This window comes from Streptomyces sp. NPDC042638 (genome assembly GCF_040647235.1).
Taxonomy (GTDB): Bacteria; Actinomycetota; Actinomycetes; order Streptomycetales; family Streptomycetaceae; genus Streptomyces; species Streptomyces rameus.
The window spans coordinates 114229-171899 of sequence record NZ_JBEZBT010000001.1; the positions used below are offsets into that span (position 1 = coordinate 114229).

Genomic DNA, 57671 nt, shown 5'->3' on the forward strand with positions numbered 1-57671 from the left:
CGGCGTCCGCCCCCGGTGCCCGCTCACCCGGCGTCCGCCCCGCCGGTCTCCGCGGCAGCCCTGCTCAAGCGACCGCCCAACTCCCGGACGGTGTTCACCAGTTCTCCCGGCCCGCGGACCGTGAACTCGCACCCCGCCATCGCCAGCCGTACCGCCAGCCACTCCACGGGACCGCCGGTGGTGCCCCGTAGGACGCAGCCGCCCGTGCCGTCGTCCTCGGGCGTGCCCAGCATCCTCGGCATCCGCGCGGAGACCTGTTCGACGGGCGCGGCGAACCGCACCTCGAAGCGGTACGTCTCCTGCCGCCGGTGGATCGACTGCCGCAGATACTCGGCGGCGCTTCCCGTCGGCAACTCCCGCGGCGCGAACCGGACTCCGGTCGCGAACGGCTCGCTCACCCGGTCGACCCGGAAGGTGCGCCAGTCCGCCCGGTCGAGGTCGTACGCGACCAGGTACCAGCGCTGCCCCGTCGACACCAGCCGGTGCGGCTCGGTCAGCCGGCGGGACGCGCTGCCGTCCTTGTCGCGGTAGGCGAACCGCAGCCGCTCCCGCCCCGCCACCGTCGACGCCATCACGGTCAGCGTCTCCGGTGCGATGCTCGGCCCGTCCCCGCTGGTCAGCGGCGTGGTGGCGGCCTGCAGCGTGGACACGCGGTGGCGCAGCCGGGAGGGCAGCACCTGCTCCAGCTTGGCCAGGGCCCGGACGGACGCCTCGTCCACCCCTTCCACGGCGTGCCCGGCCCCGGCACGCAGCCCGACCGCGATCGCGACCGCCTCCTCGTCGTCCAGCACCAGCGGCGGCATGGCCTTGCCCGCGACCAGCCGGTACCCGCCGTCCGTGCCCTTCGTCGCCTGCACCGGATAACCCAGCTCCCGCAGCCGGTCGATGTCCCGTCGCACGGTACGGCGGGACACCCGGAGCCGATCGGCCAGCTCACCGCCGGGCCACTCGCGGGGAGTCTGGAGAAGGGAGAGGAGCTGGAGCAGCCGAGCCGGAGTGTCCGTCGTCATACGTCCGAGGATGCCGCAGATCTAGGACATGGCCTGACCTAATGGCGTTCTAGCCTCCCCTCATGACTCCGAACGACCGCAACGCCTCCCAGGAGCGTGGGGAACCGCGCGACCAGCCGCAGGGGACGGGCACCCGGCGCCCCGCCGTCGCCGCTACGGCGCCCTCCGGACCGGCCCCCGACCGAGCCCGCTGGCTGGCTCTGGCCATCGTGATGACCGCGGCCTTCATGGACCTGGTGGACGTCACGATCGTCAACATCGCCATCCCGTCCATCGAGCGGTCCGCCCACGCCTCGGTGAGCCAGATCCAGTGGATAACCGCCGGCTACGCCCTCGCCTTCGCCGCCGGTCTGATCACCGGCGGGCGGCTCGGTGACATCCACGGCCGCAAGCGGCTGTTCCTCATCGGTATCGGTGGCTTCACCCTCGCCTCCGCCCTGTGCGGTTTCGCGGCGAACCCGGAGATGCTGGTCGCCTCCCGGATCCTGCAGGGCGGCATGGCCGCGCTGATGGTGCCGCAGGTGCTGTCGATCGTGCACGCCACCTTCCCGGCCCACGAACGCGGCAAGGTCTTCGGCCTGTTCGGCGCGATCGTCGGTCTCGGCGCGGTCTCCGGTCCGCTGCTGGGCGCACTGCTGACGGAGTGGAACCTGTTCGGCCTCGAATGGCGCCCCATCTTCCTCATCAACCTCCCTGTCGGCGTCCTGGCCTGGATACTGGGCCGCCGCTTCATCACCGAGTCGAAGGCCCCCAAGGCGCTGAAGCTGGACCTCGTCGGCGTCACCCTGGTCTCGCTGGGCCTGCTGATGCTGCTCTATCCGCTCACCCGTGGACGCGAACTGGGCTGGCCGCTGTGGGGGTACGTCTGCATGGCCGGCGCGCTCGCCGTCTTCGCGGCGCTGGTGTCGTACGAAAAACGGAAGGCGGCCAGGGACGGTTCCCCGCTCATCGAACTGTCCCTCTTCCGGGTGAAGAGCTTCGCCGCCGGCATCGCCGTACAGACCGTCTTCGGTGTCGCACTCGGCATCTTCTTCCTGGTCTGGACGCTGTACATGCAGATCGGCCTGGGCTGGCGCCCGTTGCGCGCCGGGCTGACCGGGGTGCCGTTCTCGATCGCGGTGTCCGTGGCGGCCGGGCTGTCGGTGCAGCAGCTGGTCCCGCGGTTCGGCCGGAAGGTGCTCCAGGCGGGGGCGCTGGTGATGGGCACCGGCGTGCTGATCTACCTCTGGGAGGCCCACCGCTACGGCCTGGCCATCACCCCGTGGCAGATGGCTCCGCCGCTGGTCGTGATGGGTCTCGGCATGGGGCTGATCGTCGCCCCGCTGACCGACGCGGTGCTCTCGGAGGTGCCGCGCGAGCATGCCGGTTCCGCGTCCGGACTGATCAACACCGTGCAGCAGATGGGCAACGCCCTCGGGCTGGGGCTGGTGTCGGTGGTCTTCTTCGGGCAGATCGGTGACCGGCTGGCCCTCGCCCAGGTCGGGCCGGCCTTCGTGCACGCCTTCCAGCACGCGCTGTGGTACGTCGCCGGGATCATGGGCGTGATCTTCCTGCTGATGTGCGCCCTGCCGAAGCGTCCGGCGCAGCACGTGGAGGGCGCCGCGCAGGAGGCGCCGGAGACGGTGAAGGAGCCAGAGCTGGTCTCCTGACCTGGTGCGACATCGAGCCCGGCACCGGACGGTGCCGGGCTCGACGCTGTCCGGGGGAGCGGAAGCCCGCGCCCGGCCGGCACCCGGGGCGGCGGCGGGGGCAGTACCGGGGGCCGCACCGAAGTCCGTTCATGTCCGGGTCGGGTCCGGACCTGTTTACTTATCGGAATCTCGGGCGTAGCCTGCCACTGAAACCACACGTTCGGGCATCTCCGGAAGCGATCGGGCATCCGGGTGTCGGGACCGACGTGGCCGACGTGACCGACGGCAGCGCGCGGAGGCGAACGGACATGTACGCACCGGAACGGCAGCAGGAGATCCTGCGGCTCGCCCGTGACGGCGGTCGGGTGGACGTGTTGTCCCTGGCCGAGGAGTTCCAGGTGACCGCGGAGACCATTCGCCGCGATCTGAAGGCCCTCGACCGCGCCGGTCTCGTCCGCCGGGTGCACGGCGGTGCCATCCCGGCCGGCCGCCTCGACTTCGAGCCGGACCTCACCGAGCGCGAGTCCACCGCCGCCGACGAGAAGGACCGCATCGCCAAGGCAGCCCTGGCCGAACTGCCGGCGGACGGCACGATGATCCTCGACGCCGGTACGACGGTGGCCCGCCTCGCCGCCGCCATCCCGCTGGAGGCGTCCCTCACCGTCGTCACGCACAGCCTGCCCATCGCCGCCCGCCTCGCCGACCACCCGGGCATCCAGCTCCATCTGATCGGGGGGCGCGTACGGCACCGTACGCGCGCCGCCGTGGACGCCTGGGCGCTGCGCGCGTACGGCGAGATCCGCGCCGACGTCCTGTTCGTCGCCGCCAACGGCTTCTCCGCCGAGCACGGCCTGACCACCCCCGACCTCGCAGAGGCCGCGGTCAAGCGGGCCGCGGTCGCCGCCGCCCGCCGGGTGGTGCTCCTGGCCGACTCCGCCAAGCACGGCCAGGAGCACTTCGCCCGCTTCGGGGCCCTGAGCGATGTGGACCTGCTGATCACCGACAGCGGGTTGAGTCCGGACGACGCCGCCGCCATCGAGCGCGGCGGCACGGAAGTAGTACGCGCATGATCCTCACCGTCACCCCCAACCCCTCCCTCGACCGCACCTACGAGGTCCCCGCCCTGGAGCGCGGCGAGGTCATCCGCGCCACCGGCGAGCGCATGGACCCCGGCGGCAAGGGCGTGAACGTCTCGCGCGCGGTCGCCGCCGCCGGCCGGCGCACGGTCGCCGTCCTGCCCCTGGGCGGCGCTCCGGGGGCGCTCGTCGCCGAGCTGCTCGACGCGCAGGGCATCGAGGTCGCGCCGGTCCCGGTCGCCGGAGCCACCCGTTCCAACATCGCTCTCGCGGAGTCCGACGGGGTGCTCACGAAGATCAACGCGCCGGGTCCGGAACTGTCCGCGCAGGAGCAGGAACTCCTGCTGGACACGGTCCGCGCGCAGTCGCGTGAGGCCGACTGGATCGCGTGCTGCGGCAGCCTGCCCCGGGGGCTCGCGCCCTCCTGGTACGCCGACGTCGTCACGCGGGCGCACGCCGGAGGTGCGCGGATCGCCCTGGACACCTCGGGGCGTGCGCTCCTGGAGGCGCTGCGCGCGCGGCCCGACGTGGTGAAGCCGAACGCCGAGGAGCTCGCCGGAGCCGTCGCGCGCCCCCTGACGACCGTGGGCGAGGCGCTCAAGGCGGCCGAGGAGGTGCGCGCGATGGGCGCGGGCGCCGTACTCGCGAGCCTGGGCGCCGACGGTCAACTCCTGGTGTCGGACAGCGGCGCGTGGTTCGGCAGCGCGCGGGTGTCGACCGTCCGCAGCAACGTCGGCGCCGGCGACGCCTCTCTGGCCGGCTTCCTCATCGCGGGCGGCACCGGTCCCGAGGCCCTCGCCTCCGCCGTCGCCCACGGCGCCGCCGCCGTCCAGCTCCCCGGCAGCGTGATGCCGACCCCCGCCGACCTGAACCCCGCGGCCGTGACCGTCACGACGGACATCCCCCTCGGCCGCGCACTGACGGAGCCGTCACCATGACGGCCGCCACGACGCCCGGCGTCCCCACCCCCACCCCCGCCCTCCCCACCCCCCGGGCGATACGCGCGCAGAGGAGCCCGCGATGAGCGACATGATCACCGCGGATCTGGTCGACCTCGACCTGTCCGCCGACACCAAGGAAGCGGCGGCCCGAGCCCTCGCCGAGCGCATGGTGGCCCAGGGCCGGGTCACCTCCCTGGAGGGCTTCCTCGCCGACGTGGCCGCCCGCGAGGCGCAGATGCCGACCGGCCTCGACGGCGGCATCGGCATCCCGCACTGCCGTAGCGCGCACGTCACGGAACCGACTCTCGCCTTCGGCCGCAGCGCCGCCGGCATCGACTTCGGTGCCGCGGACGGCCCCGCCGACCTGATCTTCCTGATCGCGGCGCCCGCCGGCGCCGACGACGCGCACCTCACGATCCTCTCCTCCCTCGCCCGCCAGCTGATGAACGCCGAGTTCACCTCCGCGCTGCGGGCGGTGAGCGACGCGGACACGGCGGCGGCTCTGATCCGGGGGGACGAGGCGCCGTCGGCCCAGGGGGCGCCGAGCGCTTCCGCGGGCGCCGGCGGTGGCCCGAACGCCGGTGGCGTACGGGAAGGTGCAGCCCAGGGCGCCGTGGGCGCTGCGCACGCCTCCGAGGACACCGCCGCGGCGGATGCCGGCACCGGCACCGGCACCGGCACCGGCACCGACACCGGTGCCGGTTCCGGTGCCGGCCGCCCGTTCCGTATCGTCGCCGTCACGTCCTGCCCGACCGGCATCGCGCACACCTACATGGCGGCCGAGTCCCTGGAGAACGCCGGCCGCGAGGCGGGCGTCGAACTGGTCGTCGAGACGCAGGGCTCGGCCGGCTTCACCCGGCTGGACCCGGCGGTGATCGCGGCGGCGGACGGTGTGATCCTCGCGCACGACGTCGCCGTACGCGACAAGGACCGCTTCGCGGGCAAGCCGACCGTCGACGTGGGCGTGAAGGCCGGCATCAACCGGCCCGCCGACCTCATCGCGGAGGTCCGCGAGAAGGCGGCACGCGGCGAGGTGAGCGCCCCGGCGCACGCGTCGGCCGGCACGCCGGTGGAGCGCGCGGGCGACTCCGGCGAGGGCTACGGCACCAAGCTGCGCAGGTGGTTGATGTCCGGCGTCAGCTACATGGTTCCGTTCGTCGCCGCGGGCGGTCTCCTCATCGCGCTGGGCTTCGCGATCGGCGGCTGGCAGGTCAGCAAGGCGCCCTCGGTCATGGACCACTTCATGTGGACGCAGACCGACAGCTGGGGCGCCCTGCTCTTCCAGATCGGCGGCGTCGCCTTCAAGTTCCTCGTGCCGGTCCTGGCCGGCTACATCGCGTACGGCATGGCCGACCGGCCCGGCCTCGTCCCCGGTTTCGTGGGCGGCGCCATCGCCCTCGACATCAACGCGGGCTTCCTCGGCGGCCTGGCGGCCGGTCTGATCGCCGGTGGTGTGGTGCTGGCGATCCAGCGGGTGCGGATCCCGGTGGCGTTGCGCGGCATCATGCCGGTGGTGGTGATTCCGCTGATCTCCTCGGCGATCGTCGGCTTCCTGATGTTCGTCGTGATCGGCAAGCCCATCGCCTCCGCCCAGAAGGGCCTCACGGACTGGCTGAGCGGCCTCACCGGTGCCAACGCCGTCCTGCTGGGCGCCCTGCTCGGCCTGATGATGTGCTTCGACCTGGGCGGTCCGGTCAACAAGGTCGCCTACACCTTCGCCACCGCCGGCATCGCGGTCGCCGACCCCAGCGGCTCCGCCATGAAGATCATGGCCGCGGTGATGGCGACCGGCATGGTGCCGCCGCTGGCGATGGCCCTGGCCACCACCGTGCGCGGCAGGCTGTTCACCCCGGCCGAGCGCGAGAACGGCAAGGCCGCCTGGGTCCTGGGCGCGTCCTTCATCTCCGAGGGCGCGATCCCCTTCGCGGCGGCCGACCCACTGCGGGTCATCCCGTCCTCCATGGTGGGCGGCGCGCTGACCGGGGCCCTGTCGATGACCTTCGGCGCCACCCTGCGCGCCCCGCACGGCGGCATCTTCGTGGTCCCGCTGATCGGCAACCCGTTCCTCTACCTGCTGGCCATCGCCGTCGGCGTCTGTGTCACCACGGTCCTGGTGGTGCTCCTCAAGGGGATGCGCAAGGAGAGCCCGGAGTCCACGGCCACCGGTCCCGCCTCGCCGCCGTCCGGCACGACGAAGGAGACCAAGGAGCCGATAGCGGCCTGACCGCCGTACCGCTCCCTCCAGGCGCCTTGTCCCTTTGGTTCGCTGTGAGTTGTTCACGGCACCTGCGAGATACGTCACGGTCCGGGCTCAAAGTCCCGGACCGTGGTGTGTACTGGGCGTATGCCTGAGCACGCCCCGACTCTCCAGCTGATCGGCGTGGCCGTACTCGCCGTGACGGCCGTCGCGTGGACCGCCGTCCTGCTGCGCCTGCTGCGGCGTACGAACCTCCAGGCCGCCATCCGGCGCCCCCCGGCGCCGCTCCCGGCCCTGCCAAGCCAGACCCGGGGTGGCCCCCCACAGGAGTCCGTGGAGCTGACTCCCGCGGAACAGGACGCGTTCGCGGGCCTGGTACGGCAGTTCGCGGGCGGCTGACAACGGGGTGGCGCGGCCCGCGACGGCAGGGAGCGGCCGGCACGGAAGAGGCCCGGAGCCCGGCTGTGCCTCCCGGTCGTCCCTGCCGCGTTTCCCCGGTCGTCCCGGCGGTGCCTGCGGTCGTCCCGGTCGGGCTCCGCGGTTATCCCTGCCTCGCCGCGCGGCGCTCCATCGCGTCCCGGGCCGCGTCCTCCGACATGTACACCTCGCACATGTGCCGCCCGTCCGGCGTCGCCGTGTGCTCGACCTCCCACAGGGAGATCTCGGTGTCGTCGGGCAGCAGGAAGGCGTGCTCGTACAGCGCGTAGCTCAGGCCCCCGCGCCCGGCCCGCCCGGGCCTGCCGAACGCCTGCGTGATCTGGTGCGCGGTGGCCGTCGCCAGCAGGGCCGCCGTCTGCGCGCCGGGCCGGTCGGCGTTCTCCGCACGGCGCAGGAGCCGGCGCGCGTGGTCCGCGGAGTCCTCGGAGGCGAACACGTGCCGGGGCTCGGGGATCGCCCACAGCCCCGTCAGCGACGGAAGCTCGAAGTCCTGCGTGTCCGGCGGCAGCCCGAGCCGTGCCGTGGCGGTCTGCAACTCCTCCTCGTCGACGTACACCTCGTGCTCCGGGGCGCTGCCGGGCGCATGGTTGTGCACGAGCTCCCACAGGGTGACCGCCGAGCCGTCGGCCAGCAACCAGGTGTGCCGGTACGTCTCACGGTGCAGCCCCGCGCTGTGATAGGCGGAGTGCAGTGAACTGTCGTGCGCCAGCGCACAGTCGAGTTGCCTTATCACCTCGTCCGGCAGCTCGAAGGAGTTCAGGGCACGGCCGAGGAGTCGCGCGAGATGCTCCTCCGGAGACTCGGGCGACTCGGCTGGTTCGTACGCTGCGGTCTCGTACGGAACGCTCAAGACATCTCCCGGCGTTGCTGCATGTCACCTTGTGGGTGCATACCGTAGCCCCTCGGTCGGACATCATGTCCGGGAACCGAGAAAACGTACGCCGGGAAAACACGGGGACCGCGCGAAAAGTTCCCGCGCGGCCCCTCGTCCTGTCAAAACCCGCCGGTCAGACGGCGCTTCCCGCGGTCCAGGCGCTCCACGTCATGTTCCATCCGTTGAGGCCGTTGTCGGGGTCGACGGTCTTGTCGGGGGAGTGCTTCACGATCACGACGTCCCCGATGAGCGAGTTGTCGAAGAACCACTTGGCGGACGTGGCGCCCTGCGCCCCCTGGACGTCCGCCAGGCCGACACAGCCGTGGCTGGTGCCCTCCCGGCCGAACGGCGGGTTGCTCTGGCTGTACCAGTAGTTGCCGTGGATGAACGTTCCCGACGACGTCAGCCGCATCGCGTGCGGCACGTCCGGGATGTCGTACTCGCCGCCGAAGCCGACCGTCGAGCCGTTCATGCGGGTCTGCACGAACTTCTCCGAGATCACCATCTGCCCGTTGTACGTGGTGTGCTGCGCGCTGCCCGCCGAGATCGGCACCGTCTTGATGGTCCTGCCGTCCCGCACGACCGTCATGGTCTGCGTGTTGACGTCGACCGTGGAGACCTGCGACCGGCCGATGGTGAAGGAGACGGACTTCTTCTGGACGCCGTAGACGCCCTTCGCGCCCTGGACCCCGTCCAGGTCGATGCGCATCGTGATCTTGGAGCCGGCCTTCCAGTAGTCCTGCGGCCGGAAGTCCAGCCGCTGGTCGCCGAACCAGTGCCCGACCACCTGCTGGCCACTGCTGGAATTGACCGTGATGTGCGACTGCACGGCCTTCTTGTCGGTGATCGCCTTGTCGAAGGTGAACGACACCGGCATGCCCGCCCCGACGGTCGCGCCGTTGTCGGGCGTGTAGGTGCCGATGAAGCTGTTGGACGAGGAGACGGTGGTGAAGATGGAGTTGGCCGCCGCCGTACGCCCCGCGGAGTCCTTCGCGGTCGCGGCTATCTGGTACTTCGTCCCGCGCTCCAGACGTTCCTTCGGCTTCCAGACGCTGCCGTCCGCGGATATCGCCCCGGGCACGGCCTGCCCCGACCCCGCCACGGTCATCTTCACGTCGGTCAGCTTGCCGTCGCTGACCTTCACCCCGGTGGCGTTGATGGACGCCCCGGTCGAGCCGTCCTTGGCCGAGATCGCGATCTTCGCCGTCGACGTCTTCGGGGATTCCTTACCGCCCTTGCCGTCGTCGTTGTTCGCGTTGGCGCTGCCGCCGCAGGCGGTCAGGGTGAGGGCGCCGACCATCAGGGCGGCACAGGCCCCGAGTACGCGCCGCGCTGCAATGTCCGGCGTTGTCACGGGCTGCTCCAGGTTCGTGTGAAGTGGGTGATCCGTTCGGCTGCGTGGAGAAAGAGGGCGCGGACGGCGGGGAAGGTTCCCGCCGGGTCCGATGAACGCCATCACGTGACAGAACCGCGACAATCCCCGGCCTGGGACCCCCTTGTCCCCCCTCCGGAACAGCGCGCGGAGGCCGCATCGTTGACCGTCGCGCCCACGGACAGGGGGCCGCGTGCCGGGCTCCGCCGCACGCGCCCCCTTCCGTCCCTCCTGCCCCGGAGCCGGTCCTACCTCTTCCCGTACAGCTCCTCGTACGACGGCCACGCCCCTCCCGGCCCGTCGACCGACTCCGCCGCGCGCACCGCCCGTACGATCGCGCGCGTCACCAGGTCCGCGCCGGCGGCGAGGATGCCGTTCAGTGCCAGGGGGTGCGAATCGAGCGGGCGCGCGCCGGTGGCGAGCGCGAACACCGTGTCCCCGTCGTGCAGAAGGTGCACCGGCCGTACCGCGCGGGCGATCCCGTCGTGCGCCGTGCCCGCGAGCTTCTGCGCCTGCGCCTTGGAGAGACCGGCGTCCGTCGCGACCACCGCCAGCGTCGTGTTGAGCGGTGGCGGGGTGTTCGCGGCGGCGGTCTCGTCGAGGCGCCGGCGCGCGGCCTCGTGCACACCGTCCTCCGGGTACGCGATCCGGCCCTGGAGCAACTCCCCGTACAGCACCCCCGTCCCGGGGTCCATCGCCGACCCCGCGGCGTTCGCGACCACCAGCGCGGCCACCGTGATCCCCGAGTCGAGCACCGTACTCGCCGTGCCCACACCGCCCTTGAGCTGCCCGACGACGGCGCCCGTGCCGGCGCCCACACACCCCTCCGGCACCCGTGCGCCCGACGCGCCGGCCGCCGCCGCCTCCACCGCCGCACGTCCCGTCGCCGCGTCCGGACGGGCGCGGAAGTCCCCGCCGCGCCCCAGGTCGAAGACACACGCGGCGGGCACCACCGGTACGACGTGCGCCGGGTCGGACCCCACCGGCACGCCCCGCCCGTGCTCCTCCAGCCAGGCCATCACCCCGGACGCCGCGTCGAGCCCGTACGCGCTGCCTCCGGTCAGCACGACCGCGTCGATCCTCTGGACGACGTTGCGCGGGTCGAGCGCGTCGGTCTCCTTGGTGCCGGGGCCGCCGCCCCGTACGTCCACGGCGGCTACGGCGCCGCCCTCGGGCGCGAGGACGACCGTGGTGCCGGTGAGCCGGCCGTCGCCGGTGAGGGTGGCGTGCCCCACCCGCAGCCCGGCGACATCCGTCAATGCGTCAGCTGTCATGGACGTCAGTCTGCCCCCGTCCGGCGCGCTCCCCGAGGCGCTCAGCCGGCCGGGCCGGCGGCGCGGGCCCCGCGCTCCCGGCCGGCCATGCGCGCCGTCAGCACCACCCCGGTCACCACCGCGGCCGAGGAGACGAGCCCCGCCGCGAGCACCGCCCAGTGGGCCAGGAAGGTGCAGCAGACCACCAGCAGAGCCGTGACCGGCAGTACCAGCTGCTGGGCGGGACCGACCTTGTAATGACGTGCGTGCAGGGTCCATACGGTCAGCAGGTACAGGGCCGTCGGCAGGGTGACGGCGGCCGAGGCGGACAGGGCGGAGATGTGCGCCGTGCCGACCGCCTGTTCCACGGCCACCTCCAGGCCCGCGCCGATCGCGGCCGCCGAGGTGAAGACGAGATAGTGGCCGTAGCCCCAGACGAACGCCCGTCCTCGGGAGCGCAGGTGACCGTGGATGGGGACCACGAAGTAGATCCACCATGCGGAGAAGACGATGAGCAGTCCGCCGGCGGCGATGGGCAACAGCTCGGTCAGCGCGTCGTGGTCGTCCACGGCCGACTTCACGGCGACCGTGGCCGCGGCGATCGTCTCGCCGAGCACGATGATCGTGAACAGGCCGTAGCGTTCGGCGATGTGATGCGGGTGCCAGGAGGTCTCGTGGCGTCTCTCGGCGTAGGGCGGCACGCACAGCTCCGCCAGCGCCATCACCAGGAAGACCCAGGGCCGGGCCGGTTCGGGCAGCAGCACCAGCCCGAGCCAGCCCACCTGGCACAGCAGCACGCCGCTCGCGTACCGCAGCGCGGCGGTCCGCTCCGCGTCCGGGGCGGATCTCGCGGCTCTCAGCCACTGCCCGGCCATCGCCAGCCGCATGATCACGTAGCCGAGCACGACGAGCAGGAAGTCGTGCTCCGTGAACGCCCGGGAGATGCCGGCGGCCAGGACCAGCACGCCGGCGATCTGCACCAGGGTGACGATCCGGTAGAGAGCGTCGTCGTTGTCGTACGCCGAGGCGAACCAGGTGAAGTTCATCCAGGCCCACCAGATGGCGAAGAAGGCCATCGCGTAGTTGAGGATCCCGTCGCCCGCGTGGCCCGCCGCGACGGCGTGCACCAGTTGCACGCCCGCCTGGGCGACCGCGACGACGAAGCACAGGTCGAAGAGGAGCTCCAGTGGGGAGGCGACGCGGTGGGCCTCGTCGCGACCGCGCGCGGTGAGCGGCCGCAGAGGGCCTGGCGGCTGCGGCGTGCCGGAGGGGGCGGCCGTCTGACCGGAACTCGACGTCATGGTGTCCAGAACAGCAGAAAACCGCCAGGAAATCTTGTGAACCGGTTCATAAGCGAACGAAGCGGAACCCGCCGGGCCATTCCCGGGGTGCCCGTACCCTTGAGGTATGAGCACCGCCCCCGAACCCGAGCCGCGCGCCCCGAAGCCCGCGCTGGTCTTCGACGATCCGCTGGACCAGCAGACCTCGGACGACACCGACCGCGGGTGGGGCGAACGCACGGAGGGCGACAGCGCCGCCGACCTGAAGCGCTTCCTCGACGAGAAGCCGCCCCACCACCTCTGAGCCGTCCGCGGGCGCGCGGCTAGCGCGCGTCGTGCCCGGAGCCGCGCTGCGCGACCAGCGCGTCGCGGATCTCCTTGAGCACCTCCAGCTCGCTCACCTCGACGACCTCCTTCGTGCCCTCCCGCGCCGCCTTCCGGGCCGCCTGCCGGGCCAGGTACTTCGACATCGGCAGGACCATCAGGAAGTACACCACCGCCGCGGTGATCAGGAAGGTGAGCGTGGCGCCCAGCACGGAGCCCCACATGATCCGCACTCCGCTCGTCGGCGTGCCGTCCGCGGCCTGCGTGCACCGCCCCTTCAGACAGGAGCTGTAGCCGTCGAGGTTCTGCGTGCCGATCGCTCCGACCAGCGGGTTGATGATCCCCTTCACCAGCGAGTTGACGATGTTCGTGAAGGCCGCGCCGATGACGACCGCTACTGCCAGATCGACGACGTTGCCGCGCATCAGGAAGGCCTTGAAGCCCTGCCAGACGCTCGCTTCCTTCTTCGCGCTCACCTCGGGGACTCTCCTTGCATGCACAGGGTGTGGAACGAAACGCTCCGCAACCTACGGCACGGTGCGGCGGGTCTGTCCAGTTCCGCGCCTCGATCGGGGCGCTTGACGGCAAGCCGCCTACAGCGCGTACGAGTTGGTTCAGCACAGCGTCACCGCCAGGCGGGCGGTGGCGCCGGCGCCCACCAGACGCGGCGCGGTGGTTCGCGGCACCGACAGCACGACCAGGGCCCCGCTGTCGACGGCGTCGGCCGGCGGCTCCGGCACCTGTGTCACCCGCACACCGCGCGCGAGCACCCGGGCACCACCCCCGGTGGACGGGTCCTGCGCCGCGATGACATCGACGCGGTCACCGGGGCGCAGTAACCGCACCGTGGCGGCGTCGGCGATCCGTACCGGTGCCGTCACCAGATCCACCGCCGGGAGCCGTCGTACGGGCTCCGCGGCCCGGTGTCCCGGGCGCCGCTCGGCGCCGTGCGGTTCCGCCCCGTTCCGGGGCCCCGCGGCCACGAGCGCCGCCGCCGTCACCGCGAGACCGGCCGCGACGGCCCGCCTGCGATGCCGTACGAGCCTCTGCAGCCGATACCGCCCGCCGCGCACCCGGACCGGGTCGAACGGGGGCACCTCGCGGGTCGCCGGCGCGTCGGTGCCCAGCGGGCGCGGCAGCCGGAAGGCAGCCGGCGCCGAGGAGCGGGTGGGCGGCCGAGTGGGAGGAGGGAGCGGGGAGGGGAAGGGGGCCGGGGTCGAGGAGGGCGAAGGCATGGGGATCACCGCCTGCGGCGAGGAGTTCGGCTTGCGAAGCCACGATGAGGCCTCGCGCCGGATCCCGCCGGAGCCGGTGGACCACGAGCGGATTGTGGACAACTCGCTCACCCGAACGAGAAGTTCAGCCCCCGCCCCCGGGCTCACCGAACGTCACAGAGCCCCCGGACGCCCTACGGCAGCGGGAACCCGGGGTCCATCCCGCCGAGCGCGTTCACGCACAGACAGTCCCGTGCCCCGGTCTCCGGCAGCGCCGCCACCGCGTCGAACAGCACACCGCGCAGCCGGTCCACGTTGGCCGCGAACACCCGCAGCACCTCGTCGTGCGAGACGCCCTCACCGGTCTCGGCGCCCGCGTCGAGGTCCGTGACCAGGGTCAGCGACGAGTAACACAGCTCCAGCTCCCGGGCGAGCGCCGCCTCCGGGTGACCTGTCATGCCTACCACCGACCAGCCCTGGGCCTGGTGCCACAGCGATTCGGCGCGCGTCGAGAAGCGCGGGCCCTCGACCACGACCAGCGTGCCGCCGTCCACCGGTTCCCAGTCCCGTCCGCGGGCCGCCTTCAGCGCGGCGGCCCGCCCGGTGGGGCAGTAGGGGTCGGCCACGGACACGTGCACGACGTTCGGCACGGTGCCGTCGGGCAGCGGCATCCCGTCGAAGTAGGTCTGCGTCCTGGACTTCGTACGGTCCACCAGCTGGTCCGGCACGAGCAGGGTGCCCGGGCCGTACTCGGGACGCAGCCCGCCCACCGCGCACGGGGCCAGCACCTGCCGGACCCCGACCGAGCGCAGTGCCCACAGGTTGGCGCGGTAGTTGATGCGGTGCGGCGGGAGGTGGTGGCCGCGGCCGTGCCGGGGCAGGAAGGCGACCCGCCGGCCGGCGATCTCACCGAGGAAGAGGGAGTCGCTGGGCGCTCCGTAGGGGGTGTCCACCTGGACCTCGGTCACGTCGTCGAGGAAGGAGTAGAAACCCGAACCGCCGATTACGCCGATCTCTGCGTTCGCCATGCCCCGCACACTAGCGGGCCGCGAAACGGCGGGGGACCGGGCGCCGGGGAACGCCGAAGGCCCTGCCGTCGCGGCGACGGCAGGGCCCTGAGGAGAGATCTCAGGCGGCGGAGCTGCTGCTGGTGGAGCTCGACGAGGACGAGGACGACGTCGTCGAGGACGAGGGCGTCGCCGAGGACGCCTTCGAGTCGGACGACGAGCCGGCCGGCTTCGACGCCGGGGCGCTGCTCGACGAGGAGCCGCGCGAGTCGTTGCGGTAGAACCCGGAGCCCTTGAAGACGATGCCGACGGCGGAGAACACCTTCTTCAGGCGGCCGTTGCAGCTGGGGCAGTCGGTCAGGGCGTCATCGGTGAACTTCTGCACCGCCTCAAGGCCCTCGCCGCACTCGGTGCACTGGTACTGGTACGTCGGCACTGTCTTCCTCCTGGCACTCTCACTCGATGAGTGCTAACGACGGTCCATAGTGACGTATTCCCGGGGATCAGTCCACCGTGACGGGGACGCGGTGACCGACGCCACGCGCGACCGTACGGTTCCGGGGCGGTGCGACGAGCCGCGATCGCAGGGCCACCAGGGTGACCAGCGCGAGCACGGTGCCGGCCATCGGCACCAGGAATCCGGCACCCTCCCACAGCCGGTCCTCCAGCTGTCCCGAGACCGTGACCGCGGCGGCCTGGCCGAGTGCGACAGCGCCGGTCAGCCAGGTGAAGGCCTCGGTGCGGGCGCCGGCCGGGACCAGGCTCTCGACCAGCGTGTAGCCGGTGATCAGCGAGGGCGCGATGCACATGCCGACCAGCAGGCCGAGCGCGGCGAGCAGCAGCACCGAGTGCGCGGTCCACAGGGCGGACGCCGCCAGCGCGAGCGCCGCGTAACCGACGACCAGGCGCCTCTGGGGGGCCACCTTCCAGGCGATCGCGCCGCAGACGACGCCGGACAGCATGTTCCCGGCGGCGAAGACGCCGTACAGGACGCCGTTCAGACCGGGCTCGCCGATCGACTCGGTGAAGGCCGCGAGGGACACCTGCATGCCGCCGAAGACCGAGCCGATGCCCAGGAAGGTCGCGACCAGGACGCGCACGCCCGGGATGCTCAGGGCCGAGGCGTGCTTCACGCGCGCGTGCCCGCTCTCCGCGCTCACCGACGGCTGCGTGCTCTTCTGCGCGGCGAACAGCAGACCGCCGACGAGGGTCAGCGCGGCCTCCGTGACCAGGCCCGCGGCCGGCGTCACGGCGGTGCACAGGGCGGTCGCCAGCAGCGGCCCGAAGACGAAGGTCAGCTCGTCCGTGACCGACTCGAACGCCGCCGCGGTGGTCATCAGGGGCGAACCCTGGAGCTTCACGCCCCAGCGGGCGCGCACCATCGGGCCTACCTGCGGCACCGAGGCACCGGTGGGGACGGCCACCAGGAACAGCACCCACAGGGGCGCGTGCGCCAGCGCGAGCGCCGTCAGGGACAGACCGGAGACCGTGTGGACCAGCACCCCGGGGATCAGTACGGCGCGCTGGCCGTAGCGGTCGGCGAGGCGGCCGCTGTAGGGCGCGAACAGCGCCATGGAGACGCCGGTGGCGGCAGCGGCGGCGCCTGCCGCGCCGTACGAGCCGGTGGTGTGCTGCACCAGCAGCACGATGGAGATGGTGAGCATCGCGAACGGCTGGCGCGCCGCGAAGCCGGGGAGCAGGAACGTCCAGGCGCCGCGGGTGCGCAGCAGCTGTCCGTATCCCGGGCGGGTCGATGCCGACGGGTTCTCCGCCGGCTCGGTGGTGACCGTGGACACCACGGCCCGTGCCTTTCTTCCGCCTGGTAGCGCGCCCGTGCGGGGGCGCCGAGAGCTGTCCTCTTGCGCAGAACTGCGGTAGATACCGGTGCCTCTACGGAGGGCGCTCCGGCCGCCATACGGTCGCGCCAGCTCTGCATCAGACAGAGTTGGTTCGATCAGGGTGCCTTGATACTACAGGGATCAAGGGCTTGTGCACCTGTGAAACTGCGCACCGTCGCGCTCGTCAGCCTGTGATCGGCGTGGGCGTGATGCGTGCGAAAACCTCCCGTAACGCGCGCTTTCCCAGCTCGCGCGGGTTCCGGGGGCCTCCGCCGCCCGGTGATCACCGTCCGGGGCCCGCCCCGTTCGTGCCCAGCCAGCCCGCGAGCTTGCCGCCGTGGGTGACCGCGCGCAGGCGCCGCTCCGCCGCGTCACGGACCGGGTCGGTGGCGACGACCAGCAGTTCGTCGCCTCGCCGCAGCACCGTCGTGGGCGACGGCACAAACGATTCTCCTTCGCGGACGACCAGGGTGACGGCGGCGCCGGGCGGCAGCCGCAGCTCGCCGACCTCCACCCCGTGCATCCGGGAGCCCTCGGGGACGGAGACGGACAGCAGGTGCCCGCGCAGCCGCTCCAGGGGCGCCGACTCGATGCCCAGGTCCGACGCCTCGCCCTTCTCGCCGAGCCGCAGGGTGCGCGCCAGCCAGGGGAGGGTCGGTCCCTGGACGAGGGTGTAGACGACGACCAGGACGAAAACGATGTTGAAGATGCGGCGGCTGCCGGTGACGCCGTTCACCATGGGGATGGTCGCCAGGATGATGGGCACGGCGCCGCGCAGCCCCGCCCACGACATGAGGGCCTGCTCCTGCCAGGGCACCCGGAACGGCGCCAGGCTGAACACCACGCTCAGCGGCCGGGCCACCATGGTCAGCACCAGCCCGATGACCAGGGCGGGCCAGACGTCGTCGCCCAGCTCGTGCGGGGTGACCAGCAGGCCGAGCACGACGAACATGCCGATCTGCGCGATCCAGCCGAGCCCCTCGGCGAAGCCGCGGGTGGCGGGCCAGTGCGGAAGCCGGGCGTTGCCGAGCACCATCGAGGCCAGATAGACGGCCAGGAAGCCGCTGCCGTGCGCCAGGGCGCCGGCGGCGTACGCCGTGACGGCGATCGCGAGCACGGCGATCGGGTAGAGGCCGGACGCGGGCAGCGCCACGTGCTTGAGTCCCCAGGAGCCGATCCAGCCCACGGCGATCCCCAGGGCCGCGCCGATGGCCAGTTCCAGGGCGATCTCGCCCAGCAGGACGTACCAGTGCTCGACCGGGCCGGCCGTGGAGAAGGCGACGACCAGGATGACCACGGGGGCGTCGTTGAAGCCGGACTCCGCCTCCAGCGTGCCCGTCACGCGCGCGGGGAGGGGAATTCTCCGGAGCACGGAGAAGACCGCCGCCGCGTCCGTCGAGGACACCACCGCGCCGATGATGAGCGCCTGCCGCCACTCCAGCCCGGTCAGCCAGTGCGCCCCCGCCGCGGTGACCCCCACGCTGATCGCGACCCCCAGGGTCGCCAGCACGGAGGCGGACGACAGGACCGGCCGGACCTCCTTCCACTTCGTGCCCAGGCCGCCCTCGGCGAGGATCACGACCAGGGCCGCGTAGCCCATGACCTGGGTCACCTCGGCGCTGTTGAAGTGGATGTCGCCGATGCCGTCCTGACCCATGAGGACGCCGATCCCCAGGTACACGAGCAGACTGGGGAGCCCGCTGCGCGAGGAGATCCGGACCGCCGCGACGGCGACGAGCAGGACGACGGAGCAGACGAGCAGAAGCTGGTTGAGGTGGTGGACAGTCAGCGGGCGTTCCTCCTCGGAATCCGGGCCGGTGATCCCCGGTTACTTCGTTACCTTACCTAACTCTTGACGCTTTCTTGACGTTCGCCGAGGCAAGATCGAACGCTCGTGCGCGCTGGTTCCCGACTCCGCGTCAAGCGGGACATGGCCCTGCGCCTATGGTTGCTCCAGCGCTCATTCAAAGTCACAGCCCGACCTGCCGCTCGCGTTAGGACAGCAAGGACAGCGATGCCCCCCAACACCACCGCCACAACGGGTGACACCGCCACCACGGGTGCCACGTCCGTCAAGTCCGGCAGGAAGAAGGGGCGCAAAGCCCGACTGGTCGTTCTTGTACTGGTTCTCGCCCTCATCGGTGGCGTCGCCTACGGGGCGTACTGGTCGATCAGCACGGTCCGCGCCTCCTTCCCGCAGACCACCGGTTCGATCAAGCTCGACGGCCTGTCCGGACCGGTCGACGTCAAGCGGGACGGCTACGGCATTCCGCAGATCTACGCGTCCTCGGACGAGGACCTGTTCATGGCGCAGGGCTACGTCCAGGCGCAGGACCGGTTCTACGAGATGGACGTGCGCCGGCACATGACCTCCGGCCGCCTGTCGGAGATGTTCGGCAAGAGCCAGGTCACGAACGACGAGTTCCTGCGCACCCTCGGCTGGGACCGTGTCGCGCAGCAGGAGTACGACCACAAGCTGTCGCCCGCCACGAAGAAATACCTCCAGGCGTACGCCAAGGGTGTCAACGCCTACCTCCGGGGCAAGGACGGCAAGGACATCTCCCTGGAGTACGCGGCCCTGGGCTTCAGCAACGACTACAAGCCGGGCGAGTGGACCCCGGTCGACTCGGTGTCGTGGCTGAAGGCGATGGCCTGGGACCTGCGCGGCAACATGCAGGACGAGATCGACCGCGCCCTGATGACGAGCCGCCTCGGCCCGCAGCAGATCCAGGACCTGTACCCGGCGTACCCGTACGGCCGCCACAAGCCGATCGTGCAGGAAGGCCAGTACAGCGAGCTGACCCGGGCCTTCCAGCAGGGCGACGGCACCGGCTCCGCGCAGGGCACGGGCAGCGGCACGGCCGGCGGCACGGGCACGACGGCCGGCGGCACGGGCACCGCGCAGGGCACGGCCGGCGGCACGGGCAGCGGCACGGGCTCCTCTCAGGGCACGACGGGTGCGACCGGCTCCTCGGCCTCGGCCGGGACGGGTTCGGGCCTCACGAGCCAGCTGGGGGGCCTCTACAAGGTCCTGGACGGCCTCCCCGCGGCCGTCGGCGTGAACGGCCAGGGCATCGGCTCCAACTCCTGGGTGGTCGGCGGGAAGTACACCATCACCGGCAAGCCGCTGCTCGCCAACGACCCGCACCTGTCGGCGTCCCTGCCGTCCGTCTGGTACCAGATGGGCCTGCACTGCCGGACCGTCTCCAGCAAGTGCCAGTACGACGTCACCGGCTACACCTTTGCCGGCATGCCCGGTGTGATCATCGGTCACAACGGCAAGATCGCCTGGGGCATGACCAACTCCGGTGTCGACGTCACCGACCTCTACCTGGAGAAGGTCAGCGCCAACGGCTACCTGTACGACGGCAAGGTGCGGCCCTTCAAGACGCGTGAGGAGACCATCGGGGTCGCCGGCGGCCAGTCCAAGACGATCGTCGTCCGGCAGACCCAGGACGGGATGCCGCTGCTGTCCGACCGCGACGACGAACTCGTCCAGGTCGGCAGGAAGGCGTCCGTCGACACCTCCGCTCCCGACCGCGGCGACGGCTACGGCATCGCCCTGAGGTGGACCGCGCTCGACCCGGGCACCTCCATGGACGCCGTGTTCGCCCTCGACAAGGCCGGCGACTGGAACGACTTCCGCGCGGCGGCGGCCCAGTTCGACGTGCCGTCGCAGAACCTGATCTACGCCGACACGGACAACCACATCGGCTACACGCTGCCCGGCAAGATCCCCACGCGCTCCGCCAAGGACGCCGGGGCCCTCCCGGTGCCGGGCTGGGAGTCGAAGTACCGCTGGACGGGCTTCATCAAGCCGGACGAGCTGCCCTACGAGTACGACCCCAAGCGCGGTTACATCGTCACCGCCAACCAGGCCGTGGTCGACCCGGGCAAGTACCCGTACACGCTCACCACCGACTGGGGCTACGGCGCCCGCAGCCAGCGCATCACCGACCTGATCGAGTCCAAGATCGGGGACGGCGGCAAGATCTCCACCGACGACATGCGGCAGATGCAGCTGGACAACAGCAGCGAGATCGCCAAGCTCCTGGTGCCCAAGCTGCTGAAGATCAACCTCAACGACCCGAAGGTCCGCCAGGCGCAGAAGCTGCTGGAGGGCTGGGACTACACCCAGGACGCCGACTCCGGGGCCGCCGCCTACTTCAACGCCGTCTGGCGCAACGTCCTCAAGCTCGCCTTCGGCAACAAGCTCCCCAAGGAGGTGCGCGTCAAGGGACAGTGCCTGTGGGTCGACAAGATCGACAGCACCGGCCCGGTGGACGACGACACCAAGGTGCGCGAGTGCGGTCAGCGTGACGCCGACCAGGCGCAGCCGGACGGCGGCGACCGCTGGTTCGAGGTCGTGCGCACCCTGATGGACAAGCCCGACAGCGACTGGTGGAAGGCCCCTCGGTCGGGCACCCGTCCCGCCGCGAACAACCGTGACCAGCTCTTCGCCCGCGCCATGATCGACGCCCGCTGGGAGCTGACCGCGAAGCTCGGCAAGGACATCGACACCTGGAGCTGGGGCCGGCTGCACCGGCTGTTCCTGAAGAACCAGACGCTCGGCACCGAGGGCCCCAAGGTCCTGCAGTACGTCCTGAACCGCGGCCCCTGGAAGCTCAGCGGCGGCGAGGCCACGGTGAACGCGAGCGGCTGGAACGCGGCCGGCGGCTACAACGTCGTCTGGGTGCCGTCCATGCGGATGGTCGCCAACCTCGCCGACCTCGACAAGTCCAAGTGGATCAACCTGTCCGGCGCCTCCGGGCACGCGTTCAGCGCGCACTACACGGACCAGACGGGCAAGTGGGCCAAGGGCGAGCTGCTGCCCTGGTCGTTCACGGCCAAGGCGGTGGACAAGAGCACGAGCGACACCCTCGTCCTCGAGCCGTGATCCTTCCCCTCTGAAAGGGCCCTCCACGCGCGTGGAGGGCCCTTTCGCGTGCCGGCCGGGAGGGCGGGTGGGCGCGGGCTTCCGGTCAGGCGGACGGGAAGCGGTGCACACCCGAGGGGGTCACCACCGCGTGGACCGGCCTGTCGTGCGCCTCGGCCGGCACCCGCGCGACTACCTCGGTGTCGTACAGCAGCACCACGAGCCGGGGGAGGGCGCCCGCGCGCTCCAGACGGGCCAGCACGCGGTCGTACGAACCACCGCCGCGTCCCAGGCGCATCCCGCGCGCGTCCACCGCGAGTCCGGGCAGCAGGACGACGTCCGCGCCCGTCACGGCCTCCGGCCCGAGACGCGCGCCGGAGGGCTCGAAAAGCGCCATCTTCCCGTGGTGTTCGACCCGGGCGAGGGAGTCCGGGCCGGTGTACTCGCCCCAGTCCAGATCGTTGTCCGGCAGGAGCGCCGGGAGCAGGACGCGCACGCCCCGCGCGCGCAGCGCGTCCAGCAGCGCGAGCGTGCCGGGCTCGCTCCCCACGGAGACGTACGCCGCCACCGTGCGCCCGCGCCCCAGCTCGGGCAGCTCCAGGGCGTGCTCCGCCAGGGCGCGGGCCGCCCCGCGGACGTCATCCGCCGTCAACCTGTTCCTCACCTTGAGGAGCTCTCGCCGCAACATGCGCTTGTCAGGCTCGCCCCTGCGTCCGAGGTGTTCCACGGGTCGTTCTCGCACCCTTCTCAATGCAGGTCATATGAGGGTCAAACAACCGGAGCCACAGAATTCCAGCAAAGGCACCGGATATGGTTGCGGGCATGACTCAGTCCCACCCCAGGATCAGCAAGGCTGTCATTCCCGCAGCCGGCCTCGGCACCCGGTTCCTGCCGGCCACCAAGGCCACTCCCAAGGAGATGCTGCCCGTCGTCGACAAGCCGGCGATCCAGTATGTGGTCGAGGAGGCCGTGTCGGCGGGGCTCGATGACGTCCTCATGGTCACCGGACGCAACAAGCGCCCCCTTGAGGACCATTTCGACCGAAATTACGAGCTGGAATCGGCGCTCGGGAAAAAGGGTGACGCCGCACGGCTCGCGAAAGTGCAGGAGTCCAGTGATCTGGCCACCATGCACTACGTACGCCAGGGCGACCCCAGGGGACTCGGTCATGCCGTGCTGTGCGCCGCCCCGCACGTCGGCCAAGAGCCGTTCGCCGTTCTTCTCGGTGACGACCTGATCGACCCGCGGGACCCGCTGCTCCAGCGCATGATCGATGTCCGGGAGCAGCACGGCGGCAGCGTCGTCGCCCTCATGGAGGTCGCGCCCGAGCAGATCCACCTCTACGGCTGCGCGGCCGTGGAGGCCACCTCCGACGGGGACGTGGTGAAGGTGACGGGGCTGGTCGAGAAGCCCGACCCGGCGGACGCCCCGTCCAGCTACGCGATCATCGGCCGCTATGTCCTCGACCCGAGCATCTTCGGCGTGCTGCGCGAGACCGAGCCGGGCCGCGGCGGCGAGATCCAGCTCACCGACGCCCTCCAGCAGCTCGCCCAGGACGAGAAGGTCGGCGGCCCCGTGCACGGCGTCGTCTTCAAGGGCCGCCGCTATGACACCGGCGACCGTGGCGACTATCTGCGTGCCATTGTCAGACTCGCGTGCGAACGTGAAGACCTGGGCCCGGACTTCCGGACCTGGCTTCGCAGTTACGTAGCCGAGGAGATGCAGCAATCTTGAGCAGCGCCGTGACCCGCCCCGCCGGCCCGGACGACCTGTGGTCGGTGGACGAGCACCTGGAGGACATCCTCTCGACCGTCCGCCCCCTCGAACCCATCGAGCTGCAACTGCTCGACGCCCAGGGCTGCGTCCTGGTCGACGACGTCACGGTGCCGGTGTCCCTGCCACCGTTCGACAACAGCTCCATGGACGGGTACGCGGTGCGGGTCGCGGACATCGCGGGCGCCGGTGAGGAGTTCCCGGCCGTCCTGGAGGTCGTCGGAGACGTCGCGGCCGGCGCGGCCGACCCGGTGCGGGTCGGCCCCGGGCAGGCCGCGCGCATCATGACCGGAGCGCCCCTGCCGCCCGGCGCCGAGGCCGTCGTCCCCGTCGAGTGGACCGACGGCGGGCTGGGCGAGGGCCCGGTGAGCGGCATGCGGGCGCGCAGCTCGGCGCCCGAGGGCGCCGAGGGGCACGTGCACGTGTACCGCCCGGCCGAGGCGCGCGCGCACGTGCGGGCCAAGGGCAGCGACGTACGGGCCGGCGACCGGGCCCTGGAGGCCGGGACGATCCTCGGCCCGCCGCAGATCGCGCTGCTCGCCGCGATCGGCCGCGGCACGGTACGCGTGCGTCCGCGCCCCCGCGTGGTCGTGATGTCCACCGGCAGCGAACTCGTCCAGCCCGGTGAGCAACTGGCCCCCGGCCAGATCTTCGACTCCAACAGTTTCTCCCTCACCGCCGCCGCGCGGGACGCGGGCGCCATCGCCTACCGGGTGGGTGCCGTCGCGGACGACGCCGAGACCCTCCGCTCCACCATCGAGGACCAGCTCATCCGCGCGGACCTGCTGGTGACCACGGGCGGGGTGAGCGTGGGGGCGTACGACGTCGTGAAGGAGGCGCTGTCGTACGTCGGCGACGAGGACGTGGCGGGCAGCGGCGTCGAGTTCCGCAAGCTCGCCATGCAGCCCGGCAAGCCGCAGGGCTTCGGCTCGATCGGCCCCGACCACACGCCGCTGCTGGCCCTGCCCGGCAACCCGGTGTCGTCGTACGTCTCCTTCGAGTTGTTCGTCCGCCCCGCCATCCGCGCCCTGATGGGCCTCACGGATCTCCACCGGCCCCGCGCGCGGGCCGCCCTGAAGGCGGACGAGGCGCTGCGCTCGCCCAAGGGGCGCCGCCAGTTCCTGCGCGGGGCATACACCGACGGGGAGGTGGTCCCGGTGGGCGGCACCGGTTCCCACCTGATCGCCGCCCTGGCACGGGCCGACGCGCTGATCGTGGTCCCCGAGGACGCCGAGTCCGTCGAGCCCGGCAGCGAGGTCGAGGTACTGCTGCTCGGCTGACGCGTGCGAGGCCGCCCCAGGACGATCCTGGTCCGCTGCGCGCGCCGGCTTGCCGGTACCGTGTCGCGCACAGCAGGCCCGCGCTCCGCACCGCGCCGGGCCCGGACCGGGAGCGCCACACCATGACCGTGCCTTCCCGGGGGGAGACCCCCGGACGCCCTGAGCAGGACCGACTGACGCACATCGACGAGGCGGGCGCGGCCCGCATGGTCGACGTGTCCGAGAAGGACGTGACGGCGCGCACCGCCCGCGCGAGCGGCCGGGTTCTCGTCTCGCCGCGCGTGGTGGAGCTGCTGCGCGGTGAGGGGGTGCCCAAGGGTGACGCCCTCGCCACCGCGCGCATCGCCGGGATCATGGGCGCCAAGCGCACCCCGGATCTGATCCCGCTGTGCCACCCCTTGTCGGTGTCGGGTGTGAGACTGGACCTGTCGGTCGCGGACGACGCCGTGGAGATCCAGGCCACCGTGCGGACGACGGACCGCACGGGTGTCGAGATGGAGGCGCTCACCGCGGTGACGGTCGCCGCGCTCACCGTGATCGACATGGTCAAGGCGGTCGACAAGGGAGCGGTCATCACGGACGTGCGCGTGGAAGAGAAGACGGGCGGCAAGTCGGGCGACTGGAGCCGGGGATGACGTACGACGACACCTCCGGTGGCGCGCTGCGGGCGCCCTGCTCCGCGCTGGTCGTCACCGCCTCCAACCGGGCCGCCGCGGGTGTCTACGAGGACACGGCCGGCCCGCTGATCGTGAAGGGCCTGCAGGACGCCGGGTTCGCCGTGGACGGGCCGCAGGTGGTGCCCGACGGGGATCCGGTGGAAGCGGCGCTGCGGGCGGCGGTGGAGGCCGGGTACGACGTCGTCGTCACCACCGGCGGCACCGGTATCTCGCCCACCGACCGCACCCCCGAGGCGACCCGCGCGGTGATCGACCGCGAGGTGCCCGGCATCGCGGAGGCCGTGCGCGCCTACGGGCGGGAGAAGGTGCCGGCCGCCGCGCTGTCGCGGGGCCTGGCGGGAGTGGCCGGGGGGACGCTGATCGTCAACCTGCCGGGGTCGAGCGGCGGGGTGCGGGACGGCCTGGCCGTGCTGGAGCCCCTGCTGACCCACGCCGTCGACCAGATCCGCGGCGGTGACCACCCCAGACCCTCCCCCAGTGCCCCGAAGGCCTGGGAGGTACCCCCGGGGGGTGCGAGCTGAACGGCCCTTCCTGGCCCGTCGTGCTGGCGGACGGCGATGTCGTCCTCCGGCCGATAAAGCTGCGCGACCAGCGGGCCTGGCGCGAGGTGAACCGGCGCAACCGCGACTGGCTGCGCCCCTGGGAGGCGACCATCCCGCCGCCCACACCGAGCGGCCCGGTCACCCACCGGCCGACCTTCCGGCAGATGGTCCGGCACCTGCGTTCCGAGGCCGGCGCGGGCCGGATGCTGCCGTTCGTCATCGAATACCAGGGGCGGCTCGTCGGACAGTTGACGGTCGCCGGGATCACCTGGGGATCGATGTGCTCGGGGCATGTCGGCTACTGGGTGGACGAGTCGGTGGCCGGACGCGGGGTGATGCCGACGGCCGTCGCGCTCGTGGTGGACCACTGTTTCCGCGCCGTCGGCCTGCACCGCATCGAGGTCTGCATTCGTCCCGAGAACCGGCCGAGCCGGCGGGTCGTGGAGAAACTCGGATTCCGCGAGGAGGGGCTCCGGCCGCGTTATCTGCACATCGACGGCGCCTGGCGCGACCATCTCGTCTTCGCGCTCACCGCGGAGGAGGTGCCCGACGGGCTGCTCGCCCGGTGGCGTCGGGCGCTCTCCCAGGAGGCCCGGCGCGCCGAGCGGCCGGCCGGCCCCGGGGGCGTCCCGGGGAATCCCGCCGAGCGCCCCTGAATTGAATATGTGTTCGAAATTGATCGGTTGCTGACCGCCCCTGGCCGCTTGAATTCGCGGAGACCCTGGTCCACTGATCGCATCGGTCGCAAAAAAAGCTGGAAATATCAGCCAGATCGTGCGACACACCGGCCCAATTGGCGGATGGCCTCGCACAAACCCCTCTACCGTGTGAGGCGTGAGCAGCAGCGGCCTCATCTACGCAGTCATTGTCGGGGCCTGGGCCGCCTACTTGGTGCCGATGTGGCTCCGTAGGCAGGACGAGCTGAACGAGGCCCGTCCGACGGAACGCTTCAGCACCGCCATCCGGCTGCTTTCCGGACGGGCGGGCATGGAGCGTCGGTACGCCAGGGACCTGCGGGCACGCTCCGCCCAGGAGGGGGAGCCGGACGCCGGCGATCCGGACGCGGTCACCGACTCGGTGGACGTCCGGGCCTTCGCCGTGCCTCCGACCCGCCGTCAGGTCGGTGCGGAAGCCGAGCCCGAGGCGCCCAGCAGGGCACAGCCAGCGCGTGACCAGAGCACCGCGCCGGCGCCCAAGTCCCCCTCCGTACCGGCACCGGCGCCCGCACCGCAGCGTGAATCGGTGGCACGGCGTGCGTCCTCGGCGCAGACGGCCGCGGCCCGCGCCCGGCGCTCGAAGGTGCTCGCGCGCCGTCGGCGCACCACCGTGATGCTCTTCCTCGCCTTCACGCTCGGCGCGATCGCCGCCGCCGTCGGCGGGCTCGCGTTCCTGTGGGTGCCCGGCGTGCCGGCCGCCACGCTCAGCGCGTACATCGCCTACCTGCGTACGCAGGAGCGTCGCCGCTTCGCCTACCAGATGGACCGGCAGCGTGCCGAGGCCGCCGCCCAGCGCCTGCGCGAGCGCCAGCCGCGCCGGCGCGCGTCCGCCGACGAGGGCACGGGTGCCGAGGAGGCGGACGGGTCCCAGGGCGCCGACACCGACACCGGCCTCTCCGCGCTCGCCGCCGACCGGCGCGCGCTCGTCGAGCAGACCGACCACGCCGAGTGGGTCGACCAGCAGCGGGAGCGGCAGCGGCGGCCCGGTCACGGGGACAGCTGGGATCCGGTGCCGGTGCCCTTGCCGACGTACGTCACCGCGCCCGTCGCCCCGCGGGCCACCTCCGACGTGGATCTGGGGGCGCCCGACACCTGGAGTTCGGCGCGTTCCAGCGCGGTGGTGCCGGAGCACGAGGCAGGCCGTGCGCCGCAGAGCGGGGCGGGCGAGCCGGAACCGGAGGCCGGGGACAAGCCGGCGGCCGGCCGCGGTGACGCGTTGCCGCACGCCCGGAGGCGCTCACGCGGGGGGACGCCCACGGCGGCCTCGGCCCGCCGGGCACGTGAGCGCGGACGCACGCCCCTGTTCGATCAGTACGAGGACGGCGACCGCCCGCGCGCGGCCAACGAATAGGCCCGCCCCGCACCCCTGCCCTGACCAGTCAGGGAACGGATTTCCAAGCACCCCGATCGGGATGCTAAAGTTTCACTCGTTGCAAGGGCCTGTGGCGCAGTCCGGTAGCGCACCTCGTTCGCATCGAGGGGGCCAGGGGTTCAAATCCCCTCAGGTCCACGCACGACTGTTCCTGAGTCAGCTCGGGAGCGGTGAGCGAAGATCCCGCCGATCATCACGATCGGTCGGGATCTTCGTCGTTTCCGGAGCCGTTCACGGAGACGGGCATCGCCGTGACAGGGGTCACGCCGTCCCGTGTGCCTGTGCCTCAGAGCCGCTTGGCGAAGCAGCGGCTCTCCTCGTACTCGCGGTAGTAGCCGAACTTCCGGCACGGCGCGTAACCGCTGGAGAGGTACAAGGCGATGGCCTCGGGCTGCTTGGTGCCCGTCTCCAGGACCATGCGGACCCGGCCGGCGGTGCGGGCGTCCTCCTCCAGGGCCGTGAGCATGCGGCGCGCCAGGCCCCGGCCGCGCATCTCCTCGATGACGTACATGCGCTTGAGTTCGGCGTCGCCGTCCTCGTTGCCCTCGCCGTTGTCGTCCTGGCTGCGCCAGCCGCCGGTGGCCACCGGGCGGCCGTGCTCGTCGTACGCGATCAGGTACGCGCCCCGGGGCGGGTCGAAGTCGGTGGCGTCGAGGGCCGTGGCGTCGCCCCCGTCGCCGTAGCGCAGGTGGTACTCGGCCTGGACCTCGTCGTTGAGCTTCACGGCGTCGGGGTGGTCGAAGCGGACGCGGCGTATAGTCATGCTGGGTATCGTACTTCTATGCAGGCGGCGGGATGCCGGGCTTTGCGGACCTGGCTTTGCGGACCTGGACCAGTGTGCCGGTATCGTGCCCGGGTGCTGACTGTGACCTCGGTTAACGTGAACGGGCTGCGGGCCGCCGCGAAGAAGGGCTTCGTGGAGTGGCTCGCCGGGAGCGACGCGGACGTCGTCTGCCTCCAGGAGGTGCGCGCCGAGCCGCACCAGCTGCCCGAGGAGGTCCGCCGGCCCGACGGCTGGCACGTCGTGCACGCCCCGGCCGCCGCCAAGGGCCGGGCGGGCGTCTCCCTTTACACCCGGCGCGAGCCCGACCGGGTCCGGATCGGCTTCGGCTCCGCCGAGTTCGACGGCAGCGGGCGCTACGTCGAGGCCGAGCTGCCCGGTGTCACGGTCGCCTCCCTCTACCTGCCCTCCGGCGAGGTCGGCACCGAACGGCAGGAGGAGAAGATCCGCTTCATGGGCGAGTTCCTCGCCCATCTGAAGGAGCTGCGCGAGCGCGCCGCCGCCGACGGGCGCGAGGTCGTCGTCTGCGGCGACTGGAACATCGCCCACCGGCAGGCCGACCTCAAGAACTGGCGCGGCAACACCAAGAACTCCGGATTCCTGCCGGAGGAGCGGGACTGGCTCGGCCGGGTGTTCGCCGCCGGGGACGGCGGGTACGTCGACGTCGTCCGCGCGCTGCACCCCGACGCCGAGGGTCCGTACACCTGGTGGTCCTACCGCGGGCGGGCCTTCGACAACGACTCCGGCTGGCGCATCGACTACCACGTTGCCACGCCCGGACTCGCCGGCCGGGCGGTCAAGGGCTTCGTGGAGCGCGCCGCCACGCACGCCGAGCGGTGGTCGGACCACGCGCCGGTGACCGTCGCCTACGACCTGTAGCGAGTCGTCTCCGCCGGGAGTGACCGGCCGGCGGCGCTCAGTCGCTCTTGCTCAGGCGGCGGTCCAGCGCCAGGGAGAGTTCCGCCTCCACGACGCTGCGGGCCAGCGGGCGCAGGCGCTGCAGGTCCTCCTCGGGCGCGTGGCGCAGGATGACGTCGGAGAAGAGTGCGGCCAGGGCCTCGGCGTGCTCGCGGACGCGGACGGCGGCCGTCAGGACCTCGGCGAGCGGGATCCCCTCACGGACCAGTGCGGAGGAGACGTCCAGCAGGCGCCGGCTGATGTGGACGATCTGGTCGCCGTCGGTGCCGATGTAGCCCAGCTCCATGGCGGCGGCGAGGTTGCCGGGCGTGACCTCGTCTGCGAAGACGGCCGCGAGCTCCTCGGGGGTGAGGCGGACCGGCTCCTCCTCGGTGGGGGCACCCACACCGAGCAGGTCGGCGACGTCCCGGCCGTGGTCGAACGCCTCGGCCAGCTCCGCGATGCCGTTCAGGGTGTGGCCGCGCTCCAGCAGGGCCGCGATGGTGCGCAGCCGGGCCAGATGATGGTCGTCGTACCAGGCTATGCGGCCCTCGCGGCGGGGCGGCGGGAGCAGTTTGCGCTCGCGGTAGAAGCGCAGGGTGCGCACGGTGATGCCGGCCAGCCGGGCCAGTTCCTCCATGCGGTACTCGCGGGGGGCGCCGGGGTGCGCCGGCTCCGGGTGCGTCCGCGGGCCGGCCGGCTCCGGGCGGGTCTCCGGGTGTTCTGCGTCCTCTGCCACGCCCGCAGCCTATGGCGTACCGACGGTAACTTTCCCGCCCGCGCCCCCTACCGCTCGGTACGGAGCTGCTCTACAGTCCCATTGCGCCAGTGTTCACTGGCAGGGTTTCTAGGTGATGCGTGGAGGCTTCGGGATGGCCGAGCACGAGCATGTACGGGTGGCGGTGATCGGGTCCGGGTTCGGCGGGCTGGGTGCCGCCGTGCGGCTGCGCCGCGAGGGGATCACCGACTTCGTCGTCCTGGAGCGGGCCGACAGCGTCGGAGGCACCTGGCGGGACAACAGTTACCCCGGGTGCGCCTGTGACGTGCCCTCGCACCTCTACTCCTTCTCCTTCGCGCCCAACCCGGACTGGCCGCGCACCTTCTCCGGGCAGGGCCACATCCGCGCCTACCTGGAGCACGTCACCGACCTGTTCGGCCTGCGCCCGCACCTGCGCCTCGACTCCGAGGTCAAGCTGATGACCTGGGACGGCGACAGCCTGCGGTGGAACATCGAGACCACGCGCGGCTCGCTCAGCGCCGACGTCGTCGTCTCCGCCACCGGGCCGCTGTCCGACCCGAAGATCCCCGAGATCCCGGGACTCGAGTCGTTCCCGGGCAAGGTGTTCCACTCCGCCCGCTGGGACCACGAGTACGACCTGCGCGGCAAGCGGGTCGCCATGGTCGGCACCGGCGCCTCCGCGATCCAGATCGTGCCCGCCATCCAGCCGCAGGCCGGCCGGCTCACCCTCTTCCAGCGCACCCCGCCGTGGGTGATGCCCCGCGTCGACCGCGCCATCAGCGGTGCCGAGCGGTGGCTGCACCGGCGGCTGCCCGTCACCGCCCGGGCCCGGCGCGGACTGCTGTGGGGCATCCGGGAGTTGCAGGTGCAGGCGTTCACCAAGCGCCCCGACGAACTCGGCCTCGTCGAACAGCTCGCCAAGCGCAACATGGCCCGTGCCGTGAAGGACCCCGCCCTGCGCGCCAAGCTCACCCCGGACTACCGCATCGGCTGCAAGCGCATCCTGCTGTCCAGCGCCTACTACCCGGCGCTGGCCAAGCCCAACGTGGACGTGGTCGCCGCCGGACTGAGCGAGATCCGCGGGTCGACGGTCATCGCCTCCGACGGCGCCGAGGCCGAGGTCGACGCGATCGTCTTCGGCACGGGCTTCCACGTCACGGACATGCCGATCGCCGAACGCGTGGTCGGAGCGGAGGGCAGCACGCTCGCGGAGTCCTGGAAGAACGGCATGCGGGCGCTGCGCGGCGCCTCGGCGGCCGGGTTCCCGAACTGGATGACCATCATCGGGCCCAACACCGGCCTCGGGAACTCCTCCATGATCCTCATGATCGAGTCCCAGCTGAACTACATGGCCGACTACCTGCGCCAGCTCGACGTCCTGGGCGGCCGTACCGCTCTCGACGCCCGGCCCGCCGCCGTCGAGTCCTGGAACCACAAGGTCCAGGAACGCATGAAGCGAACCGTGTGGAACACCGGTGGCTGCACCAGCTGGTACCTGGACGCGAGCGGTCGCAACACCACCATCTGGCCCGGTACGACCACCGAGTTCCGCAGCGCCACCCGGCGGGTGGACCTGGCGGAGTACGAGGTCATCCGGAAGCCGTCGGCACAGAGGACCGAGAAGGCCGCGAAGGGCACGAAGGCCGCCGTGGCGCGCACGCGGAGCGAGGCCACCGCATGAGCCGGCGCGCCTCGGGCGTCTCCCGCCTCCCCGGCCCCCGTACGGCGTCCGTCACCTCCGGCCCGTACGCCCCGCCCACCCCTTCCCGCACGCTCACCGCCGTCTCCGCCGACGGCGCCCGGCTGCACGTGGAGGTGCACGGCCAGGAGGGCGCGCCCGCGGTCGTCCTCTCCCACGGCTGGACCTGCTCGACGGCGTTCTGGGCGGCCCAGATACGGGACCTGGCGACCGATCACCGGGTGATCGCCTACGACCAGAGGGGGCACGGGCACAGTCCCGCGAGCCCCGCGTGCACGACCGACGCGCTGGCGGACGACCTCGAAGCGGTGCTCGCGGCGACGCTCGCACCCGGGGAGAAGGCGCTGATCGCCGGCCACTCCATGGGCGGCATGACGGTCATGGCCGCGGCCGGGCGCCCCCGCTTCCGGGACCACGCCGCCGCCGTCCTGCTGTGCAGCACGGGCAGTTCGCGGCTGATCGCCGAGTCGCGCGTGGTGCCGTTGCGCGCCGGACGCGTACGCACCTGGATCACCGGGCGGGTTCTCGGCTCGCGCGCCCCCCTCGGGCCGGTCACGCCGGTCGCGAGGAGCATCCTCAAGTACGCCACCATGGGCGCCGGTTCCGCCGCGCACCGGGTGGAGGCGTGCGCGCGGATCGTGCACGCCTGCCCGCGTGCCGTGCGCCACTCGTGGGGGACCGTACTCGCGGCGCTCGATCTGGACCACGGGGTACGGGAGTTGCGCGTGCCCACCGCGGTGCTGCACGGCACGTCCGACCGGCTCACGCCCCCCGTGCACGCCCGGGCGCTGGTCTCCGCGCTGCCGCACTGCGTCGGCCTCACCGAGCTGACCGGCATCGGCCACATGACCCCGATCGAGGCCCCCGAGCCGGTGACCGGCCGGATCCGGGAACTCGTCACGGCCTACGTCACGGGGGCCGGCCCCGCGGACACGCACGAACACGGTTCCATCCCCGCGCAGATCAAGGAGGGCTCATGAGCACGGTCGGCCTCGAAGGACAGGTGGCGGTCGTCACGGGAGCGGCGCGCGGCGTCGGTGAGCTGCTGGCGCGCAAGCTGTCCGCGCGCGGGGCGAAGGTCGCGCTGGTCGGGCTGGAGGAGGAGGCGCTCAAGGAGGTCTCCGGACGCCTGCACAGCGACAGCGCCCACTGGTACGCCGACGTCACCGACCACGAGACCATGAGCCGGGTCGCGCGCGAGGTGAAGGAACGCTTCGGGAAGGTCGACATCGTGGTCGCCAACGCCGGTGTGGCGACCGGCGGTCCCTTCGCCGACTCCGACCCGCTGGCCTGGCGGCGCGTGATCGAGGTGAACCTGATCGGTTCGGCGGTGACCGCGCGCGCCTTCCTGCCGGTGCTGGTCGAGAGCCGGGGCTATCTGCTGCAGATCGCCTCGCTCGCCGCGATCACGCCCGCGCCGATGATGACGGCGTACTGCGCCTCCAAGTCGGGCGTGGAGGCGTACGCGCACAGTCTGCGCGCCGAGGTCGGCTACCAGGGGGTGCGCGTCGGCGTCGGGTACCTGTCCTGGACCGACACCGACATGGTGCGCGGTGCCGACCAGGACGAGGTCATGCGGGAGCTGCGGCAGCGGCTGCCGTGGCCGTCGAACAAGACGTACCCGCTGGGGCCCGCGGTGGACCGGCTCGTCGCCGGGATCGAGCGGCGCTCGGCGCACGTGTACGGACAGTGGTGGCTGCGCGGCATGCAGGGTGTGCGCGGCTACCTGCCGGCGCTCATCGGGACGGTCGGCCAGCGGGAGATGAAGCGGTTCGCGCCCCGGCTGCCGGGAATGCGTTCCGGGCTCGTCGGCGCAGGTGGGGCGGCTGACGAGGCGGCCCGCGTCACGCAACGTAACTGATCGACATGCAGCCGGTGTTCGCCCGTGTGAATCTGGTCGAGGCCCCACCGAGGGGCCAACCCCCCACCCTCACCACGGGAGTGAACCCACATGGGTATGAAGGACAAGTCGAGCCACCTGCAGAACCAGGGCAAGGAGAAGATGGACCAGGCCCGCGAGAAGGCCGGCCAGCGCGGTCAGCAGCCGAACCGTCAGGGCCGGCCGCAGAGCGAGCGGGGCGGCGAGAACCACCGTGACATCCAGGACACGGAGCAGATGGAAGACCGCTTCGACCGGGACTACGACGCGTAACCACTGCGCTCGGCCTGGGCCGAAATGACGTGGGGCGCCCTTCCTCGTGAAGGGCGCCCTGTGTCAGGTCGCCCCCGCCTGTCAGGTCGCCCCCGCCCTGTCAGGTCGCCCCTGCTTCAGGTCGTCCTGGGAGGAAGCTTCGGCCTGGACCGGTTCGGGACGTCGCTGAGGTCCGGAGGCGTCGCGGCGGGGTTCGAGCGCAGGAGGTCCAGGGCCAGCCGGACCGCGTCGTCCAGCACGGGGTAGCGGCCCTCCGCCCAGTCCAGGGGGGTGCGCAGGACCTCCAGGTCGGGGGTGACGCCGTGGTTCTCGACGGACCAGCCGTAGGCGACGAACCAGGCCGCGTTCATCGGGACGGTGATGACCGTGCCGTCGCCGAGGCGGTGCCGGCCGGTCATGCCGACGACTCCGCCCCAGGTGCGCTGGCCGACGACGGGGCCGAGTCCCAGCACTTTGAAAGCGGCGGTGATCATGTCGCCGTCCGACGAGGTCGCCTCGTCGGCCAGGGCCACCACCGGCCCGCGGGGCGCGTTCGAGGTGTACGACACCGGTTGGGCGTCCCGGGTCAGGTCCCAGCCCAGGATGGTGCGGCTCAGCTTCTCGATGACGAGTTCGCTGATGTGGCCGCCCGCGTTGCCGCGCACGTCCACGATGAGCGCGGGCCGGGACACCTCCATGCGCAGGTCCCGGTTGAACTGGGCCCAGCCGGAGCCGCCCATGTCGGGGATGTGCAGATAGCCGCACTGGCCCTCGCTCAACTCCCGTACCACCTGGCGCCGTTTGGCCACCCAGTCCTGGTAGCGCAGGGGCCGTTCGTCGATGAGCGGGACGACGGCCACCCGCCGGGCCCGCCCGGAGTCGCCCTCGGCGGAGGTGAACGTCAGCTCCACCGTCGTACCGCCCGCGCCGGCGAGCAGCGGATAGGGACCGGTGACCGGATCGACCGGGCGGCCGTCGACGTGGGTGAGGACGGCGCCCTCGCGGATGCCGGTGCCGGCCAGCGGTGAGCGGGCCTTGGAGTCGGAGGAGTCGCCGGGCAGGATGCGCTTGACCGCCCAGTGGCCGTCGCGGCGCACGAGGTTGGCGCCGAGGAGGCCCTGCCAGCGCTGGTAGTGGGGCGGGCCCTCGTTGCGGCGGGCGGCGGTGACGTAGGCGTGGGAGGTGCCGAGTTCGCCGAGGACCTCGCGGAGCAGGTCGGCGAACTCGTCGGGGGAGGCGATCCGTTCGAGCAGCGGACGGTACTGGTCGAGCACCGCGTCCCAGTCGATGCCGCACATGCCCGGGTCCCAGAAGTAGGCGCGGGTCAGGCGCCCCGCCTCGTCGTACGCCTGGCGCCACTCGGCGGGCGGGTCCACCTCGTGCAGGATGCGGCGCAGGTCGATCCAGACGGTCGTGTCGCCGTCGCCGGCCTCGGTCGACGGCACCGCCCGCAGGTCGCCCTCGTCCACCACGACCAGCCGGGTGCCGTCGCCGCTCACCGTGAACCAGTCCAGGTGGTCGACCAGTTCGGCCTTCTTCGCCTTGGAGATGTTGAAGTACTCCAGGGTCGGACGGCCGCTGACGTCGGCCGGATTGACGAAGGTCTCACCCAGCGCGCCGGAGATCGGCCAGCGCAGCCAGACCAGGCCGCCGCCCGCGACCGGGTACAGCGCGGAGTACTTGGAGGCGATGACCGGGAACGGCGTGACCCGGTTCGCCAGGCCCTCCACCTCGACCGTCACGGTGCCGGCCTCACCGGTCTCCTCGTCCTCCAGCGGGTCGAGGCCGCCGGCGGCCGGGCGGCCCTCCGGGTTGAGGGCGAAGGGGGAGGGGGTCGCCGAGGAGAGCGGGACCAGGTACGGGCGGCAGCCGAGCGGGAAGGAGAGGTCGCCGGTGTGGACGTCGTAGACCGGGTCGAAGCCGCGCCAGGAGAGGAAGGCCAGGTAGCGGCCGTCGCGGGTGAAGACCGGGTTCTCGTCCTCGAAGCGGCCGTTGGTCACGTCCACGATCAGCCGGTCCTTGATGCGGGCCAGCTTGACCTGCCGCAGGGAGCGGCCGATGCCGGGGTGCGACCAGGTGAGCCAGGAGCCGTCGGGGGAGAAGGCGAGGTCGCGCACCGGGCCGTTGTCGGACCGGATCAGCTGGGACACCGTGCCGTGCGGGCCGGCGGAACCGGGCTCCGCCGCGGTGGCCGAAGCGGCGTCGGCGGCGGCACCGTCGTCGCTGTCCGCCGTCTCGTCCTCCCCGTCCCCCTCGGTCACGTCGATCAGCAGCAGCCGCCCGTCGTGCGAGGCGACGGCCAGCCGTTCGCCCAGCGGGTCGCAGACCATCTCCAGCACGCGGCCCAGGGCGCCGCAGGCCAGTCTGCGGGGCGCGCGGTCGCCGGAGGCGCGGGGCAGGTGGGCGATCTCGACGGCGTCCTCGCCCTCGGCGTCGGTGACGTAGGCGACCTGCCCCGTGGAGCCGAGCATCTCCGGCAGCCGGATCCGGACGCCGGGCTGGTCGGTGATCGTACGGGCCGGGCCGTCGCGGTGGGTGAGCCAGTACAGGCTGCCGCGGACCACGACCGCGCTGGCCCGGCCGGTCTCGTCCACCGAGATGCCGTCGATGTTCTGCGCGGCCGGCACCTGGTAGGGGCGGCGGCCGGTGCGGGGTCCGGAGAGCCGGATGTCGAGCCGGCGCGGTTCGCCGCCCGGGGAGAAGTCGTCCACCAGCCACAGGTCGCCCGCGCACTGGTAGACCACCCGGCTGCCGTCGCTGGAGGCGTGCCGGGCGTAGAAGGCGTCGTGGTCGCTGTGGCGGCGCAGGTCGGTGCCGTCGCGGGCGCAGGAGTAGAGGTTGCCGACGCCCTCGTGGTCGGAGAGGAAGGCGATCCGGCCGTCGATGAACATGGGGCAGGCCAGATGGCCGCCGATGTCCGGCAGGAGGCGCTGTCCGTGCAGCCACAGGCGGCCCGTCGCGCCGCCGCGGTACCGCTTCCAGGAGGCCGGTTCGTGCGGCGGGGTGCCGGTGAGCAGCAGGGTCTTGTGCTGGCCTTCGAGGTCGGCGACCTGGATGTCGGTGACCGGGCCCCAGGGCAGCCGCCCGTCCGGGTCGCCCGCGGTGGTGACCTTGTAGGCCCAGGTGAAGTAGGAGAAGGGCTGGCCGTGGGAGCCCACGGCCAGGATGTCGCCCTCCGGGGTCCAGCCGCACACCCGGGTGTCGGGGCTGCCCCAGTACGTCAGCTGCCGCGAGGGGCCGCCGGCCTCGACGTCGACGAGGTGGATCTCGGGGACGAGGCTGCGCCAGGTCGTGCAGGCGATCCGGCGGCCGTCCGGCGAGAAGCGCGGGTGGCCGGTCTTGGTGCGGTCGGCGGTGAGCCGCCAGGCGCGTTCCGGCGCGTCGAGGCGGGCCAGCCAGAGGTCGTCCTCGGCCACGAAGCAGAGCAGGTCGCCGCTGAGGTGGGGAAGGCGCAGATAGCTCACCTCCCCATGCTTTTCCGGTCGAACGCCCGCAGCAACTCGTGGCCGGCGGGAGCGGGGTGCCCGGGGGCTTACGCGGCCTTCACCTTCGTGACCCAGCACACGTACGAAACGGTTTCGTTTCGCAGGTGCTCAGGGTATCTTCTTGGTTGTACGAAGAAGAAGGCTCCGGAGCGGGAAGGTGACGGGCATGACCGAAGCCGTCGCGGCGGCACGCCGCAGTCGGATCACGCCCGAGCGCGAGGCCGAGCTGTACGAGGCCGTGCTCGACCTGCTCCGGGAGGTCGGCTACGACGCCCTCACCATGGACGCCGTGGCCGCCCGCACCCGGTCCAGCAAGGCCACGCTCTACCGCCAGTGGGGCGGCAAGGCCCAACTGGTCGTCAAGGCCCTGCGGCACGGCAAGCCCGGGCACGGCGAGGACATCGACACCGGGTCCCTCCGCGGCGACCTGCACGCCCTCGTGGCGCTGGAGGACGACTGCACCATGGAGCGGAACTCCGCGCTGATGCGGGGCGTCGCCATGGCGATGCACCACAACGACGATCTGCGTCTGGCGTTCCGGGACCAGATGGTCGACCCCGAGATGGGCGGGTTCCGGCAGGTGCTGCAACGGGCGGTCGACCGGGGCGAGGTCCGCCCGGACTGCCCGGCGATCGACTTCCTGCTGCACATGATGGTCGGCGGCTTCGCCACCCGGGCCCTGCTCGACGACCAGCCGCCCACCCAGGCCTTCCTCACCTCGTACATCGACGCCGTGGTCCTCCCCGCCCTCGGCGTACAGACCGACTGACCACCTGACAGTCCCCTCCACAGCCTCCACCTGACGTCACCGCTCACGTCGTCGGGCTGATCTCCCCTGCCCTGAACCCACGACCTGACCGGGAGTACGCCTCCGTGGCCACGTTCCTCTACAAACTCGGCCGGCTCGCCTTCCGGCGACGGCACTTCGTCGCCCTCATATGGGTCGCGCTGCTCACCCTCGCGGGGGTGGGTGCCGCCTCCGCGCCGGCCGCCGGCAACACGTCCTTCTCCATCCCCGGCACCGAGGCGCAGAAGGCCTTCGACCTGCTGGAACAGCGCTTCCCCGGGATGAGCGCCGACGGCGCCACGGCCCGCGTCGTCTTCAAGGCCCCCAGCGGCGAGAAGATGACCGACGCCGGCAACAGGGCGACCGTGAAGAAGACCGTCAAGGAGCTGGGAAGCGGCTCCGAGGTCGCCTCCGTCGCCGACCCCTACACCGGGCACGCCGTCAGCAAGAACGGCACCGTCGCCTACGCCTCGGTGAAGTACAAGGTCTCCGGCATGGAGCTGGCGGACTCCAGCCGGGACGCACTGAAGGAGGCCGCGCAGGACGCGCGGGACGCCGGGCTGACCGTCGAGGTCGGCGGTGACGCGCTGAACGCGACACCCGAGACCGGCTCCAGCGAGATCATCGGCATCGCGATCGCCGCGGTCGTCCTCGTCATCACCTTCGGCTCCCTGCTCGCCGCCGGGCTGCCGCTGCTGACCGCGATCATCGGCGTGGGCATCGGCGTCTCCTCGATCACCGCGCTCGCCTCCACCCTGGACCTGGGGTCCACCACCTCCACCCTGGCGACGATGATCGGCCTCGCCGTCGGCATCGACTACGCCCTGTTCATCGTCTCCCGCTACCGCGCCGAACTCGCCGAGGGCCGCGAGCGCGAGGAGGCCGCCGGCCGCGCCGTCGGCACCGCGGGCTCGGCGGTGGTCTTCGCCGGCCTGACCGTCGTCATCGCCCTGGTCGGCCTGTCCGTCGTCAACATCCCGATGCTCACGAAGATGGGCGTCGCCGCGGCCGGCACGGTCGCCATCGCCGTACTCATCGCGCTGACGATGATCCCGGCGCTGCTCGGCTACGCCGGCCGCAAGGTCAAACCGGCCGGCGAGAAGAGCAAGCTGCTCGGCGGCGGACGTACGCCCAGGCGGCCGGGCCGCCCGAACATGGGCACCCGCTGGGCCGGCTTCGTCATCCGCCGCCCGGTCGCCGTCCTCCTGCTCGGCGTGCTCGGCCTCGGCGCCGCGGCCCTCCCGGCCACCTCCCTGCAGCTGGGTCTGCCCGACGACGGTTCCCAGCCCGCCTCCACCACCCAGCGCCGCGCCTACGACCTCCTCTCCGAGGGCTTCGGCCCCGGCTTCAACGGCCCGCTGATGGTCGTCGTCGACGCCAAGGACAGCGCCGACCCCAAGGCCGCGTTCACCGAGGTCGGCGACGAGATCAAGGGCCTGAAGGACGTCGTCACGGTCACCCCGGCCGCGCCCAACAAGGCCGGCGACACCGCGACCATCACGGTGGTCCCCGGCTCCAAGCCGTCCTCGGGCACGACCGAGGACCTCGTGCACGCCATCCGTGACAAGGGCGCGGACATCGCCGCGAAGACCGACTCCCAGGTCCTGGTCACCGGCTCCACGGCGATGAACATCGACGTCTCGCAGAAGCTGAACGACGCGCTCCTGCCCTACCTCGCCCTGGTGGTCGGCCTGGCCTTCCTCCTGCTGATCGTGGTGTTCCGCTCGGTCCTCGTCCCGCTGAAGGCGGCCCTCGGCTTCCTGCTCAGCGTGATGGCGGCCCTCGGCGCCGTCGTCGCGGTCTTCCAGTGGGGCTGGCTGTCCGGCCTGCTGAACGTCGAGGAGACCGGCCCGGTCATGTCGATGATGCCGATCTTCATGGTGGGCGTCGTCTTCGGCCTCGCGATGGACTACGAGGTCTTCCTCGTCACCCGCATGCGGGAGGCGTACGTCCACGGCGAGAAGCCCGCCCAGGCGGTGGTGACCGGGTTCCGGCACGGCGCACGGGTCGTGACCGCCGCCGCCGTCATCATGATCGCCGTCTTCTCCGGTTTCATCGGCTCCAGCGAGTCGATGATCAAGATGATCGGCTTCGGTCTCGCGATCGCCGTCTTCTTCGACGCGTTCGTCGTCCGCATGGCCATCGTCCCGGCGGTCCTCGCTCTCCTCGGCAAGCGGGCCTGGTGGCTGCCGAAGTGGCTGGACCGCGCGCTGCCCAACGTGGACGTCGAGGGCGAGGGCCTGCGCACCCACGCCGCCGCCGGCGAGGAGAAGGAGCTGGTACGCGCCTGACGTACCGCGCCTGACACAGAGCGGCCGGTGAGGGTGCCCGTGGGGACGGGGCTGCACCCTCACCGGCTTTTCGTCACACCCGCCGTCACGTGCGCCGCAGGCGGAACGCCGGGCAGACGTCCGGGTCGTCGTCCTCGTAGAGGAAGGTCCGCTCGGAGTCCGTGGCGACCGACAGACTGTCGACGGTGTAGCCGCGCAGGAAGAGTTCCGGGGCGGTGAAGGAGAGATGGACCTGTCCGTGATCGTCGGCGCCGTAACCTCCCGCCACATCCCAGGTGCCGGAGCCGTCGAAGGTGTCGCCGAGTTCGCTCCGGTACCAGTCGCCGGTCGGCCAGTCGTGCACCGTGACGGTCCCGCCGGTGTGGTCGTCCGACGCCGTGAGAGTGATCGTCGCGCCCTTGGCGTGCGCCTCTCCCCGGTAGGTGCCGGCCACCTCCCCGGAGGTGACGGACTTCGCCTGCCTGGCCATGCACGCCTCGACGGCGGTGGACGCGGAGGAGCAGGCGGCCAGCGGCGTCAGCAGACCCAGTACGGCGGCGGCCGTCACCAGGCGCGGACGCCCGCCCGCCATGAGAACTCGGGACACCGGTCTACTTCCCCGTCGCCGGAATGCGTTCCGTCCAGACGATCTCCTGGTCCACGGACGAGAAGACGCCTTCATCACGGTTGAACTTCTTGAGCCAGTCGTAGTAGCCGACGTAGTGCAGGAACGACTCGTTGCTCGTGTTGTTGTGCAGCTGGTACTCGACGACCAGCGAGCCGTCGGGATCCTGGCCCTTGACCGTGTAGTGCAGGTTGTACGAACCCGTGAACGCCTCGCCGAGATGGTCCTCGTCGCCGGTGGCGATCGCGGGGATGTCCGTGGTGACGAGCTTCTTCAGCGCGCCCAGCTTGCCGCCCGACGAGATCGAGTACGAGACGTCGCCCTCGGACCGGCCTTTGCCGTGGAACTGGTCGAGCGTGTCCAGCCGTAGAAGCCCGGCAGGACGCCGTGCCGTTCCAGCTCGTCCGGAGACAGCGGCAGTTTCGACCCACCCGGTTCGGGGAGCTTGTCGTCCCCCGGTACCGCTTTGCTTTCGCTCACGTGTGATCCCCCGACGGCCCGGCCGCCCGCGCGGCAGGCAATGACATGATCGGTCTCCGGCAATGACCGGGTCACCATCATCGCAGCGGGGTGATCAAGGACGGGCAGCCGGGTTCCGTCCGACGGTCCTGGGGGCCGTGCGAAGTGCGGCGGCGAAATCCCCCTGAGCACGGCGCCGATCATGTCGTACCGTGCCCGTCATGACGACGACAGCCGCCACCGACGCCGAAGAGTCCGGGGCCCACCCCCGGCTTGCCGCGGCGCCGCGGGCGCTCGGGCCGGCCGATGTCCCTCCCCGCGGCCGGCGGTTCCCGCAGGCGTCCCGGACCGCGGCCGAGGCCGCCGCCGGCGGGTGCGAACCGAGCCGGACCGCATGACACCGCTCGTCGCGGCGGCCGTGCTGCTCGCCGCCGTCACCCACGCCGGCTGGAACGCCATCGCGCACCGCATCACCGACAAGCTCGTCGGCTTCGCCCTGATCTCCGGCGGCGGGCTGCTGATCGGGCTCGCGGCGACACCGTTCGTGGCGTTCCCGGCCGGGCCCGCCTGGCCGTACCTGTTCGCCTCGGCGGCCGTGCACATCGCCTACTACGCGCTGCTGATGACCTCGTTCCGGCTGGGTGACTTCGGGCAGGCGTACCCCCTCGCGCGCGGCAGCGCGCCGCTCGTGGTCACCGTGCTCGCCGCCGTCTTCGCGCACGAGGTGCCCGGCGTCTGGGCGAGCGCCGGCATCGCCGTGTCCTGTCTCGGCCTGACCGGCGTCAGCCTGTGGGGACTGCGGGGGAGCCGGCCCGCATGGGCGGCGATCGGCGCGGCCCTCGCGACCGGCCTCACCATCGCCGCCTACACGGTCATCGACGGCCTGGGCGTACGCGCCGCGCACGCGCCCCTCGGGTACATCGCCTGGCTCATGGCCGTCCAGGGGGCCGTCATCCCCGCGGCCATGTACGCACGCGCGCGGGGCGAGACCGTACGGCTGCTCCGCCCGTACGCCGTCCTCGGCCTCCTCGGCGCCGCCATGTCCGTCACCGCGTACGCCCTGGTCCTGTGGGCCCAGACCCGTGCCGCGCTCGCCCCGGTCGCCGCGCTGCGCGAGTCGTCCATCATCGTCGGCGCGGCCATCGGCGCGCTGTTCTTCAAGGAGCGCTTCGGCGCGCCCCGGATCGCGGCGGCGGGCCTGCTGGTCGTGGGGATCGGGCTGATGCTGCGCGCCGGGTAGCGCGTGGCGCGTCATGGCCCCGCACGGTGCCGACATGACGGGCCGGGGTGCCGTGACGCACCCTGGAAGCAGCGATTTCGGAGGTGGTCGTCATGATGCACACCCCTGTCGGATGGCACATCGAGCTGGAGTTCATGGAGGACGATCAGCACACGCGCGCGGTGGCCATGGTGCGCCTGCCCGACGGCACCGAGGTACGCGGGCACGGCCGCGCCAGCAGGCACCGCGTCGACGCCAACCAGCCCCGCGTCGGCGAGGAGATCGCCGGTGCCCGCGCGCTGAACGAACTGGCCATGCAACTGCTGACCAAGGCCCACGAGGAGATCGACGAGGACTCCGGGCGGATCTCGCACCCGATCCACGTGTGACGCGCCCGGCGCGCCGGGTACGCCGGTGGATCAGGCGAGCGCCGTGCGCACGGCGCGTACCAGCGCCTGCGCCCTCGGGTCGGCCGTCACGCTCTGCCGGAAGCCGTTGGTGACATAGCCGAAGGCGATGCCGCTCTCCGGGTCGGCGAAGGCGAGGGCGCCGCCGCGGCCGGGGTGGCCGAAGGAGCCGGGGGAGAGCAGCGGGGACGCGGCGCCGTGCAGCATGTGGCCGAGGCCGAAGCGGGTGTTGACCACCAGGACCCGGTCGGCTCCCGCGGACCGCTCGGCGCGGGCCAGCTCCATCGTCTCCGGGGTGAACAGGCGGGTGCCGCCGTCCACCTCGCCGATGAGCGAGGCGTAGAAGCGGGCCAGTCCGTCGGCCGTGGCGATGCCGTTGGAGGCGGGCAGGGCGGCGGCCCGGTAGGCGGGGGAGTTCTCGTCGGGGAGCGGGGTGATCGCGGCGAACGCGCGGCGGGTGAGGGAGCCGGGATCGGCGTACGCCTCGGCCACCGCGCGCTTGGGCCGGGTCCTCAGGCCGCCGGCTGTCTCGGGCGCTGCTGCCGGGCCGACGCGGCCCACGCGCGCGTGCTCCGATTCCGGCAGGCCTAGCCACAGGTCCGCGCCGACGGGCCCGGCGATCTCGTCCGCCAGCCACGCACCGACCGGGCGGCCGGTGATCCGGCGCAGCAGTTCGCCGGTGAGCCAGCTGTAGGTCTGGGCGTGGTAACCGTGGTCCGTGCCCGGCTCCCAGACCGGCGCCTGGGCGGCGACCGCCGCGGCACCGAGGTCGGGGTCGGCGGCCTCGGCGGGGGTCAGCGGGCGGTCCAGCACGGGTACGCCCGCGCGGTGCGCGAGCAGGTGCCGTACGCGCGTGTGCTCCTTGCCGGCCGCCTTGTACTCCGGCCAGTACGTGCCGACCGGGGCGTCCAGGTCCAGCTCGCCGCGCTGGTGCAGGAGCAGCAGCGCGGCGGCGGCGATGCCCTTGGTGGCGGAGCGCACGATCTGCGCGGTCCCCGGCTCCCAGGGGGCGGTGCCGTCCACGTCCTTGGTGCCGGCCCACAGGTCCACGACCCGGTGCCCGTCGCGGTAGACGGCCACGGCCGCGCCGCGCTCGCCGAGCAGCGCGAAGTTCGCGGCGAACGCCTCCCTGACCGGCTCGAAGCCCTCGGCCACAGTGCCGTTCACGTCCACGCCCGCCGTCCCTTCCGATCGCCTTCGACGGTGGGTGCAACAGTGGTCGTCAGCCTGCGATTCCTCGGCGGGAGCGGGATGGGCGTGAGGTGTCTCTCAGTGCCCCGGCGCCCGCGCCACCGAGCGCGGATCGAAGCCGAACGGCAGCTCCAGCCGGTGCGCCCGCATCAGCGCGTCGTCGGAGAGCAGCTCGCCGGTCGGGCCGTCCGCGACGATCACGCCGTCGCTGAGGACGAGCGAGCGCGGGCACAGTTCCAGGGCGTACGGCAGGTCGTGCGTGACCATGAGGACCGTGACGTCCAGGGAGCGCAGGATGTCGGCGAGTTCGCGGCGGGAGGCGGGGTCGAGGTTGGAGGACGGCTCGTCCAGGACCAGTATCTCCGGCTCCATGGCGAGCACGGTGGCCACCGCGACGCGCCGGCGCTGCCCGAAGGAGAGGTGGTGCGGCGGGCGGTCGGCGAAGCCGCCCATCCCGACCCGCTCCAGGGCGGTGCGCACCCGCTCGTCCAGCGCGGCGCCCTTGACCCCGGCGGCGGCCGGCCCGAACGCCACGTCCTCTCGCACGGTGGGCATGAACAGCTGGTCGTCCGGGTCCTGGAAGACGATGCCGACCTTCTGCCGGATCGCGGCCATGTGCTCCCTGCCGACCGGCAGCCCGGCCACGGTCACCGTGCCGGTGCCGCCGCCCAGGATGCCGTTGAGGTGCAGGACGAGGGTCGTCTTGCCGGCGCCGTTGGGGCCGAGGAGGGCGACCCGCTCGCCGCGGGCGAGGGAGAAGTCCACACCGAACAGGGCCTGGTGGCCGTCCGGGTAGGCGAAGGCGAGGCCGGAGACCTCCAGGGAGGCAGGTGTAGTCACAGGACCCATCCCAGCAGACAGACGGTGAGGGCGGCGCAGGGGAGTGCGAGGGCGTACGACCACTGTGCCCGGGACGCGGTCACCTCGTCGATGACCGGCATCGTGCCCGCGTAGCCCCGGCTGACCATGGCCAGGTGCACGCGCTCCCCGCGCTCGTAGGAGCGGATGAACAGCGCGCCGGCGGACTTGGCGAGCACGCCCCAGTGGCGCACGCCCTTCGCCTCGAAACCGCGCGACTCCCGGGCGATCCGCATCCGCCGCATCTCGTCGGTGATGACGTCGCCGTAGCGGATCATGAAGGACGCGATCTGCACGAGCAGCGGCGGCAGTCTCAGCCGCTGCAGCCCGAGCAGCAGCTCGCGCAGCTCGGTGGTGGCGGCCAGCAGCACGGAGGCGGCGACGCCGAGTGTGCCCTTGGCGAGCACGTTCCAGGCGCCCCACAGCCCGTTCACACTCAGCGAGAGCCCCAGCACGTGCACCCGCTCGCCCTCCGCCACGAACGGCATGAGCACCGCGAACGCGACGAACGGCACCTCGATCAGCAGCCGCTTGAGCAGGAAGCCGGCGGGCACGCGCGCGGTGCGGGCGACGGCCGCGAGCAGCACGGCGTACACCGCGAACGCCCACATCGCCTCCCGCGGGGTCGACACCACGACCACGACGAACAGGAAGACGGCGGCGAGCTTGGTGTGCGGCGGCAGACCGTGCACGGGCGAGTGCCCGTGCCGGTAGAGCCTGTGTGCGTGCCCCGCGCCCACGTCAGACGCCGGTGTTCACGGGAGAGGCGTCATCGCTGCGCCGCCTGCGCAGCACCCAGAACACGGCGCTGCCCGCGACGACGGTCACGCCGACACCGATCACACCGGCGAGTCCGCCGGACAGCCGGGCGTCGGAGACGTCCTTGACGCCGTAGTCGGCCAGCGGCGAGTCGGACGCGGCGTGCTTCTCCGCCCTCTTGTCGATCCCCTTGTCGTGCGCGACCTTCTCCAGGCCGTCGGGGCTGGCGGAGGCGTAGAAGCTGACGAAGCCGGCGAGGACGAGGGAGGTGACGAGACCGGTCACCCACAGCGTGCGCCGGGAGGTGCGCGCCGCCACGGGCGCGGCGGGCGCGGGCGCGTCCACCAGATCGCCGTTCACACGCAGCCGGAGCCGCTGCCGCAGACCGCGCGCGCCGTGCACCAGGTCGGGGCGTACGGCGATGACGGCGCCGACCGTGAGTGCGGTGATGACCGCCTCACCGATGCCGATCAGCACGTGCACCCCGACCATGGCGGTCGCGACCTTGCCGATGGAGACGTCGGTGGTGCCGCCGATCGCGTAGATCAGGGTGAAGACGACCGCCGCGGCCGGTACGGACACCAGCGCGGCGACGAAGGAGGCGACGGTCACCGAGCGCCGCTTGCGGGGCAGCACGGCGAGCAGGCCGCGGAAGACCGCGTACGCCACCACGGTGGTGGTGATCGCCATGTCGGTGATGTTCACGCCGAGCGCGGTCAGGCCGCCGTCGGCGAACAGCACGCCCTGCATGAGCAGCACGACCGACACGCACAGCACGGCTGTGTACGGGCCGACGAGTATCGCGGCGAGCGCCCCGCCGAGCAGATGCCCGCTGGTCCCGGCGGCGACGGGGAAGTTCAGCATCTGCACGGCGAAGATGAACGCCGCCACCAGACCGGCCAGCGGTGCGGTGCGCTCGTCGAGTTCGCGGCGGGCGCCGCGCAGGCTCACCGCGAGGGCGCCGGCGGCGACCACTCCGGCGACCGCGGAGGTCGGGGCGTCTATGAATCCGTCAGGTACGTGCACCCGTCGATTTTAGGCCCTTGTTGCGAATGTCTTGCAAGAGAGACGAAGTCTCCTCTTTTACCGGGGGTCTCTCTCTCGTGTCACCGGAGGGTCTCTCGCCCGCCGGGGCGTGTGCCGGAAAGTGTGCGACGCTTGATGGAAAGCGGATGCACAGCTTTCGCATAGGTCACCCTGCGTGAGAGGGCGGTCCGATGCCTGTAGTCGAACAGTACGCGCGCGCTCATATCGTCACGGACGAGGAGGACCCGGGGGCCGTACCCGTCGTGCTGCGGTACGACCCCGACACTGATCCCCGGTCGGTCCGGGTCGGTCTGCCCGGCCCGCACGAGTGGACCTTCTCGCGCGCACTGCTCGAACTGGGGCTGCGGACGCCGGCCGCGAGCGGCGACGTCCGGGTATGGCCCTGCGGCCGGGTCCAGGCCGTCGTCGAGTTCCACACCGACCACGGTGTGGAAGTGGTGCAGTTCGAGTCCAGGACCCTGGTCAGATTCCTGGTGCGGACGTACATCGCCGAACCGGTGCCGACCTGATCAGCTTCCGAGCTTCAGCAGCGTCGCCACGATGGGGCCGGCCGTGTCGCCGCCGTGCCCGCCCGCCTGGACGACGCCCGCGGCGGCGAGGTCGCCCCGGTAGGCGGTGAACCAGCCGTTCGGCTTCTTCTGCCCGTCGACCTCCGCCGAGCCGGTCTTCGCGCCGTAGTCCGGGCCGAGCCCCGACATGGCCTGCGCGGCGGTGCCGGACTCGGCCGTGTACCGCATCAGCTCGCGCAGCTGGGACAGCGTCCCGGCCGGCAGGGTGCGCGTGGCGGTGGCCAGCGTGCGGTGGTCGAAGGACGGTGCGACCAGGTAGGGCTGGTGGAAGGCGCCCGACCGCACGGTCGCCGCGACCGAGGCCATGTTCAGCGGGTTCATGCGCACCCCGCCCTGTCCGATCAGCGAGGCCGCCTTCTGCGCCGCCGACTGCACCGGCACCGAGCCGTCGAAGGTGGGCACGCCGATCGCCCAGTTGTTCATCGACAGCCCGAAGACCTGCTGGGCCTGCTTGGTCAGGTCGTCGTTCTCCAGCTTCTTCGCCTGGCTGATGAACGCGGTGTTGCAGGAGCGGGCGAAGCTCGCCTTGAAGGTGCCGCCCTTGATCTCGAAGTCGTCGTCGTTGTGGAACTTCCAGCCGCCGTAGGTGAACGTCTTCGGGCAGGGGTGCGGCTTGTCCGGCGCCGTCAGGCCCTTCTCGAGCAGCAGCGACGACGTGATGACCTTCATCGTGGAGCCGGGCGCGAGGGAGCCCTGGAAGGCGGTGTTGAAGCCGTGCCCGCTGTTGGCGACCGCGAGGATCTCACCGGTCGAGGGCCGCAGGACGACCACGGAGGCACGCGCGCGCTTGGTCACCTGCTGCTCGGCCGCCGCCTGGAGGGCCGGGCTGAGTGTCGTCTTCACCGTGCCCGGGGTGCCCTTGCTCAGCTCCACCAGCGTCTTGTCGGACAGCTTGGCGGCCTTGGACGCCGTGCCGCGCACCACGCGCAGCTCGACGCCCGCCGTGCCGCCCGCCTGCTTGCCGTACTTCTCCCGCAGCCCGTCCAGCACCGTGCCCAGGGACGGGTACTTGGCGGCCGTGACGTCGCCGCCGTCGCGGTCCAGTGCCTTGACGGGCGGGGTGCCGGATTCGCCGGTCACGAGCGTGTCGCCGTCCCGCAGGTCCGGGTGGACGACGGCCGCGTGCCAGTCGACCAGCGGCTCGCCGTCGCCCGGCCGGCGTACGACGGTGAGCGAACTGTCGTACGACACCGGCTTGCTGAGGCTCCGGTAGGTGACCGTCGCCTTCACGGAGAACGGCACCCTGGCGCCCTTGGCCGTCCCCGGGGTGAGCGTGACGTCCTTCAGGTGGGCGTCCTTGGTGTAGCCGGTGAGCAGCTTGCCGGCGGTGGACGGGTCGTCGGTGGCGGACGCCGCCTCGGAGGCCTTGCCGTGCTGCCAGGCGGTGAGGAAGCGGGCGGAGGCCGTGCGGACCTCGGCCGTGGTGAGAGGGCCGGTCTTCACGGCCTTGTGCCCGGCCGTGGCGGCGGACCGCTCGTCGGCCGCGGCTCCGCCGTCGTACAGCGCGTAGACGCCGAACCCGGCGCCGCCGACCACCACGGCGATCATCCCGCCGAGTACGGCCGGATGGGTCTTCCGTCGCTCGGCGACGCGTCTTCTCTTGCCCACAGCCTCAGTTCCTCCGCGCCTTCTCCAGGGTCTTCGCAGCCCTCACACTCCCCAACGACGGCAATCACCTTAAAGTCCCCGCCTCCGCGGGTGATGTCAGCCGGCGTTCCGTAGCACGCTTGCGACAATCGGCCCGGCGGCGTCGACGCCGTGCCCGCCGTCCTGGACCATGGCCGCGGCCGCCATGTCGTCGCGGTAGCCGGCGAACCAGCTGTCCGACCTGGCCTCCCCGTCGACCTCGGCCGAGCCGGTCTTCGCACCGACGTCCCCGCGCAGCCCGGCCATCACGCCGGCCGCGGTGCCGCTGTGCGCGGTGCGGTTCATCATCGCGCGCAACTGCCGGGTGGTGCCCGCCGACAGCCCGCGCGCGCGTGCCGGTTCGCGGCCGTCCAGCCTCAGCGGCACGATCACCGGCTGGCGGAAGGCGCCGGTCGACGCGGTCGCCGTCACGGAGGCCATGTTCAGCGGGCTCAGCTGGACCTGGCCCTGGCCGATGAGGTTGGCCGCGGTGTCCGGGCCGCCGGAGGCGGGGACCCGGCCGTCGAAGGACGGCACGCCGATCTGCCAGTTGTCCCGCCCGAGCCCGAACCGGTCCTGGGCCTCCTTGGTGAGGGAGTCCACGTCCACCTCGTCCGCGAACTTCACGAAGGCGGTGTTGCAGGAGCGGGCGAAACTGTCGGCGAGGGTGGCGTGCTCGTCCGGCTGAAGCCCCTTCAGGTTATGGAAGGTCTGGCTCTGCCAGACGGCCGAGGGCGGGCAGGGCGCGGGGCCGTTCGCGGTGGTCCTGCCGGTGTCGATCAGGGTCGCCGCACTGATGATCTTCATGGTGGAACCGGGGGCGCGCTCGCCGAGGAGGGCCGCGTCGAAGCCGTCCCGGCGGTTGTTGGCCACGGCGAGGATCTCGCCGGTGCTCGGCTTGACGGCCACCACGGAGGACTCGGGGTACTTCAGGACGGCCGTCTCGGCCGCCGCCTGGGCGCTCGCGCTGAGCGTCGTCGGCAGCTTGCCGGGCCTGCCCTTGGCCAGGGTGAGGAGCGTGGTGTCCGCGGCCTGACCGCCGTCCGCCGCCGCCTGATGGCGTACCACCAGTTCCACCCCGGGCCGGCCGCCGGTCTTGTCGCCGTACCGTCTGCGCAGCTCGTCCAGGACCGGGCCGAGGGAGGGGTACTTCACCCGAGTCAGCACCTTCCCGTCACGGTCCACGGCCTCGATCTCCGGAGCCGCCGACTCGCCGGTGGCGAGCGTGTCGCCCTTGTCCAGGCGCGGGTGGACGACGGAGGGCCGCCAGTCGACCAGCGCGCGGTGGGAGGTCTCACCGCGCACGACGGTCAGGGTGCTCCGGTAGGAGAGCGGGCGGGAGGTGCCGCCGTACGACACCGTCGCCTTCACCGCGAAGGGCACCGTGTCGCCGGCGGGCCTGCCGGGCGTGATCCGCACCCCGCCGATGTGCGCGTCGTCGGCGTAGGCCGTCAGCAGGGCCTGGGCCTCCTGCGGGAAGTTGGTGTACGACGCCGCGGTGGCCGCGTCGCCCTTCTCCCAGGCGGCGAAGAACGCCCCGGTCGCCTCCTTCACCTCGGAGCCGCTGGGCGGCCCCGTCCGCACGGCCGCGGCACCCCCCGTGCCGCCGTCACCGCTCAGCGCGGACGCGAAGTTGTAGACCCCGTAACCGGCGCCGCCCAGCAGCGTTACGCACACACCGCCTATGACGACCGCCTTGACCCCGTTGCGCATGGCGTGGATTCCCCTCCCGTTACCACCTGTTGAACGCGTTCAAAACAGGTTGCCGGGAGCACTGTAAGCGGTTGCGGGACCACCGTGACCGGTGTTGCCCAAACCGTGACTCACACCCAGGTGTCCAGCCACATCCGCGACCGCCACTGGTCGATCGGGATCGCCGTGCCCGTGTACAGGGGCCAGAAGTAGATGAAGTTCCAGGCGATCAGCAGCACCAGTACGCCCGCCGCCGACGCGCCCACCAGGCGGCGGGTGTCGCCGGAACCCGGCGGGCCGATGATCGCCCCGATCATCATCGCCACCGCCAGGCACAGGAACGGCAGGAAGACGACCGCGTAGAAGAGGAAGATCGTCCGCTCCTGGTACAGGAACCAGGGCAGGTAGCCGGCCGCGATCCCGCACGCGATGGCCCCGGCCCGCCAGTCACGGCGGAACGCCCAGCGCCACACGACGTAGACGATCGCGAAGCAGGCCGCCCACCACAGCAGCGGCGTGCCGAGCGCCAGCACCTCCCGGGCGCACTTCTCGCCCGCGTCCGCCGGGCAGCCGTCGGCGCCGGGGGAGGGGGACTCGTAGAAGTACGACACCGGGCGGCCCAGCACGATCCAGCTCCACGGGTTGGACTGGTACGTGTGCGGCTGGTCGAGGTGGACGTGGAAGTTGTACACCTCGTGCTCGTAGTGCCACAGGCTGCGCAGCCAGTCCGGCAGGAACGACCAGGTGCCGCCCTTGCCGTCGGTGGCCGCCCAGTTGCGGTAGTAGCCGCCCGTGCCGTCGGCCGGGGAGAGGATCCAGCCGGTCCAGGAGGCCACGTAGACCACCAGCGCCACCGGGACCGTCGCCAGGAAGGCCATGCCGGTGTCGTACTTGAGCGCCGCCAGGTACGGGCGGTACGCGCCGGCCACCTTGCGGGTGCCGACGTCCCACAGGACCGTCAGCACGCAGAACGCGGCCAGGACGTACAGGCCGTTCCACTTCGTGCCCGCGGCCAGGCCCAGCATCAGCCCGGCCGCCCAGCGCCAGGGGCGCCACCCGAAGCGGAAGGTGTCGGCCACATGCGCGTCCGGCCGGACCAGGCCGTCCGGCCGCACGGGCAGCGCGGCGGCCAGTCTCTCCCGCGCCCGGTCCCGGTCGACGACCAGACAGCCGAACGCGGCCACCACGAAGAACATCAGCACGCCGTCGAGCAGCGAGGTCCGGCTCATCACGAAGTGCAGGCCGTCCACCGCCATCAGCGCGCCCGCGAGGCAGCCCAGGAACGTCGAGCGGAAGATACGGCGCCCGATCCGGCACAGCATCAGCACGCTCAGCGTCCCGAGCAGCGCCGTCATGAACCGCCAGCCGAACGGGTCGAAGCCGAAGACCAGCTCGCCGAGGCCGATCACGTACTTGCCGACCGGCGGGTGCACCACGTACGCCGGGTCCGTCGGGACCGCCAGGTGACCGTGCTGCTGGAGCACCAGGTCGTTGGCGTTCTTGCCGTACTTGTCCCAGCTGACCTCGAAACCGCGGTGGACGAGCGCCCAGGCGTCCTTGGCGTAGTACGTCTCGTCGAATATCACCGCGCGCGGGCTGCCCAGGTTCCAGAACCGCAGCACGCCCGCGAGCAGCGTCACCAGCAGCGGCCCGCCCCAGGCCGACCAGCGCGTGATCCGCCCGGCGAGGACCGGCGGCGCGCCGAGCGCCCGCCACAGCCGGGGGCTCGGCTGCGCGTACGGGGGCACCAGCCGGTCGCGTACGTCGCCCGCGGGCGCGTCCTTGGCCGGTACGTATCCGAAGCGGCGCAGCCGCTGCTGCCACGACGGCCGCCGGTCGTGCGGTGCCTGGTCCTGCCGGAGGTCCATGGAGGACGCGGTACTGGTCACCGCGCCATCGTAGGGAACCGTTCTGTGCGAGTCCCGTGCATGTGCGGTACCGGTCGGGACACGGTCGGATTCCCCTCGTTCGCGGGCGCCCGGAGCCGGCCCCCGAACTCCTGGGAGGATGGGGGGGTGACTGGAACCCTTGTCCTGGCAGGTACCCCCATCGGCGACATCGCGGACGCGCCGCCCCGGCTGGCCGAGGAGCTGGCCGGCGCCGACGTGGTCGCCGCCGAGGACACCCGGCGGCTGCGCCGGCTCACCCAGGCGCTGGGCGTCACGCCCAAGGGCCGGGTGATCTCGTACTTCGAGGGCAACGAGTCCGCCCGCACCCCCGAACTGGTCGCGGAGCTGCTCGGCGGCGCGCGTGTGCTGCTGGTGACCGACGCCGGCATGCCCTCCGTCTCCGACCCCGGCTACCGGCTGGTGGCCGCCGCCGTGGAGCAGGACATCCGGGTCACCGCCGTGCCCGGGCCGTCCGCCGTGCTCACCGCGCTCGCCCTGTCCGGGCTGCCCGTCGACCGGTTCTGCTTCGAGGGGTTCCTGCCCCGCAAGGCCGGCGAACGGCTGTCCCGGCTGCGCGAGGTCGCGGCCGAGCGGCGCACCCTCGTCTACTTCGAGGCCCCGCACCGGCTCGACGACACCCTCGCCGCCATGGCCGAGGTCTTCGGCGCCGACCGCCGGGCCGCCGTCTGCCGCGAGCTGACCAAGACCTACGAGGAGGTACGGCGCGGTCCGCTGGCCGAGCTGGCGCGGTGGGCCGCGGAGGGTGTGCGCGGGGAGATCACGGTCGTCGTCGAGGGCGCGCCCGAGACCGGGCCCGAGGAACTGGACGCCGCGGAGCTGGTCCGCCGGGTGCGGGTGCGGGAGGAGGCCGGCGAGCGCCGCAAGGAGGCCATCGCGGCGGTGGCGGCGGACGCCGGGCTGCCGAAGCGGGTGGTGTTCGACGCGGTGGTCGAGGCCAAGAACGCGGCCGGCTGAGCGCGCCGCGAACCCGGCCGGCTGAGCGCGCCGCCGGACCGGGCGCGCCGCCGCGGGCCTGCGCGAACGCACCTCCTGAGCGCGGCGCGCCTCGGCTGAGCACGCGCCCCATGGCCGGGCAAAAGGCTGACGCGCAAGGCAAAGCCCACGCTTCCCAGCCGCGGCGGTTTGGCAAGCAGAGTCCAAAACGTCTCCAACACTCGACAGGCCTGATGCGTTCGCGCGGACGGAGGCGTCCACTGGTCGAAGGGACGCACCCGTCCATCAGGGACGCACCCGTGCAACAGGGAGCTGGCATGAGTGACACAGCAGGACGCACCGGCCTCCGCGGTACTGCCACAGCCGTCGTTCACGAGTCGTACTCGTTCGCCTGCATGCGCTGCGGGCACGGCTGGGAGCAGTCGTACGAGATAGAGCACCACACCGACGCCGAGGGGACGCAGTTCGTGCTCTACGTGGCCGACGGCCGGGTCGTGCCGTCGCCGCTGAGCCGGCCGAACTGCCAGAACTGCGACGGCCACGTCATACGCATCATGCGCGCGGGCCAGGTCTCCTCGGTGCGCAGCGTGGCCGAACGGCAGCACCACCCCGCGCCGCAGGCCGGTCCGGTCGAGGCGCCGCAGCTGCCCGCGCCGGCCATGGATCCGCGCAAGGCCGAACCGTCCAGGGAAACGCACCACTGGCACCTGCACCTGTCCGATCTCCTGCACCCGTTCCAGCGCAAGGCGGGCTGAGAGCGGCACCGCCCCCCGACGGCATGCCCCTTTCGTAGGATCGGGGCATGCCTTCGAACGCCGGCCCGAGCCCCAAGGGCGACGACAAGAACGCGGCACCGCCGCTCCCGGCCCCCCTGCGGGTGCCCGTCGCCGACTCCCACACCCACCTCGACATGCAGTCCGGCACGGTGGAGGAGGGCCTGGCGAAGGCCGCTTCGGTGGGCGTCACGACGGTCGTCCAGGTCGGCTGCGACATCAAGGGCTCGCGGTGGGCCGCCGAGACCGCCGCCGCCCACGACGGCGTCCACGCCACCGTCGCCCTGCACCCCAACGAGGCCCCGCGCATCGTCCACGGCGACCCCGACGGCTGGTCCCGGCAGGGCGCCCGCGCGCCGGGCGGCGACGCGGCCCTGGACGAGGCCCTCGCCGAGATCGACCGGCTGGCCGGGCTGCCGCAGGTCAAGGGCGTCGGCGAGACGGGCCTGGACCACTTCCGCACCGGTCCCGAGGGCAAGGCCGCGCAGGAGCGCTCCTTCCGTGCCCACATCGAGATCGCCAAGCGGCACGGCAAGGCGCTCGTGATCCACGACCGCGACGCCCACGCCGACGTGCTGCGGATCCTGAAGGAGGAGGGAGCCCCCGAGCGCACCGTCTTCCACTGCTACTCCGGCGACGCCGAGATGGCCGGGATCTGCGCCCGCGCGGGCTACTTCATGTCCTTCGCCGGCAACGTCACCTTCAAGAACGCCCAGAACCTGCGGGACGCCCTCGCCGTCGCCCCGCTGGAACTGGTCCTCGTGGAGACCGACGCGCCCTTCCTGACCCCGGCGCCGTACCGCGGACGGCCCAACGCGCCGTATCTCATTCCGGTCACGGTCCGCGCGATGGCCGCCGTGCGCGGCGTCGACGAGGACGTGCTGGCGACGGCGCTGGGCGCGAACACCGCCCGCGCCTTCGATTACTGAGAGTGCATCGATCGTAACCAGCCGATAACGCCCGGTGCGGTCCGGCCCGGATCTCGCCGCTACGGTGCGTGGTCGCGCCGCTTTGGAGAGTGACCGGTGCTCCGCTAGGTTCTGGGCCCGATCCGGACCCCTCTGGCCTTCGGGCCCTCTGGAGCGTGTCGGCGTGAGCAACTCCCAGTACGAGACCTTCGCGGCGTACGGCCCCTACGCCGCGCCACCGGGCGGCGCGTGGCCCGGCCTGCACGACGCGGAGACGGTGGGGTACGGGGTGCCGGCGTACGCCGGGGCTCCGCGTGAGGCGGCCGGCCCCGACGGCGCGGCGCACCAGGCGGCGCACGGGGAGTACGGGGAGCACGGGGGGTACGCGCCGTACACGGGCTACGGGGACACCTACCGGCCCGCGTACGAGACCAGGGCGTACGAGACCAGGGCGTTTGCGCAGATGCCGGAGCACCCGCCGGTGACGGAGCCGGTGCTGCCCCGCCAGAGCGGGAGCGCGCCGGTGGCGGGAGAGACGCGCGAGCGCGGCCCGCACGCCGTGGACGCGGGGACGGGCGACAGCGTGGACGCCGCGGACACGTGGACGGACGAGCGGGACGCGCAGGCCGAACCGGCCGGGCGGGCCGCGCGCCGGCGCCGGTCGCGGTACGCCGAACGCCCGGACTCCGCCGTGCGCCGCCTGCTGCCGCAGGCGCTGGTCGTGGCCTTCCTCGCCGGCGGCACCACCGCCTTCGTCGCCAAGGACAAGGCCATCGAGCTGGACGTCGACGGCAGGCCGCGCACCCTGCACACCTTCGCCGACGACGTCGGCGAACTGCTCTCCGAGCAGGGCGTGCGCACCGGGGCGCACGACACCATCGCGCCCTCCCCGGACGCGGCGCTCGCCAGCGGCGACGCGGTCGCGGTGCGGTACGGGCGCCCCGTACGGCTCACGCTGGACGGCCGCCGGCACGAGGTGTGGACGACGGCGCACACCGTGGAGGACGCGCTGGAGGAGCTGGGGGTGCGCGCCGAGGGCGCCTACCTGTCCACCGCCCGCTCACAGCCCATCGGGCGCGCCGGCCTCGCGCTCGACGTGCGCACCGAGCGCGCGGTGACGGTGATGGCGGACGGCCGGGCCCGTACCGTCCGCACCAACGCGGCCACCGTCCGGGAGGCCATCGAGGAGGCCGGGATCACCCTGCACGGCCAGGACACCACCTCCGTCGCGCCGGACAGCTTTCCGCGCGACGGGCAGACGGTGACCGTGCTGCGGGTGAGCGGCAGACGGGAGATCCGCGAGGAGCAGATCCCGTTCGAGGTCGAGCGGTCCGAGGACCCGTCGCTGTTCAAGGGCACCGAGGTCGTCGCCCGGCCCGGCCGGCCCGGCCTGCGCCGCATCACCTATCTCGTGCGCACGGTCAACGGGGTCGGGCAGAAACCGCGCTGGGAGAAGACCGAGGTGGTGCGCAGCCCGCGCAAGCAGATGGTGAAGGTGGGCACCAAGCCGCGGCCCACCTCCGTGCAGGGTGCCGACGACCTGAACTGGCACGGGCTCGCCGTGTGCGAGTCCGGCGGCCGGGCGAACGCGGTCGACCCCTCGGGGACGTACGGCGGGCTGTACCAGTTCGACACGCGCACCTGGCACAGCCTGGGCGGCAGCGGGCGCCCCCAGGACGCACCCGCCGAGGAGCAGACGTACCGCGCGAAGAAGCTGTACATGAGCCGCGGCACGACCCCCTGGCCGCACTGCGGGGCGCGCCTGCGCACGTAGGCGCCGGGCGTGCACGACCGGGCGGGCGGCGCGGCGCCGGGCCGTGCGGGTGTACGGGTGTCCGGGCGGGGCGTGGGGCGGGGCCGGGCGTGGGGCGGGCCCGGGGCGGGGCCGGGCGTGGGCGGAAGGCGTGGTGGCGGCCCCGTACCCTTGTCCCGTGAGCAGCCCCCTCCCCGACGCCCTCCTCGGCCCCGCCGACATCCGTGAGCTCGCGGCAGCGCTCGGTGTCCGTCCCACCAAGCAGCGCGGCCAGAACTTCGTGATCGACGCCAACACGGTCCGCCGTATCGTCCGCACCGCCGAGGTGCGCGCCGACGACGTGGTCGTCGAGGTCGGCCCGGGGCTCGGCTCGCTCACCCTCGCACTGCTGGAGGTCGCCGACCGGGTCACCGCCGTCGAGATCGACGACGTCCTGGCCGCCGCGCTGCCCGCCACCATCGC

51 protein-coding genes and 1 tRNA gene (1 of these 52 running past the window's edge) are annotated in these 57671 nt (G+C 72.3%); 29 read left to right on the forward strand and 23 right to left on the reverse strand.

The genetic code is table 11. The features are described from left to right. Nucleotides 1-23 precede the first annotated feature (23 nt). On the reverse strand, nt 24-1010 hold the full coding sequence (locus AB0B40_RS00530; RefSeq protein WP_362261746.1) for a YafY family protein: 987 nt from the start codon (nt 1008-1010) through the stop codon (nt 24-26). A gap of 62 nt (nt 1011-1072) precedes the next feature. Between AB0B40_RS00530 and AB0B40_RS00535 the strand changes: the two genes are divergently transcribed. The 5 genes from AB0B40_RS00535 (at nt 1073) to AB0B40_RS00555 (ending at nt 7254) form a co-directional block, all read left to right on the forward strand. Continuing rightward, a complete protein-coding gene (locus tag AB0B40_RS00535) occupies nt 1073-2659 on the forward strand; it encodes an MFS transporter (RefSeq protein WP_345048248.1) in 1587 nt (528 codons plus the stop codon). 290 nt (nt 2660-2949) lie between these two features. Beyond that, entirely contained in the window at nt 2950-3711 is a 762-nt protein-coding gene (locus tag AB0B40_RS00540; protein WP_345048247.1) for a DeoR/GlpR family DNA-binding transcription regulator, read from the forward strand. Further along, nucleotides 3708-4655, forward strand: a complete 948-nt coding sequence (pfkB, locus tag AB0B40_RS00545; protein ID WP_345048245.1) for a 1-phosphofructokinase — start codon at nt 3708-3710, stop codon at nt 4653-4655. Before AB0B40_RS00540 ends, pfkB begins: the two co-directional genes overlap by 4 nt. Before the next feature lie 82 nt (nt 4656-4737). After that, nucleotides 4738-6882: a fructose-specific PTS transporter subunit EIIC gene (locus AB0B40_RS00550; protein WP_362261751.1), complete on the forward strand. Its 2145-nt coding sequence runs from the start codon at nt 4738-4740 to the stop codon at nt 6880-6882. A gap of 120 nt (nt 6883-7002) precedes the next feature. Next, nucleotides 7003-7254 carry a hypothetical protein gene (locus AB0B40_RS00555; RefSeq protein WP_345060465.1) on the forward strand — a complete coding sequence of 84 codons (252 nt, stop codon included), beginning with the start codon at nt 7003-7005 and terminating at the stop codon, nt 7252-7254. A 142-nt stretch (nt 7255-7396) separates the two neighbouring features. Here AB0B40_RS00555 and AB0B40_RS00560 read toward each other — a convergent pair whose 3' ends face one another. From AB0B40_RS00560 to AB0B40_RS00575, 4 genes are all read right to left on the reverse strand, one after another. Next, nucleotides 7397-8143, reverse strand: a complete 747-nt coding sequence (locus AB0B40_RS00560; RefSeq protein WP_345060463.1) for a DUF6227 family protein — start codon at nt 8141-8143, stop codon at nt 7397-7399. 157 nt (nt 8144-8300) lie between these two features. Further along, nucleotides 8301-9521 (reverse strand): Ig-like domain-containing protein, encoded by a 1221-nt coding sequence (locus tag AB0B40_RS00565; RefSeq protein ID WP_345060461.1) that lies wholly within the window; start codon nt 9519-9521, stop codon nt 8301-8303. Between the two features lie 266 nt (nt 9522-9787). After that, nucleotides 9788-10813 (reverse strand): P1 family peptidase, encoded by a 1026-nt coding sequence (locus tag AB0B40_RS00570; protein ID WP_345060459.1) that lies wholly within the window; start codon nt 10811-10813, stop codon nt 9788-9790. 41 nt (nt 10814-10854) lie between these two features. Then, complete coding sequence (locus tag AB0B40_RS00575) at nt 10855-12093, reverse strand: low temperature requirement protein A (RefSeq protein ID WP_362261756.1); 1239 nt, start codon at nt 12091-12093, stop codon at nt 10855-10857. Nucleotides 12094-12199: 106 nt separating this feature from the next. Between AB0B40_RS00575 and AB0B40_RS00580 the strand changes: the two genes are divergently transcribed. Beyond that, a complete protein-coding gene (locus AB0B40_RS00580; RefSeq protein ID WP_202515082.1) occupies nt 12200-12376 on the forward strand; it encodes a hypothetical protein in 177 nt (58 codons plus the stop codon). A gap of 19 nt (nt 12377-12395) precedes the next feature. Here AB0B40_RS00580 and mscL read toward each other — a convergent pair whose 3' ends face one another. The 6 genes from mscL to AB0B40_RS00610 form a co-directional block, all read right to left on the reverse strand. Then, nucleotides 12396-12872 carry a large conductance mechanosensitive channel protein MscL gene (mscL, locus tag AB0B40_RS00585; protein WP_345056376.1) on the reverse strand — a complete coding sequence of 159 codons (477 nt, stop codon included), beginning with the start codon at nt 12870-12872 and terminating at the stop codon, nt 12396-12398. Nucleotides 12873-13010: 138 nt separating this feature from the next. After that, nucleotides 13011-13631 carry a hypothetical protein gene (locus AB0B40_RS00590; protein WP_362261760.1) on the reverse strand — a complete coding sequence of 207 codons (621 nt, stop codon included), beginning with the start codon at nt 13629-13631 and terminating at the stop codon, nt 13011-13013. 173 nt (nt 13632-13804) lie between these two features. Then, nucleotides 13805-14638, reverse strand: coding sequence for an S-methyl-5'-thioadenosine phosphorylase (locus tag AB0B40_RS00595; protein ID WP_345056372.1), 834 nt, complete (start codon nt 14636-14638; stop codon nt 13805-13807). A gap of 100 nt (nt 14639-14738) precedes the next feature. Continuing rightward, the gene (locus AB0B40_RS00600; RefSeq protein WP_345056370.1) at nt 14739-15053 is read right to left on the reverse strand and encodes an FmdB family zinc ribbon protein; all 315 of its coding nucleotides are present in this window, start codon (nt 15051-15053) and stop codon (nt 14739-14741) included. Between the two features lie 67 nt (nt 15054-15120). After that, a complete protein-coding gene (locus AB0B40_RS00605) occupies nt 15121-16416 on the reverse strand; it encodes an MFS transporter (protein ID WP_362261764.1) in 1296 nt (431 codons plus the stop codon). Between the two features lie 322 nt (nt 16417-16738). Further along, nucleotides 16739-18277 carry a potassium/proton antiporter gene (locus AB0B40_RS00610; RefSeq protein ID WP_362262039.1) on the reverse strand — a complete coding sequence of 513 codons (1539 nt, stop codon included), beginning with the start codon at nt 18275-18277 and terminating at the stop codon, nt 16739-16741. Nucleotides 18278-18469: 192 nt separating this feature from the next. Between AB0B40_RS00610 and AB0B40_RS00615 the strand changes: the two genes are divergently transcribed. Then, nucleotides 18470-21352 carry a penicillin acylase family protein gene (locus AB0B40_RS00615; RefSeq protein ID WP_362261767.1) on the forward strand — a complete coding sequence of 961 codons (2883 nt, stop codon included), beginning with the start codon at nt 18470-18472 and terminating at the stop codon, nt 21350-21352. A gap of 85 nt (nt 21353-21437) precedes the next feature. On the opposite strand, the gene AB0B40_RS00620 is transcribed toward AB0B40_RS00615, so the two are convergent. Continuing rightward, nucleotides 21438-22019 (reverse strand): 5-formyltetrahydrofolate cyclo-ligase, encoded by a 582-nt coding sequence (locus AB0B40_RS00620; protein WP_362261770.1) that lies wholly within the window; start codon nt 22017-22019, stop codon nt 21438-21440. 134 nt (nt 22020-22153) lie between these two features. Here AB0B40_RS00620 and galU point away from each other — a divergent pair, with 134 nt between their 5' ends. From galU to AB0B40_RS00655, 7 genes are all read left to right on the forward strand, one after another. Next, a complete protein-coding gene (gene galU / locus AB0B40_RS00625) occupies nt 22154-23065 on the forward strand; it encodes a UTP--glucose-1-phosphate uridylyltransferase GalU (protein ID WP_345056363.1) in 912 nt (303 codons plus the stop codon). Then, on the forward strand, nt 23062-24384 hold the full coding sequence (gene glp / locus AB0B40_RS00630) for a gephyrin-like molybdotransferase Glp (RefSeq protein WP_345056361.1): 1323 nt from the start codon (nt 23062-23064) through the stop codon (nt 24382-24384). Before galU ends, glp begins: the two co-directional genes overlap by 4 nt. 122 nt (nt 24385-24506) lie before the next feature. Beyond that, entirely contained in the window at nt 24507-25019 is a 513-nt protein-coding gene (moaC, locus tag AB0B40_RS00635; protein ID WP_345056359.1) for a cyclic pyranopterin monophosphate synthase MoaC, read from the forward strand. Then, nucleotides 25016-25582: a MogA/MoaB family molybdenum cofactor biosynthesis protein gene (locus AB0B40_RS00640; RefSeq protein ID WP_345056357.1), complete on the forward strand. Its 567-nt coding sequence runs from the start codon at nt 25016-25018 to the stop codon at nt 25580-25582. Before moaC ends, AB0B40_RS00640 begins: the two co-directional genes overlap by 4 nt. 20 nt (nt 25583-25602) lie before the next feature. Further along, the gene (locus tag AB0B40_RS00645; protein WP_345056355.1) at nt 25603-26259 is read left to right on the forward strand and encodes a GNAT family protein; all 657 of its coding nucleotides are present in this window, start codon (nt 25603-25605) and stop codon (nt 26257-26259) included. A gap of 178 nt (nt 26260-26437) precedes the next feature. Then, nucleotides 26438-27670, forward strand: a complete 1233-nt coding sequence (gene glpR / locus AB0B40_RS00650) for a gephyrin-like molybdotransferase receptor GlpR (protein WP_362261775.1) — start codon at nt 26438-26440, stop codon at nt 27668-27670. Nucleotides 27671-27755: 85 nt separating this feature from the next. Then, a tRNA-Ala gene (locus tag AB0B40_RS00655) sits at nt 27756-27829 on the forward strand. Between the two features lie 148 nt (nt 27830-27977). Here AB0B40_RS00655 and AB0B40_RS00660 read toward each other — a convergent pair. Continuing rightward, a complete protein-coding gene (locus AB0B40_RS00660) occupies nt 27978-28454 on the reverse strand; it encodes a GNAT family N-acetyltransferase (protein WP_362261778.1) in 477 nt (158 codons plus the stop codon). Nucleotides 28455-28547: 93 nt separating this feature from the next. Here AB0B40_RS00660 and AB0B40_RS00665 point away from each other — a divergent pair, with 93 nt between their 5' ends. Further along, the gene (locus tag AB0B40_RS00665) at nt 28548-29351 is read left to right on the forward strand and encodes an exodeoxyribonuclease III (RefSeq protein WP_345056349.1); all 804 of its coding nucleotides are present in this window, start codon (nt 28548-28550) and stop codon (nt 29349-29351) included. 37 nt (nt 29352-29388) lie between these two features. Here AB0B40_RS00665 and AB0B40_RS00670 read toward each other — a convergent pair whose 3' ends face one another. Next, nucleotides 29389-30009: a MerR family transcriptional regulator gene (locus AB0B40_RS00670; RefSeq protein WP_345056378.1), complete on the reverse strand. Its 621-nt coding sequence runs from the start codon at nt 30007-30009 to the stop codon at nt 29389-29391. Nucleotides 30010-30241: 232 nt separating this feature from the next. On the opposite strand from AB0B40_RS00670, the gene AB0B40_RS00675 reads away from it, so the two are divergent. The 4 genes from AB0B40_RS00675 (at nt 30242) to AB0B40_RS00690 (ending at nt 33959) form a co-directional block, all read left to right on the forward strand. Next, nucleotides 30242-31789: an NAD(P)/FAD-dependent oxidoreductase gene (locus AB0B40_RS00675; protein ID WP_362261782.1), complete on the forward strand. Its 1548-nt coding sequence runs from the start codon at nt 30242-30244 to the stop codon at nt 31787-31789. Beyond that, nucleotides 31786-32787 (forward strand): alpha/beta hydrolase, encoded by a 1002-nt coding sequence (locus AB0B40_RS00680; protein WP_345056345.1) that lies wholly within the window; start codon nt 31786-31788, stop codon nt 32785-32787. Before AB0B40_RS00675 ends, AB0B40_RS00680 begins: the two co-directional genes overlap by 4 nt. Then, nucleotides 32784-33668, forward strand: a complete 885-nt coding sequence (locus AB0B40_RS00685) for an SDR family oxidoreductase (RefSeq protein WP_345056343.1) — start codon at nt 32784-32786, stop codon at nt 33666-33668. Before AB0B40_RS00680 ends, AB0B40_RS00685 begins: the two co-directional genes overlap by 4 nt. 90 nt (nt 33669-33758) lie before the next feature. Continuing rightward, the gene (locus AB0B40_RS00690; RefSeq protein WP_345056341.1) at nt 33759-33959 is read left to right on the forward strand and encodes a hypothetical protein; all 201 of its coding nucleotides are present in this window, start codon (nt 33759-33761) and stop codon (nt 33957-33959) included. 116 nt (nt 33960-34075) lie between these two features. Here the strand turns inward: AB0B40_RS00690 and AB0B40_RS00695 are convergent, their stop codons facing one another. Next, nucleotides 34076-37402, reverse strand: a complete 3327-nt coding sequence (locus AB0B40_RS00695) for a S41 family peptidase (RefSeq protein WP_362261787.1) — start codon at nt 37400-37402, stop codon at nt 34076-34078. Between the two features lie 187 nt (nt 37403-37589). Between AB0B40_RS00695 and AB0B40_RS00700 the strand changes: the two genes are divergently transcribed. Together AB0B40_RS00700 and AB0B40_RS00705 are read left to right on the forward strand one after the other, a co-directional pair. Beyond that, nucleotides 37590-38192 (forward strand): TetR/AcrR family transcriptional regulator, encoded by a 603-nt coding sequence (locus tag AB0B40_RS00700; RefSeq protein WP_345056337.1) that lies wholly within the window; start codon nt 37590-37592, stop codon nt 38190-38192. A gap of 104 nt (nt 38193-38296) precedes the next feature. After that, complete coding sequence (locus tag AB0B40_RS00705) at nt 38297-40501, forward strand: MMPL family transporter (protein ID WP_345056335.1); 2205 nt, start codon at nt 38297-38299, stop codon at nt 40499-40501. 85 nt (nt 40502-40586) lie between these two features. On the opposite strand, the gene AB0B40_RS00710 is transcribed toward AB0B40_RS00705, so the two are convergent. Beyond that, nucleotides 40587-41087, reverse strand: coding sequence for a hypothetical protein (locus AB0B40_RS00710; RefSeq protein ID WP_362261791.1), 501 nt, complete (start codon nt 41085-41087; stop codon nt 40587-40589). Nucleotides 41088-41958: 871 nt separating this feature from the next. On the opposite strand from AB0B40_RS00710, the gene AB0B40_RS00715 reads away from it, so the two are divergent. Both AB0B40_RS00715 and AB0B40_RS00720 read left to right on the forward strand, forming a co-directional pair. Beyond that, entirely contained in the window at nt 41959-42804 is an 846-nt protein-coding gene (locus AB0B40_RS00715; protein ID WP_345056327.1) for an EamA family transporter, read from the forward strand. A 92-nt stretch (nt 42805-42896) separates the two neighbouring features. Continuing rightward, entirely contained in the window at nt 42897-43172 is a 276-nt protein-coding gene (locus tag AB0B40_RS00720; RefSeq protein WP_345056325.1) for a DUF1876 domain-containing protein, read from the forward strand. A gap of 30 nt (nt 43173-43202) precedes the next feature. On the opposite strand, the gene AB0B40_RS00725 is transcribed toward AB0B40_RS00720, so the two are convergent. The 4 genes from AB0B40_RS00725 to AB0B40_RS00740 form a co-directional block, all read right to left on the reverse strand. After that, nucleotides 43203-44363, reverse strand: coding sequence for a serine hydrolase domain-containing protein (locus AB0B40_RS00725; RefSeq protein ID WP_345056323.1), 1161 nt, complete (start codon nt 44361-44363; stop codon nt 43203-43205). Nucleotides 44364-44459: 96 nt separating this feature from the next. Beyond that, a complete protein-coding gene (locus AB0B40_RS00730) occupies nt 44460-45230 on the reverse strand; it encodes an ABC transporter ATP-binding protein (protein ID WP_345056321.1) in 771 nt (256 codons plus the stop codon). Continuing rightward, a complete protein-coding gene (gene cbiQ, locus AB0B40_RS00735) occupies nt 45218-45979 on the reverse strand; it encodes a cobalt ECF transporter T component CbiQ (protein WP_345056319.1) in 762 nt (253 codons plus the stop codon). The genes AB0B40_RS00730 and cbiQ overlap by 13 nt, the downstream gene beginning before the upstream one ends. A 1-nt stretch (nt 45980) precedes the next feature. Continuing rightward, nucleotides 45981-47024 (reverse strand): energy-coupling factor ABC transporter permease, encoded by a 1044-nt coding sequence (locus AB0B40_RS00740; RefSeq protein ID WP_362261796.1) that lies wholly within the window; start codon nt 47022-47024, stop codon nt 45981-45983. A gap of 191 nt (nt 47025-47215) precedes the next feature. On the opposite strand from AB0B40_RS00740, the gene AB0B40_RS00745 reads away from it, so the two are divergent. After that, on the forward strand, nt 47216-47554 hold the full coding sequence (locus AB0B40_RS00745; protein WP_362261799.1) for an SsgA family sporulation/cell division regulator: 339 nt from the start codon (nt 47216-47218) through the stop codon (nt 47552-47554). Here AB0B40_RS00745 and AB0B40_RS00750 read toward each other — a convergent pair whose 3' ends face one another. The 3 genes from AB0B40_RS00750 to AB0B40_RS00760 all read right to left on the reverse strand — a co-directional run bounded on the left by AB0B40_RS00750 (nt 47555) and on the right by AB0B40_RS00760 (nt 52821). Next, nucleotides 47555-49222 (reverse strand): penicillin-binding transpeptidase domain-containing protein, encoded by a 1668-nt coding sequence (locus tag AB0B40_RS00750; RefSeq protein ID WP_362261802.1) that lies wholly within the window; start codon nt 49220-49222, stop codon nt 47555-47557. Between the two features lie 96 nt (nt 49223-49318). Beyond that, nucleotides 49319-50953 (reverse strand): penicillin-binding transpeptidase domain-containing protein, encoded by a 1635-nt coding sequence (locus AB0B40_RS00755; RefSeq protein WP_345056311.1) that lies wholly within the window; start codon nt 50951-50953, stop codon nt 49319-49321. Nucleotides 50954-51063: 110 nt separating this feature from the next. Next, the gene (locus AB0B40_RS00760) at nt 51064-52821 is read right to left on the reverse strand and encodes a phospholipid carrier-dependent glycosyltransferase (RefSeq protein WP_345056309.1); all 1758 of its coding nucleotides are present in this window, start codon (nt 52819-52821) and stop codon (nt 51064-51066) included. A 126-nt stretch (nt 52822-52947) separates the two neighbouring features. Between AB0B40_RS00760 and rsmI the strand changes: the two genes are divergently transcribed. The 5 genes from rsmI to rsmA all read left to right on the forward strand — a co-directional run. Then, the gene (gene rsmI / locus AB0B40_RS00765) at nt 52948-53796 is read left to right on the forward strand and encodes a 16S rRNA (cytidine(1402)-2'-O)-methyltransferase (protein WP_345056307.1); all 849 of its coding nucleotides are present in this window, start codon (nt 52948-52950) and stop codon (nt 53794-53796) included. A 296-nt stretch (nt 53797-54092) separates the two neighbouring features. Next, complete coding sequence (locus AB0B40_RS00770; protein ID WP_345056305.1) at nt 54093-54530, forward strand: hypothetical protein; 438 nt, start codon at nt 54093-54095, stop codon at nt 54528-54530. A 47-nt stretch (nt 54531-54577) separates the two neighbouring features. Continuing rightward, nucleotides 54578-55477, forward strand: a complete 900-nt coding sequence (locus AB0B40_RS00775) for a TatD family hydrolase (protein ID WP_345056304.1) — start codon at nt 54578-54580, stop codon at nt 55475-55477. A gap of 163 nt (nt 55478-55640) precedes the next feature. Beyond that, entirely contained in the window at nt 55641-57230 is a 1590-nt protein-coding gene (locus AB0B40_RS00780) for a ubiquitin-like domain-containing protein (protein WP_345056302.1), read from the forward strand. Nucleotides 57231-57387: 157 nt separating this feature from the next. Continuing rightward, on the forward strand, nt 57388-57671 hold the beginning of the coding sequence (gene rsmA, locus AB0B40_RS00785; RefSeq protein WP_362261808.1) for a 16S rRNA (adenine(1518)-N(6)/adenine(1519)-N(6))-dimethyltransferase RsmA. 598 nt of this gene lie beyond the right edge of the window; the window shows 284 of its 882 coding nt (coding positions 1-284); the start codon lies at nt 57388-57390; its stop codon lies off the right edge, out of view.

Coding starts and splice junctions, on each gene's coding strand:
- AB0B40_RS00530 (WP_362261746.1), bottom strand. CDS start 1,010: ATGACGACGGACACTCCGGCTCGGCTGCTCCAGCTCCTCTCCCTTCTC.
- AB0B40_RS00535 (WP_345048248.1), top strand. CDS start 1,073: ATGACTCCGAACGACCGCAACGCCTCCCAGGAGCGTGGGGAACCGCGC.
- AB0B40_RS00540 (WP_345048247.1), top strand. CDS start 2,950: ATGTACGCACCGGAACGGCAGCAGGAGATCCTGCGGCTCGCCCGTGAC.
- pfkB (WP_345048245.1), top strand. CDS start 3,708: ATGATCCTCACCGTCACCCCCAACCCCTCCCTCGACCGCACCTACGAG.
- AB0B40_RS00550 (WP_362261751.1), top strand. CDS start 4,738: ATGAGCGACATGATCACCGCGGATCTGGTCGACCTCGACCTGTCCGCC.
- AB0B40_RS00555 (WP_345060465.1), top strand. CDS start 7,003: ATGCCTGAGCACGCCCCGACTCTCCAGCTGATCGGCGTGGCCGTACTC.
- AB0B40_RS00570 (WP_345060459.1), bottom strand. CDS start 10,813: ATGACAGCTGACGCATTGACGGATGTCGCCGGGCTGCGGGTGGGGCAC.
- AB0B40_RS00575 (WP_362261756.1), bottom strand. CDS start 12,093: ATGACGTCGAGTTCCGGTCAGACGGCCGCCCCCTCCGGCACGCCGCAG.
- AB0B40_RS00580 (WP_202515082.1), top strand. CDS start 12,200: ATGAGCACCGCCCCCGAACCCGAGCCGCGCGCCCCGAAGCCCGCGCTG.
- AB0B40_RS00590 (WP_362261760.1), bottom strand. CDS start 13,631: ATGCCTTCGCCCTCCTCGACCCCGGCCCCCTTCCCCTCCCCGCTCCCT.
- AB0B40_RS00595 (WP_345056372.1), bottom strand. CDS start 14,638: ATGGCGAACGCAGAGATCGGCGTAATCGGCGGTTCGGGTTTCTACTCC.
- AB0B40_RS00615 (WP_362261767.1), top strand. CDS start 18,470: ATGCCCCCCAACACCACCGCCACAACGGGTGACACCGCCACCACGGGT.
- AB0B40_RS00620 (WP_362261770.1), bottom strand. CDS start 22,019: ATGTTGCGGCGAGAGCTCCTCAAGGTGAGGAACAGGTTGACGGCGGAT.
- galU (WP_345056363.1), top strand. CDS start 22,154: ATGACTCAGTCCCACCCCAGGATCAGCAAGGCTGTCATTCCCGCAGCC.
- moaC (WP_345056359.1), top strand. CDS start 24,507: ATGACCGTGCCTTCCCGGGGGGAGACCCCCGGACGCCCTGAGCAGGAC.
- AB0B40_RS00640 (WP_345056357.1), top strand. CDS start 25,016: ATGACGTACGACGACACCTCCGGTGGCGCGCTGCGGGCGCCCTGCTCC.
- AB0B40_RS00660 (WP_362261778.1), bottom strand. CDS start 28,454: ATGACTATACGCCGCGTCCGCTTCGACCACCCCGACGCCGTGAAGCTC.
- AB0B40_RS00670 (WP_345056378.1), bottom strand. CDS start 30,009: ATGGAGGAACTGGCCCGGCTGGCCGGCATCACCGTGCGCACCCTGCGC.
- AB0B40_RS00675 (WP_362261782.1), top strand. CDS start 30,242: ATGGCCGAGCACGAGCATGTACGGGTGGCGGTGATCGGGTCCGGGTTC.
- AB0B40_RS00680 (WP_345056345.1), top strand. CDS start 31,786: ATGAGCCGGCGCGCCTCGGGCGTCTCCCGCCTCCCCGGCCCCCGTACG.
- AB0B40_RS00685 (WP_345056343.1), top strand. CDS start 32,784: ATGAGCACGGTCGGCCTCGAAGGACAGGTGGCGGTCGTCACGGGAGCG.
- AB0B40_RS00690 (WP_345056341.1), top strand. CDS start 33,759: ATGGGTATGAAGGACAAGTCGAGCCACCTGCAGAACCAGGGCAAGGAG.
- AB0B40_RS00700 (WP_345056337.1), top strand. CDS start 37,590: ATGACCGAAGCCGTCGCGGCGGCACGCCGCAGTCGGATCACGCCCGAG.
- AB0B40_RS00715 (WP_345056327.1), top strand. CDS start 41,959: ATGACACCGCTCGTCGCGGCGGCCGTGCTGCTCGCCGCCGTCACCCAC.
- AB0B40_RS00720 (WP_345056325.1), top strand. CDS start 42,897: ATGATGCACACCCCTGTCGGATGGCACATCGAGCTGGAGTTCATGGAG.
- AB0B40_RS00730 (WP_345056321.1), bottom strand. CDS start 45,230: ATGGGTCCTGTGACTACACCTGCCTCCCTGGAGGTCTCCGGCCTCGCC.
- AB0B40_RS00745 (WP_362261799.1), top strand. CDS start 47,216: ATGCCTGTAGTCGAACAGTACGCGCGCGCTCATATCGTCACGGACGAG.
- AB0B40_RS00755 (WP_345056311.1), bottom strand. CDS start 50,953: ATGCGCAACGGGGTCAAGGCGGTCGTCATAGGCGGTGTGTGCGTAACG.
- AB0B40_RS00770 (WP_345056305.1), top strand. CDS start 54,093: ATGAGTGACACAGCAGGACGCACCGGCCTCCGCGGTACTGCCACAGCC.
- AB0B40_RS00775 (WP_345056304.1), top strand. CDS start 54,578: ATGCCTTCGAACGCCGGCCCGAGCCCCAAGGGCGACGACAAGAACGCG.